General features: G+C 73.9%; 52 protein-coding genes and 5 tRNA genes (2 of these 57 cut by a window edge). 36 read left to right on the top strand and 21 right to left on the bottom strand.

What is annotated here, in order from left to right; all coding sequences use genetic code 11:
• A protein-coding gene (locus tag AVL61_RS12740) for a nicotinate phosphoribosyltransferase (protein ID WP_408669423.1) crosses the window boundary here: on the bottom strand, positions 1 to 498 show its 5' end (the start). 852 nt of this gene lie to the left of the window's left edge; only the first 498 of its 1350 coding nucleotides appear in the window; the start codon lies at positions 496 to 498; its stop codon lies off the left edge, out of view.
• Between the two features lie 55 nt (positions 499 to 553).
• Between AVL61_RS12740 and clpS the strand changes: the two genes are divergently transcribed.
• The 8 genes from clpS (at position 554) to AVL61_RS12700 (ending at position 6456) form a co-directional block, all read left to right on the top strand.
• A complete protein-coding gene (gene clpS / locus AVL61_RS12735) occupies positions 554 to 892 on the top strand; it encodes an ATP-dependent Clp protease adapter ClpS (protein ID WP_058874692.1) in 339 nt (112 codons plus the stop codon).
• The gene (locus AVL61_RS12730; RefSeq protein WP_058874691.1) at positions 892 to 1452 is read left to right on the top strand and encodes a DUF2017 domain-containing protein; all 561 of its coding nucleotides are present in this window, start codon (positions 892 to 894) and stop codon (positions 1450 to 1452) included. Before clpS ends, AVL61_RS12730 begins: the two co-directional genes overlap by 1 nt.
• Positions 1453 to 1567: 115 nt before the next feature.
• Positions 1568 to 2503 (top strand): glutamate racemase, encoded by a 936-nt coding sequence (murI, locus tag AVL61_RS12725; RefSeq protein WP_058874690.1) that lies wholly within the window; start codon positions 1568 to 1570, stop codon positions 2501 to 2503.
• Between the two features lie 60 nt (positions 2504 to 2563).
• Positions 2564 to 3391, top strand: a complete 828-nt coding sequence (locus AVL61_RS12720; protein WP_058874689.1) for an MBL fold metallo-hydrolase — start codon at positions 2564 to 2566, stop codon at positions 3389 to 3391.
• Positions 3392 to 3446: 55 nt separating this feature from the next.
• A complete protein-coding gene (gene rph, locus AVL61_RS12715) occupies positions 3447 to 4232 on the top strand; it encodes a ribonuclease PH (RefSeq protein WP_058874688.1) in 786 nt (261 codons plus the stop codon).
• Positions 4225 to 4869, top strand: a complete 645-nt coding sequence (gene rdgB / locus AVL61_RS12710; RefSeq protein ID WP_058874687.1) for an RdgB/HAM1 family non-canonical purine NTP pyrophosphatase — start codon at positions 4225 to 4227, stop codon at positions 4867 to 4869. The genes rph and rdgB overlap by 8 nt, the downstream gene beginning before the upstream one ends.
• Before the next feature lie 26 nt (positions 4870 to 4895).
• Positions 4896 to 5774: a phosphotransferase family protein gene (locus AVL61_RS12705; protein ID WP_058874686.1), complete on the top strand. Its 879-nt coding sequence runs from the start codon at positions 4896 to 4898 to the stop codon at positions 5772 to 5774.
• Positions 5775 to 5796: 22 nt separating this feature from the next.
• On the top strand, positions 5797 to 6456 hold the full coding sequence (locus AVL61_RS12700; protein ID WP_082697142.1) for a 3'-5' exonuclease: 660 nt from the start codon (positions 5797 to 5799) through the stop codon (positions 6454 to 6456).
• Here AVL61_RS12700 and AVL61_RS12695 read toward each other — a convergent pair.
• Complete coding sequence (locus tag AVL61_RS12695) at positions 6425 to 7540, bottom strand: ADP-ribosylglycohydrolase family protein (RefSeq protein ID WP_058874685.1); 1116 nt, start codon at positions 7538 to 7540, stop codon at positions 6425 to 6427. The genes AVL61_RS12700 and AVL61_RS12695 overlap by 32 nt on opposite strands.
• Positions 7541 to 7683: 143 nt before the next feature.
• Here AVL61_RS12695 and AVL61_RS12690 point away from each other — a divergent pair, with 143 nt between their 5' ends.
• Complete coding sequence (locus tag AVL61_RS12690; RefSeq protein ID WP_058874684.1) at positions 7684 to 8664, top strand: aquaporin; 981 nt, start codon at positions 7684 to 7686, stop codon at positions 8662 to 8664.
• Between the two features lie 152 nt (positions 8665 to 8816).
• Positions 8817 to 10124 carry a hypothetical protein gene (locus AVL61_RS12685; RefSeq protein WP_157571418.1) on the top strand — a complete coding sequence of 436 codons (1308 nt, stop codon included), beginning with the start codon at positions 8817 to 8819 and terminating at the stop codon, positions 10122 to 10124.
• Between the two features lie 63 nt (positions 10125 to 10187).
• Here the strand turns inward: AVL61_RS12685 and AVL61_RS12680 are convergent, their stop codons facing one another.
• From AVL61_RS12680 to AVL61_RS12665, 4 genes are read right to left on the bottom strand one after another with little or no spacing between them, the layout of a single operon-like run.
• On the bottom strand, positions 10188 to 10928 hold the full coding sequence (locus AVL61_RS12680) for an MBL fold metallo-hydrolase (protein WP_082697141.1): 741 nt from the start codon (positions 10926 to 10928) through the stop codon (positions 10188 to 10190).
• Entirely contained in the window at positions 10925 to 12022 is a 1098-nt protein-coding gene (locus AVL61_RS12675) for an S-(hydroxymethyl)mycothiol dehydrogenase (RefSeq protein WP_058874682.1), read from the bottom strand. Before AVL61_RS12675 ends, AVL61_RS12680 begins: the two co-directional genes overlap by 4 nt.
• A gap of 59 nt (positions 12023 to 12081) precedes the next feature.
• Positions 12082 to 12837 carry an alpha/beta fold hydrolase gene (locus tag AVL61_RS12670; protein ID WP_058874681.1) on the bottom strand — a complete coding sequence of 252 codons (756 nt, stop codon included), beginning with the start codon at positions 12835 to 12837 and terminating at the stop codon, positions 12082 to 12084.
• Positions 12838 to 12868: 31 nt separating this feature from the next.
• Positions 12869 to 14032 carry a YihY/virulence factor BrkB family protein gene (locus tag AVL61_RS12665; RefSeq protein ID WP_058874680.1) on the bottom strand — a complete coding sequence of 388 codons (1164 nt, stop codon included), beginning with the start codon at positions 14030 to 14032 and terminating at the stop codon, positions 12869 to 12871.
• Between the two features lie 168 nt (positions 14033 to 14200).
• Here AVL61_RS12665 and AVL61_RS12660 point away from each other — a divergent pair, with 168 nt between their 5' ends.
• Positions 14201 to 15055 carry a transglutaminase-like domain-containing protein gene (locus AVL61_RS12660; RefSeq protein ID WP_231738409.1) on the top strand — a complete coding sequence of 285 codons (855 nt, stop codon included), beginning with the start codon at positions 14201 to 14203 and terminating at the stop codon, positions 15053 to 15055.
• On the opposite strand, the gene AVL61_RS12655 is transcribed toward AVL61_RS12660, so the two are convergent.
• From AVL61_RS12655 to bcp, 6 genes are all read right to left on the bottom strand, one after another.
• Positions 15042 to 15476 (bottom strand): MarR family winged helix-turn-helix transcriptional regulator, encoded by a 435-nt coding sequence (locus AVL61_RS12655; protein ID WP_058874679.1) that lies wholly within the window; start codon positions 15474 to 15476, stop codon positions 15042 to 15044. The genes AVL61_RS12660 and AVL61_RS12655 overlap by 14 nt on opposite strands.
• Positions 15477 to 15726: 250 nt before the next feature.
• On the bottom strand, positions 15727 to 18918 hold the full coding sequence (locus tag AVL61_RS12650) for an efflux RND transporter permease subunit (protein ID WP_058874678.1): 3192 nt from the start codon (positions 18916 to 18918) through the stop codon (positions 15727 to 15729).
• Between the two features lie 228 nt (positions 18919 to 19146).
• Entirely contained in the window at positions 19147 to 20631 is a 1485-nt protein-coding gene (locus AVL61_RS12645; protein ID WP_082697139.1) for a malate:quinone oxidoreductase, read from the bottom strand.
• A 109-nt stretch (positions 20632 to 20740) separates the two neighbouring features.
• Positions 20741 to 22351 (bottom strand): ABC transporter substrate-binding protein, encoded by a 1611-nt coding sequence (locus AVL61_RS12640; protein ID WP_058874676.1) that lies wholly within the window; start codon positions 22349 to 22351, stop codon positions 20741 to 20743.
• 90 nt (positions 22352 to 22441) lie between these two features.
• Positions 22442 to 22525, bottom strand: a tRNA-Leu gene (locus tag AVL61_RS12635).
• Positions 22526 to 22561: 36 nt separating this feature from the next.
• Positions 22562 to 23035, bottom strand: a complete 474-nt coding sequence (bcp, locus tag AVL61_RS12630) for a thioredoxin-dependent thiol peroxidase (protein ID WP_058874675.1) — start codon at positions 23033 to 23035, stop codon at positions 22562 to 22564.
• A gap of 216 nt (positions 23036 to 23251) precedes the next feature.
• Here bcp and AVL61_RS12625 point away from each other — a divergent pair, with 216 nt between their 5' ends.
• Complete coding sequence (locus AVL61_RS12625) at positions 23252 to 23788, top strand: MarR family winged helix-turn-helix transcriptional regulator (RefSeq protein WP_058874674.1); 537 nt, start codon at positions 23252 to 23254, stop codon at positions 23786 to 23788.
• A gap of 297 nt (positions 23789 to 24085) precedes the next feature.
• Here AVL61_RS12625 and AVL61_RS12620 read toward each other — a convergent pair.
• Positions 24086 to 24161 (bottom strand) — tRNA-Lys (locus AVL61_RS12620).
• Positions 24162 to 24331: 170 nt separating this feature from the next.
• On the opposite strand from AVL61_RS12620, the gene AVL61_RS12615 reads away from it, so the two are divergent.
• The 4 genes from AVL61_RS12615 (at position 24332) to ilvC (ending at position 29156) form a co-directional block, all read left to right on the top strand.
• Positions 24332 to 25345: an NAD(P)-dependent oxidoreductase gene (locus AVL61_RS12615; protein WP_082697138.1), complete on the top strand. Its 1014-nt coding sequence runs from the start codon at positions 24332 to 24334 to the stop codon at positions 25343 to 25345.
• 276 nt (positions 25346 to 25621) lie between these two features.
• On the top strand, positions 25622 to 27514 hold the full coding sequence (locus tag AVL61_RS12610; protein ID WP_058874673.1) for an acetolactate synthase large subunit: 1893 nt from the start codon (positions 25622 to 25624) through the stop codon (positions 27512 to 27514).
• 2 nt (positions 27515 to 27516) lie between these two features.
• The gene (ilvN, locus tag AVL61_RS12605) at positions 27517 to 28026 is read left to right on the top strand and encodes an acetolactate synthase small subunit (protein ID WP_058874672.1); all 510 of its coding nucleotides are present in this window, start codon (positions 27517 to 27519) and stop codon (positions 28024 to 28026) included.
• Positions 28027 to 28130: 104 nt separating this feature from the next.
• A complete protein-coding gene (gene ilvC / locus AVL61_RS12600; RefSeq protein WP_058874671.1) occupies positions 28131 to 29156 on the top strand; it encodes a ketol-acid reductoisomerase in 1026 nt (341 codons plus the stop codon).
• Between the two features lie 163 nt (positions 29157 to 29319).
• On the opposite strand, the gene AVL61_RS12595 is transcribed toward ilvC, so the two are convergent.
• Positions 29320 to 29988, bottom strand: a complete 669-nt coding sequence (locus AVL61_RS12595) for an AIM24 family protein (protein WP_058874670.1) — start codon at positions 29986 to 29988, stop codon at positions 29320 to 29322.
• A gap of 96 nt (positions 29989 to 30084) precedes the next feature.
• On the opposite strand from AVL61_RS12595, the gene metG reads away from it, so the two are divergent.
• From metG to AVL61_RS12550, 9 genes are all read left to right on the top strand, one after another.
• Positions 30085 to 31647: a methionine--tRNA ligase gene (gene metG / locus AVL61_RS12590; RefSeq protein WP_058874827.1), complete on the top strand. Its 1563-nt coding sequence runs from the start codon at positions 30085 to 30087 to the stop codon at positions 31645 to 31647.
• Between the two features lie 78 nt (positions 31648 to 31725).
• Complete coding sequence (locus AVL61_RS12585; protein ID WP_058874669.1) at positions 31726 to 32802, top strand: 3-isopropylmalate dehydrogenase; 1077 nt, start codon at positions 31726 to 31728, stop codon at positions 32800 to 32802.
• Between the two features lie 98 nt (positions 32803 to 32900).
• A complete protein-coding gene (locus AVL61_RS12580; RefSeq protein ID WP_058874668.1) occupies positions 32901 to 34010 on the top strand; it encodes a branched-chain amino acid aminotransferase in 1110 nt (369 codons plus the stop codon).
• A gap of 71 nt (positions 34011 to 34081) precedes the next feature.
• Positions 34082 to 34855 carry a fumarylacetoacetate hydrolase family protein gene (locus AVL61_RS12575; RefSeq protein WP_058874667.1) on the top strand — a complete coding sequence of 258 codons (774 nt, stop codon included), beginning with the start codon at positions 34082 to 34084 and terminating at the stop codon, positions 34853 to 34855.
• A gap of 58 nt (positions 34856 to 34913) precedes the next feature.
• Positions 34914 to 36428, top strand: a complete 1515-nt coding sequence (gltX, locus tag AVL61_RS12570) for a glutamate--tRNA ligase (protein ID WP_058874666.1) — start codon at positions 34914 to 34916, stop codon at positions 36426 to 36428.
• Between the two features lie 121 nt (positions 36429 to 36549).
• Entirely contained in the window at positions 36550 to 37128 is a 579-nt protein-coding gene (locus AVL61_RS12565) for a cupin domain-containing protein (protein WP_058874665.1), read from the top strand.
• Positions 37129 to 37216: 88 nt separating this feature from the next.
• Positions 37217 to 37288, top strand: a tRNA-Gln gene (locus AVL61_RS12560).
• 22 nt (positions 37289 to 37310) lie between these two features.
• Positions 37311 to 37386, top strand: a tRNA-Glu gene (locus AVL61_RS12555).
• 155 nt (positions 37387 to 37541) lie between these two features.
• Positions 37542 to 37617: transfer RNA gene (locus AVL61_RS12550), tRNA-Glu, on the top strand.
• Between the two features lie 169 nt (positions 37618 to 37786).
• Here the strand turns inward: AVL61_RS12550 and AVL61_RS12545 are convergent.
• Positions 37787 to 39229, bottom strand: coding sequence for an alkaline phosphatase PhoX (locus tag AVL61_RS12545; protein ID WP_058874664.1), 1443 nt, complete (start codon positions 39227 to 39229; stop codon positions 37787 to 37789).
• 224 nt (positions 39230 to 39453) lie between these two features.
• On the opposite strand from AVL61_RS12545, the gene AVL61_RS12540 reads away from it, so the two are divergent.
• A complete protein-coding gene (locus tag AVL61_RS12540; RefSeq protein WP_058874663.1) occupies positions 39454 to 40422 on the top strand; it encodes an NAD(P)/FAD-dependent oxidoreductase in 969 nt (322 codons plus the stop codon).
• 152 nt (positions 40423 to 40574) lie between these two features.
• Here the strand turns inward: AVL61_RS12540 and AVL61_RS12535 are convergent, their stop codons facing one another.
• From AVL61_RS12535 to AVL61_RS12525, 3 genes are all read right to left on the bottom strand, one after another.
• On the bottom strand, positions 40575 to 41006 hold the full coding sequence (locus AVL61_RS12535; protein WP_058874662.1) for an OsmC family peroxiredoxin: 432 nt from the start codon (positions 41004 to 41006) through the stop codon (positions 40575 to 40577).
• Between the two features lie 147 nt (positions 41007 to 41153).
• A complete protein-coding gene (locus AVL61_RS12530; protein WP_058874661.1) occupies positions 41154 to 42410 on the bottom strand; it encodes a heparan-alpha-glucosaminide N-acetyltransferase domain-containing protein in 1257 nt (418 codons plus the stop codon).
• 122 nt (positions 42411 to 42532) lie between these two features.
• A complete protein-coding gene (locus AVL61_RS12525) occupies positions 42533 to 42922 on the bottom strand; it encodes a hypothetical protein (RefSeq protein ID WP_058874660.1) in 390 nt (129 codons plus the stop codon).
• A gap of 329 nt (positions 42923 to 43251) precedes the next feature.
• Between AVL61_RS12525 and AVL61_RS12520 the strand changes: the two genes are divergently transcribed.
• The 5 genes from AVL61_RS12520 (at position 43252) to AVL61_RS12500 (ending at position 46625) form a co-directional block, all read left to right on the top strand.
• Entirely contained in the window at positions 43252 to 44391 is a 1140-nt protein-coding gene (locus tag AVL61_RS12520; RefSeq protein WP_231738408.1) for a glutamate--cysteine ligase, read from the top strand.
• Positions 44388 to 45179 carry an alpha/beta fold hydrolase gene (locus AVL61_RS12515; RefSeq protein WP_058874658.1) on the top strand — a complete coding sequence of 264 codons (792 nt, stop codon included), beginning with the start codon at positions 44388 to 44390 and terminating at the stop codon, positions 45177 to 45179. Before AVL61_RS12520 ends, AVL61_RS12515 begins: the two co-directional genes overlap by 4 nt.
• The gene (locus tag AVL61_RS12510; RefSeq protein ID WP_058874657.1) at positions 45176 to 45880 is read left to right on the top strand and encodes an esterase/lipase family protein; all 705 of its coding nucleotides are present in this window, start codon (positions 45176 to 45178) and stop codon (positions 45878 to 45880) included. Before AVL61_RS12515 ends, AVL61_RS12510 begins: the two co-directional genes overlap by 4 nt.
• 135 nt (positions 45881 to 46015) lie before the next feature.
• Complete coding sequence (locus AVL61_RS12505) at positions 46016 to 46300, top strand: SHOCT domain-containing protein (protein WP_058874656.1); 285 nt, start codon at positions 46016 to 46018, stop codon at positions 46298 to 46300.
• 130 nt (positions 46301 to 46430) lie between these two features.
• A complete protein-coding gene (locus AVL61_RS12500; RefSeq protein WP_058874655.1) occupies positions 46431 to 46625 on the top strand; it encodes a DUF2795 domain-containing protein in 195 nt (64 codons plus the stop codon).
• Between the two features lie 136 nt (positions 46626 to 46761).
• Here AVL61_RS12500 and AVL61_RS12495 read toward each other — a convergent pair whose 3' ends face one another.
• A complete protein-coding gene (locus tag AVL61_RS12495; protein ID WP_058874654.1) occupies positions 46762 to 47301 on the bottom strand; it encodes a DUF421 domain-containing protein in 540 nt (179 codons plus the stop codon).
• 39 nt (positions 47302 to 47340) lie between these two features.
• Positions 47341 to 48591, bottom strand: a complete 1251-nt coding sequence (locus AVL61_RS12490) for a cation:proton antiporter domain-containing protein (protein WP_058874653.1) — start codon at positions 48589 to 48591, stop codon at positions 47341 to 47343.
• 159 nt (positions 48592 to 48750) lie between these two features.
• Between AVL61_RS12490 and AVL61_RS12485 the strand changes: the two genes are divergently transcribed.
• Genes AVL61_RS12485 through AVL61_RS12470 form a run of 4 tightly spaced genes read left to right on the top strand, consistent with a single transcriptional unit; the run spans position 48751 to position 54091 of the window.
• A complete protein-coding gene (locus AVL61_RS12485) occupies positions 48751 to 49620 on the top strand; it encodes a potassium channel family protein (protein ID WP_231738407.1) in 870 nt (289 codons plus the stop codon).
• A 45-nt stretch (positions 49621 to 49665) separates the two neighbouring features.
• Entirely contained in the window at positions 49666 to 50586 is a 921-nt protein-coding gene (locus AVL61_RS12480; RefSeq protein ID WP_058874651.1) for an NADP-dependent oxidoreductase, read from the top strand.
• Between the two features lie 56 nt (positions 50587 to 50642).
• A complete protein-coding gene (locus AVL61_RS12475) occupies positions 50643 to 52406 on the top strand; it encodes a dynamin family protein (RefSeq protein ID WP_058874650.1) in 1764 nt (587 codons plus the stop codon).
• Positions 52403 to 54091, top strand: a complete 1689-nt coding sequence (locus tag AVL61_RS12470; protein WP_058874649.1) for a GTPase — start codon at positions 52403 to 52405, stop codon at positions 54089 to 54091. Before AVL61_RS12475 ends, AVL61_RS12470 begins: the two co-directional genes overlap by 4 nt.
• An 89-nt stretch (positions 54092 to 54180) precedes the next feature.
• Here AVL61_RS12470 and AVL61_RS12465 read toward each other — a convergent pair whose 3' ends face one another.
• A complete protein-coding gene (locus AVL61_RS12465; RefSeq protein ID WP_269433316.1) occupies positions 54181 to 54993 on the bottom strand; it encodes an IclR family transcriptional regulator in 813 nt (270 codons plus the stop codon).
• A gap of 114 nt (positions 54994 to 55107) precedes the next feature.
• Between AVL61_RS12465 and leuC the strand changes: the two genes are divergently transcribed.
• Positions 55108 to 56350, top strand: partial view of a 3-isopropylmalate dehydratase large subunit gene (leuC, locus tag AVL61_RS12460; RefSeq protein ID WP_082697137.1) — the 5' portion only. 248 nt of this gene lie beyond the right edge of the window; 1243 of the gene's 1491 nt are visible here — the first part of the coding sequence; the start codon lies at positions 55108 to 55110; its stop codon lies off the right edge, out of view.

Below are 56350 nucleotides of genomic sequence, written 5' to 3'. Positions count from 1 at the left end.
CATCTCGATGCACGGACGTCCTGCCGCGGCCCCCACCATGCGGGAGGCGGCCGAGGCCACGGCGCTGTCGTAGTTGAGCACCGACAGGAAGTACGTCTCGAGCACGCACGCCTCGGCGAACGTGGCCTCGACCACGAGCAGCGGCGAGGAGGGGAAGTAGGCCTCGCCCTCCGCGTAGCCGGAGATCGACCCGGTGAACCGGAAGTCCGCCAGGTAGTCCAGGGTGGCGCGGTTGACCACGCCGGTGTCCGCGAGGAAGCGCAGCTGGTCGTCGCCGAAGCGGAAGCTGTCGAGCCCCTCGAGCAGGCGCCCGGTGCCCGCCACCACGCCGTAGCGGCGGCCGGCCGGCAGCCGCCGGGCGAAGACCTCGAACACGCTGCGCCGCTGCGCGGTGCCGGCGTGCAGGGCGGCCTGCAGCATGGTCAGCTCGTAGTGGTCGGTCATCAGGGACGTGGGCGGCGGGGCCCACCGGTGGCTGCGCTGGTTCACGGGGACCACTCTAGCGACGCCGCCGGTGCGCCCGGGCTCCGGCACTCGCTACGATGGGCGGACCATGCACTGCACTGCTCCCGCCGCCGCCCGCCCCGCGGCCACCGCCACCCCGGAGACCGGCACCCGGCCCGCCGGCGCCGCGTCCGTGGCCGCGGCGACCGAGACCCCGTGGAACGTGGTCGTGTGGGACGACCCCGTCAACCTCATGAGCTACGTCACGTACGTGTTCCGCTCCTACTTCGGCTACCCGGAGGAGAAGGCCCGCTCCCTGATGCTGGAGGTCCACCACCACGGGCGCTCCGTGGTGGCCAGCGGATCCCTCGAGGAGGCGGAGACCCACACCGCGGCGATGCACGGCTTCGGGCTCTGGGCCACCTTCGAGCAGGCGGGGGGCCACTGATGGCGCAGGGCTTCCGGTCCAGCCGCCGGGGCATCACCGCCCGCTTCGAGGACGCCGAGAAGGAGCTGCTGCAGAAGCTGTTCGCGGACGTGGCCCAGGCGCTCGCGCCCGAGGAGCCGGCCTCCGAGGACTCCCTCGAGCGGATGCTCGGCGTGTCCGGGGACGCCACCGTCCCCGACGACTCCGCGCTGCGGCGGCTGCTGCCCGACGGCAGCCTGGACCCCGAGCGCGCCGCCGAGTTCCGCCGGTACACGGAGCGTGGGCTGCGGGAGACGAAGCGGGGCGTGCTGAAGCAGGCCGCCCTGGCGCTGGAGGCGCAGCCCGTGCGGCTGGACCCGGAGCAGGCGCAGGCCTTCGGCCGGGCCCTCAACGACGTGCGACTGGTGCTGGCGGACCGCCTCGGGATCCGGAGCGAGGAGGACGCCGAGCGGGTGGGGCGCTACGACGACTGGACCGCCATCGAGGACGTCGAGACGTACATGTCGCTGCTGTACAACTTCGTCTCGTGGCTGCAGGAGACCCTCATGGAGGCGCTGCTCCACGAGCTGCCCCGCGACTGACCGGCCACGACGCCCCCGGAGGCCTCCGCCGGGTCGGAGGGTGACGCGCATCACGGCGGCGCGGCCGCGGCGCGGTTTGGGGCGGCGGCACGCCCGGGACTACGCTCTTGACGATATGCAGGATGACGACGTCTTCGGGCCCGGCGGACGCACCGCGCGGCGCCCCAACCCCGGTTCACCCATCGGCGTGTTCGACTCCGGGGTGGGCGGCCTCACCGTGGCCCGCGCCATCATCGACCAGCTGCCCCACGAGGAGATCGTCTACGTGGGGGACACCGCGCACGGGCCCTACGGGCCGCTGCCGATCGCCGAGGTCCGGGCGCACGCCCTGCGCATCATGGACGAGCTCGTGGACTCGGGCGTCAAGCTGCTGGTGATCGCCTGCAACACGGCGTCCGCCGCGGTGCTCCGCGACGCCAGGGAGCGCTACACCCGGGTCTACGGGATCCCCGTGGTGGAGGTCATCCAGCCGGCGGTGCGCCGGGCGGTGGCCTCGACCCGCAACAGCCGGATCGGGGTCATCGGCACGGAGGCGACCGTCGGCTCCCGCGCCTACGACGACACGTTCGCGGCGGCCCCCCACCTGCGCATCGACTCGGTGGCCTGCCCGGCGTTCGTCGACTACGTGGAGGCGGGGGTCACCACGGGGCCCGGTCTCCTGGCCACGGCGCAGGCCTACCTGGACCCGCTCCGGGCCGCCGACGTGGACACCCTGGTCCTGGGCTGCACCCACTACCCCCTGCTCACCGGCGTGATCTCCTACGTGATGGGCGACGCCGTCACCCTGGTCTCGAGCGCGGAGGAGACCGCCAAGGACGTCTACCGGGCGCTGGTCGGCCACGGGCTCGAGCGGGACCCGAGCCTGCCCGCCCACCACGAGTTCCTCGCCACCGGGGACGCCGCCTCGTTCGAGGTCCTCGCCCGGCGGTTCCTGGGGCCGGAGGTCGCCCGCGTCCGGCACACCAGCTCCGTGGCGGAGCAGTACCCCACGGGCTCGCTCGCGCGGATCACCCCGGAGATGATCGGGGGAACCGGCCCGTCCGCTCCCTGAGCAGCCCCGCGGCCGGTGCGGCCGCCGTCCCACCGGTCCTCCCTGGAAGGCACACGCTCCATGAAACTCACCATCGTCGGATGCACCGGCTCCTTCGCGGGGCCGAACTCCCCGGCCTCCTGCTACCTCGTCAGCGGCGAGGACGACGAGGGGCGGACCTGGCGCATCCTGCTGGACATGGGCAACGGCGCCCTCGGCGTGCTGCAGCGCCACATGGACCTGCACGACATCGACGCGGTGCTCGTCAGCCACCTGCACCCCGACCACTGCATCGACCTGGCCGGGCTGCACGTGGCGATCAAGTGGGACCCGCGGGGCTGGGGCCGCGCCCCGATCCCGCTGTGGGCGCCCACCGGCCTGCACGAGTACCTCAGCAGCACCCACGGGCTCCCGGCGGAGCCCGGGATGCACGGGGAGTTCGACTTCCACACCTGGGCCCCCGAGCAGCCCGTGCGGGTGGGGCCGTTCACGATCACGCCGTTCCTGGTGGAGCACCCCACCCCTGAGCCGTACGCCCTGCGCATCGACTACGACGGGGTCATGGGTCCGAGCACCCTGGCCTACTCGGGGGACACCGACGCGTGCGAGGGCCTCGTGCGCGCCGCCCGGGACGCCGACGTCTTCCTGTGCGAGGCCGCCTACCACGAGGGCCGGGATGACGCGCTGCGCGGCATCCACCTCACCGGCCGGCGCGCCGCGGAGGCCGCCCGGGACGCCGGGGTGCGCAAGCTGCTGCTGACGCACCTGCCGGTCTGGAACTCGCCGACCCGGGCCGTCGAGGAGGCGCAGGAGGTCTTCGAGGGGCCCATCGGGGTGGCGGAGCCCGCCTACACCTACCGGATCGTCCGCCGCGGCAGCGGCCGTCCCGCGGCCGCCGTCGGACCGTGAGCACCACCTCCGGCGGCCGGGCGGGGGGCCGGGACCGAGGGGTAAGGTGGAGCCCATGGATTCCCCCGTCGACCAGAGCGCACCGGCCCCCTCGACCCCGGGGGTGACCCGGTCGGACGGCCGCTCGCCCGGCGAGCTGCGGCCCATCACCATCACCCGCGGCTGGTCCCAGCAGGCGGAGGGCTCCGCCCTCATCGAGTTCGGCAGCACGCGGGTGCTGTGCACGGCGTCCGTGACCGAGGGCGTGCCGCGCTGGCTCAAGGGGGAGGGCCGCGGCTGGGTGACCGCCGAGTACGCGATGCTCCCGCGGGCCACCTCCACCCGGTCCGCGCGCGAGTCCGTGAAGGGCAAGATCGGCGGGCGCACCCACGAGATCTCCCGGCTCATCGGGCGCTCCCTGCGCTCGGTCATCGACCTCTCCGCCCTGGGGGAGAACACCGTGGTCCTCGACTGCGACGTCCTGCAGGCCGACGGCGGCACCCGCACCGCGGCCATCACCGGCGCCTACGTGGCCCTCGCCGAGGCCATCGGCTGGGCCCGGACCGAGGGGCTCGTCGCCCGCCGCGCCCAGCCGCTCACCGACACCGTGGCCGCCGTGTCCGTGGGCATCATCGACGGCGTCCCGATGCTCGACCTCCCGTACGTCGAGGACGTCCGGGCCGAGACGGACATGAACGTGGTGGTCACCGGGTCCGGCGACTTCGTCGAGGTGCAGGGGACCGCCGAGGGCGCCCCGTTCGACCGGGCCGAGCTCGACGCCCTGCTCGACCTCGCGCTGGCCGGGTGCGCCCAGCTCACCCAGATCCAGGTCGAGACCCTGCGCGAGGGCGACGATGGGTGAGCACGACGGCGCACGGGTGGTCCTGGCCACCCACAACGCGGGCAAGCTCGTGGAGCTGCGGGACCTGCTCGCGGAGGCGCTGCCCGGCACGGACGTGGAACGCCTCGTGGTGGACGCCGGCACGGCCGGCGCCCCGGACGTCGTGGAGGACGGCACGAGCTTCGCGGCCAACGCCCTGCTCAAGGCCCGCGCCGCCGCCGCCGCGACCGGCCTCGTCGCCGTCGCCGACGACTCCGGCCTGGCCGTGGACGTCCTGGGCGGGGCCCCCGGGATCTTCTCGGCACGGTGGTCCGGGCGGCACGGCGACGACGCCGCGAACCTGCGGCTGCTGCTCGCCCAGCTCTCGGACGTCCCCGACGCCCACCGCGGCGCGCAGTTCGTGTGCGCCGCGGCCCTCGTGACCCCGGACGGGGAGGAGCACGTCGAGACCGGCGTGCTGCGCGGGACGCTGCTGCGCGAACCGGCCGGGGACGGCGGCTTCGGCTACGACCCCGTGCTGCGCCCCGACGGGCTCGACCGGACCTGCGCCGAGCTCACGCGCGCGGAGAAGAACGCCATCAGCCACCGCGGGCGCGCCATGCGGGCCCTGCTCCCGCACCTGCTCGCCGCCCTCGGCCGCGCCGCCGTCCCCGACTGAGCCCGTCCGAACCGAGGAAGTTGCCCATGCCCTGGTCGCAGCTCCACCACCTGCCGTTCGCCGGCGCCGTCGAGGACGTCCTGCGGGAGGCCGGGATGAGCGCCGATCCGAGCGCCGACCCGAGCCAGTGGGAGGTGCACGCCGGCGGGTCCGCCCACGTGGTGGTGAACGTGGGGCACGTGATCTCCGTGCGGATCGCCAAGAACGCCACGGTCTGCGAGCACGTCCAGCGCCGCACGGAGGTGCTGCGGCGGCTGCCGCGCTTCTCCTTCGCGACCCCGCGGCCGCTCACCGATGTGGTGGTCTCCCACGGCTACACCGGAGTGGGCCTGACGTGGTGCCCCGGTGACCCGCACCCGCCCGGGCACGGGGACCCGGCCGTGCTGCACCGGGTGCTGACCGAGCTGGCCGAGGTCGACACCACGGGCTTCGCGCGGTACCTCGACCGTCCCGGTCAGCACTGGGGCGGGCACCGGCGGCGGCACGTGCTCCTCGACGAGGTCATCCCGCGGCTGCTGCCCCGCAACCAGGAGGCCGCGCGGCGGGCCGTCGCCGAGCTCGCCGCGCTGCCCACCGTGGTGCCGACCCTGGTGCACGGGGACCTCATGGGGCACAACATGCTGTGGGACGGGGAGGAGCTCACGGGCGTCATCGACTGGGACCACGCCTGCCTGTCCGACCCCGCGCACGACGCCGCGTCCCTGGGGCTGTGGTACGGCTGGGACACCCTGCGCGCCGCCGTCTCGGAGACCGTCTACGAGCGGGCCCGGCTGCACGCGCGCACCTTCCCGCTGCAGGCCGTCGCGTACGCCCTGCACCACGACCTCGACACCGCCCAGGTCAACCAGTCCATCGCGCGGGCCGACGACTGGATCGAGACCAACCTGCGCGGCATCTGCGCCTGAGCCGGCGCAGTAGGCTGGTCCGGTGCCGTTCCCCGCTTCCCCCGCCACGAACCCCGCCACGACCACCGCACCCTCGGCCGCGGACCCCTCGTCCCTCGCCTTCACCGCCATCGACTTCGAGACAGCCAACCGCTTCATCGGCTCCCCGTGCGCCGTGGGCCTGGTGCGGGTCCGCGGCGGCCGGGTGGTGGAGGAGCGCTCCGCGTACATGCGCCCGCCGCGCACGCGCGCGGCCTTCGACCCCGGCAACACGCGCATCCACGGGATCACCGAGCGGACCGTCGCGGGCCGCCCCGGCTTCGCCGAGCTGTGGCCGCGGATCGAGGAGTGGATCCTCGCGGAGGATCCCGACGAGCTCGTGGTCGCGCACAACGCGGCCTTCGACATGGGGGTGATCCGCGCCGCGTGCGCGGAGACGGACACGCGGCACGCCCCGCTGGCCTACGCGTGCAGCCTGGCGCTGGCACGGCGCGGCTACGACCTGCCGTCCTACGCGCTGCCCCGGGCGGCCGAGGCCGCCGGGGTGCCGCTGCGCCGGCACCACGACGCCCTCGAGGACGCCCGGGCGTGCGCGGGGATCGTGCTGGACCTGGTCCGCCGGGCCGGCGCGCGCAGCGTCCGGGAGCTGCTCGCCGGCGCGGGCCTGGACGTCAAGCGGCTGGCGGCGCCCCCACTTCCCTGAGCCAGCGCTCCGCCGCCCCCGAGAGCGCGCGCCCGGCGTCCAGCCGGGCGACCTCCTCGGGCGGCAGCGCGGCCGTCCCCAGCGCCGCCCCCGTGACCCCACCGGCGATCGCCGCGGCGGCCGCGGGGTCGCCGTCGTGGGCGGTGCCCAGCTCCACCGCGAAACGCAGCACGGCCCGCGGGTCCGGGGCGCCCGGGGTCCCGGCCTCCGCGCGCAGGGCCGCCGAGAGCCCGCCCGCCAGGACCTCCGGGGCCGACCGGCCGGCGCCGAGCGGACCCGGGCGCGTCCCCGGGACGGGGTCCTCCCGCCCGGCGGCGCGCACGGCGTCGTCGATCCGGGCGAGGGTCTCGGCCACCGGGCGCGTGAGGTTCTCCGCCGTCCCGCGGGCGGCGGCCACGGCCGCGGCGACCGGCCGCGGCAGGCCCTCCCGGCGGGCCCGCACGGCGGCGTGGACCACGAGGCCGTGGACGGCCGCCGCCGTCTGCGCCTCGGGGTGCCCGTGGGTGAGCGCGGCACCGTTGACGGCCAGCGGAACGAGCGTGCGCCAGCCGATGTGGGGGAGGAGGCCGAACGGGGCGGAGCGCAGCACCGCCCCGGCGCCCTCGGCGTCCGGCAGCACGGGACGCTCGACCTCGCCCATCCGGCCGGTCCGGAGCGCCTCCAGCACCGTCCCGTCGGGCTGCCGCACGGCGTGCAGGACGTCCTCCTCGTCGATCCGGCGGGGCAGCGGTCGCGGCGCCCCGGCCGGGTGGGGCTCGCCCTGGGCGTGCAGCCAGCGCAGGTAGGCCAGCCACAGGCACGCGGTCTCGTCGGCGGCGTGGCCCTGGTTGGCCCACTCGACGACCTCCTGCAGGGCGTCCAGGGTGTAGAGCGTCAGCTGGGTGCCGGCGGAGATCCGCAGCACGTCGGAGCCGTCCGGGTCCGCCGGAGCGGCCGCCCCGGGGTGCACGCCCCGGTCGGCGCGCGCAGGGGCGCCGACCGCGTCCCCGAGGGCGCCGCCCAGCAGGGCGGCCCGCACCGAGTCGGCGTACTCGGGCCAGGCGGGGTCGAGGCCGGCGTCGGGGAAGAGCAGGGGAGCGGGCATGCGGTCAGTGTAGTCGGGGCCCGGCACGTCCCGGGGCGGGTTCAGCCGCCCTTCAACCGGCTGTGCTTGCATGGCACGGGTGCCCCGCGCCCCACCGGCACGGCATCCCCCGCCGTGCCGCCCCCACCCACGAGGAGAGCTCCATGAGCCAGCACGTTCCCGGTACGACCCCGCCGGCCGTCCGCGACGACGCCGTCCACGACAGCACTGTCCGCGACGACACCGTCCGCGACGACACCGTTCACGACAGCGCCGTCCACGACGACGGGCCCGCCGGCCCCGGCACGGAGGGCCTCGCGGGGCCCGTGCCCGTCGCCGCACGGAAACAGACCGTGCCCGCCGGCGCCGCGGACGCCGCGTCCGCGCCCGCCCGGTGGGCGGCCGAGTTCGCCGGCACGGCGCTGCTGGTCTTCGCGGGCCTGGGCACGGGCATGTTCGCGACCGAGGTCATCGACTCCGCGCTCGGCTTCGGCCTCGGGCTGCTCGCCGCGATCGTCGCCTTCGGGCACGTCTCCGGGGGCCACTTCAACCCGGCGGTCACCCTCGCCGCGGTCGTGGCCGGGCGAACCCCCGCGAGATCCGCGCTCGGCTACGTGGTGGCGCAGGTGCTCGGCGCGCTGGCCGCCGCGGGCGTGCTGTGGGCGGTGCTCGTGACGCTGCTCGACTCCTCGACCACGGCGCAGGTCCTCGGCGCGGTCTCCAACGGCTTCGGGGAGAACTCCACCTCCCAGGCCGGGTGGACCACCGTGCTGCTCGTCGAGTTCGTGGCGACCGCCCTGTTCGCCCTCGTGGTCCTGGGCTCCACCGCGCCGCGGGCCAACGCGGTCCTCGCCCCCGTGGCCATCGGAGCGGCCTTCGCCTTCCTGCTCACGATCACCGCGCCGTTCGACGGCGGATCGCTGAACCCCGCCCGCTCGACGGGCGCCGCCGTGGTCGGCGGGGCCGCGCACCTGGGCCAGCTGTGGCTCTTCTGGGCCGCCCCGCTGCTCGGCGGCCTCGTGGCCGGTCTCGTCCACCGCTCGGCGGACCTGTCCCGGCCGCACCGGGGCGCCGACGGGCCCGCCGCGCCCACCGCGCCCGCCCCGGCACCGGCTGCGCCTCGTCCCACGGACCCGGAGCGCTGAGCCGGGGACCCGCCGGGCCCGGCCGGCCCGGGTCCGGCCGGGCCGCGGGACCCACCGGCCGCGGCGGGGACCGACGCTTTCCGTCATCGACCCGCCGGCGGGGCTAGTCTGGGTCCTGCCCGGCCGCCGTCGGCAGGAAGCGGAGGACCCTCGTGAGCAGTGTGCGCGCCGCCGAGCCCCTGGGAGGCTTCAGCACGGCCTCCCGCTCACCCCTGGCGGACTCCCGGGAGCTGGCCGCCGTCAGCGGGGCCCTGTACCCCGTGCTGACCCTGCTCGTGCGGCTGCCCCAGACCATGGTGCCGCTCGGCGTGCTGACCACGGTGGCGCTGATCTCCGGCTCCCCGGCCCTGGGCACGCTGTGCGCCGCCGCCGTGACGTTCGGCTCGGCCCTGTGCGGACTCGCCATGGGGGCGGCCGCGTCCTGGCGCCGGCGGCAGCTGGGCCTGGTGCTGCTCACCCTCGTCAATCCGCTCGCGGTCTGGTGGCTCGTGCGCCGGCTGCCGGACCTGGCCGCCGACAGCGGCGCCGCCCCGGCCCAGCTGGTCCTGCCGTGCCTGCTCGCCGGCCTCGTGCTGCCGCAGATGGGCGTCGCGTGCCGGCTGCGCTGGTGGTCCCTGCTGGCCCGGGACTCCCGGGAGGACCTCTTCGACACCGCGCTGCGCCACGAGAGCGTCATGGACTCCGTGGCCACCGTCCTCGCCGCCGCGCTGACCGGCCTCGTGGCCGTGACCCTAGGGCCGCTCGCCGTGCTGGTGCTCGCGGCCACGCTCACGCTCGTGGGCACCACGGTGTTCCTGCTGCACTGCTCCGCCCGGCTGCCGCGGGGGCTCATCAGCTTCCGGCCCTCCGCCCCGTCCGCGCCGACCCGGGCGGTCCGCCGGCGACGTCGCAGGGCGCGCCGGATCCGGCTGCTCCCCGTGCTGGGCATGGGCGCGCTGGGCTGCCTCGTGGGCTCGACCCTCGGCGCGGTCGTGGTCTTCGCGACCGCCGTGGACGCGGTGATCTCGGTCAGCTGGCTGTACGCGGTCTCCGGGCTCACGTCGGCCCTGGCGGCGGTGGCCGCGTCCGCCCGCAGCGAGGAGCTCCGGCTGTGGAACCGCTGGGTGGCGGCGGCCTCCGGTGCCGTGCTCGCCGCGATGCTCCTGACCATCCCGGACGACTCCGTGGGGATGGTGGTGGTGCTGGCGCTCGCCGGGCTGACCACGGGCCCGTGCCTGGTGGCGGTCTACGAGATCGCGCGGCTCGTGGCCCCGAGCGCCCGGGTCACGGCCCTGACCACGGTGATGACCGCCATGATGAGCGTGGGGCTGACCGGGGGCCTGGCCCTGTCAGGGTGGTTGGGGGAGTCCTGGGGCTACCGGAGCGCGGCGCTGGTGCCCGTGGTGGCGGCGGCCGCCCTGCTGGCCACCGCCCTGGCCTTCGTGCACCGCTGGCGGCGCATCGACCTCGGCGATCTCTGAGCGCGGCGCCCGCCGGGCCCTGGGCCCGGCGGGCCCTGGGCCCGGCGGGTGCCGGCGGACCGGTCAGTGGCCCCGGTCGACCCACTCCTGCAGGTGGGGCGCCTCCGCACCGATCGTGGTGGCGTCCCCGTGGCCGGTGAGCACCTCCGCCGACTCCGGCAGGACGAGCAGCCGGTCGCGGATGGAGGCGATGATCGTGGGGAAGTCCGACCAGGACCGGCCCGTGGCGCCGGGGCCGCCCTGGAAGAGCGTGTCCCCGGAGAACAGCACCCCGTTCTCGCCCAGCTCCGGGGCCCAGAAGCACACCGAGCCGGGCGAGTGGCCCGGGGTGTGCAGCGCGGTCAGCGTCGTCCCGGCCACGGAGAACTCCTGACCGTCGGCGATCCCGGCGTCGAAGGGCGTGGCCGGATAGACCTGCTCCCACAGCACCGTGTCCTCCGGGTGCAGGTGGATCCTGCCGCCCACCTGGCCCGCCACCTCCTTGACGGACCGGATGTGGTCGTCGTGGCCGTGGGTGAGCAGGACGGCGGTCACCGTCCGCCCGGCGACGGCCTCCACCACGGCCCGGGGGTCGTGGGCCGGGTCGATCACGACGCACTCGTCGTCGTCGCCCACGATCCACACGTTGTTCTCGACCTCCCAGGTCCCTCCGTCGAGGGAGAACGTCCCGGCGGTGACCAGGTGGTCGATGCGGGCCCGGCCGGCGCCGGCGGACCGCCGGGCCGGGACGGCGCCGTGGTCCGCGGGGTGGGCGCGCTCCCGGTCGGGCAGCGCCTCGCCGTCGTGGCCGTCGACGGGGCTCATCGTCCGATCTCCACGACGGAGCGCAGGACCTTGCCGGCGGTCATCTTCTCGAACGCGGGCTCGACGTCCTCGATCCCGATGCGCTCGGTGACGAACCCGTCCAGGTCCAGCCGGCCCAGCCGGTACTGGTCCACCAGCATCGGGAAGTCCCTCGACGGCAGGGTGTCGCCGTACCACGCGGACTTGATCGAACCGCCCCGGCCGAAGACCTGGTCCAGCGGGATCTCCCACGTGGTCCCCGGATCGGGCACCCCGACCAGGACCATCCGCCCGGCGAGGTCGCGGGCCTCGAAGGCCTGCTGGAAGGTCGGCGCGATGCCCACCGCGTCGACCACGACGTCGGCGCCGAACCCGCCGGTGAGCTCCCGGATCGCCTCCACCGGGTCGGAGTTCCGGGAGTTGACGGTGTGGGTGGCGCCGAACTTCTGCGCGGTGGCCAGCTTCTCGTCGTCGAGGTCCACGGCGACGATCGTGGTGGCCCCGGCCAGGGCGGCCCCGGCGATCGCGGCGGTGCCGACGCCCCCGCAGCCGATCACGGCCACGGACTCCCCGCGCTGGACGGCCCCGGTGTTGAGGACGGCGCCGATGCCGGCCATCACCCCGCAGCCGAGCAGCCCGACGGCGGCGTACTGGTGGTCCTCGAGCTCGCCCTCGATCTTGGTGCACTGCCCGGCGGCCACCAGGGTCTTCTCGGCGAACGCGCCGATGCCCAGGGCGGGGGAGAGCTCGGTGCCGTCGGCCAGGGTCATCTTCTGGGTGGCGTTGTGGGTGGCGAAGCAGTACCAGGGCTCGCCCTTGCGGCAGGCCCGGCACTCGCCGCACACCGCCCGCCAGTTCAGGATGACCTTGTCCCCGACGGCGATCTCGGTCACGCCCTCGCCGACCGCGGCGACCACGCCGGAGGCCTCGTGGCCCAGCAGATAGGGGTACTCGTCGCCCACCGCGCCCTGCTTGTAGTGCAGGTCCGTCTGGCAGACCCCGCACGTGACCACGTCCACGAGCGCCTCCCCGGGTCCCGGGTCCGGGACGAGGATCGTCTCGAGGGTGGCTGGTGCGTTCTTCGCCGTGACGACGACGGCTCTGACCTCGTGCATGAGTGTGACCTCTCCTTCGGACGACGTGACGGTTCCGGTCCGGAACACCGCTCCCCAGTCTAGGGAAGGTCGCCGCAGGCGCGCGGGAGGGAGCAGCGGCGGAGGAACGCGGCGGCGCCCTCCCGCGCCGCCCGCGACGTGAGGACGTCGACGTGGTCGCGCTCCGGCACCACGAGCAGCTCGGTGGAGGCCCGCCCCGGGGCACGGAGCCGGGCCATCGCCGCCGGGTCCGCCCAGGGGTCACGGCCGCCGGCGAACAGCAGCAGGGGCTGGGCGGGCACCCCGGCCGCCGGGGCGAAGGGCTCGGCCCCGGTCTGCCGCGCGAACGCGGACCAGCGCTCGGCGCGCCCGCGGTCGCCCGCGTCGCCGGTCGCGGCGAGGGCGGCCGCGAGCTCGCGCGCGGACGGGTCCACCGCGCCGTCGTGGGCGAGGGCGCGCCCGAGCTCCGGGAGCCGGTCCACCGGGCCGAGACCGCCCAGCACCAGGGCGCCGATCCCCGGGCTGCGGGCGGCCGCCGACCACGCCAGCTGGGCACCCAGGGAGTAGCCCACCAGGGGCACGGGGCGGGCGGCGTCCAGCCCGCGGACGAGCTCGCCGATCCGGTCGACGAGCCCGGTGCGCGTGGTGCCCGGCGGCGCGGGCAGGGCGTTCCGCCCGTGTCCGGGCAGGTCAACCCCGAGGGCACGGAAGCCCGCGCGCCCGAGGGCGCGCACCCAGCCGGTGCGCACCCATCCCGAGCACGCCGAGGCGGCGAGCCCGTGGATCAGCACCACGGGCTCGCCGCCGGGGTCCCCGCCGAGCTCCAGGAGCTCCATGGAGCCGGTCGCCCGGATCCGGAGACGGTCCTCAGCTCCTGCCGGAGGCCGTGCGGGAGTCCCGGTCCGCGTCCTGGCCGGAGCTCTCGTCGGAGCTCTTGTCGGAGCTCTTGTCGGAGTCGCCGGAGGAGTAGTCGAGGTGCTCGTGCTCCAGGCGCAGCTTGCGGCCCTGGTCGACGAGCTTCTCCTCCTTCTTCTCCTTCTTGTCGACCTGCCGGGTGTCGCGCGGCGGGAGCTGGATGGTCTCCTCGGCCTTGATCCCGCCCTGCAGCTGGCGGCCGCGCTCGACCTCGGCGTCGATCTCCGCGCCCAGCAGGAGCACGTTGTTGATGATCCACAGGCCGAGCAGCAGGATGATGACGGAGCCGATGATGCCGTAGGTCGCGTTGTAGGTGGCGAAGTTGATCACGTACCAGGTGAACGCCGCGGCCGCCAGGGCCGCCACCAGCAGCGCGACGATCGAGCCCATGCTGATCCAGCGGAACTTCGGCTGCTGCACGTTGGGGGTGAAGTAGTAGAGCACCGCGATGAGCACGATCGCGAAGGCCACGACGACCGGCCACTTGGCGATGTTCCACACCGTCACGGCCGTGCTGCCGAGGCCCACGAGGTCGCCCACCCACTGGGCGATGCCGCCGGACAGCAGCACCATGAGCATGATCAGGACCACGATGAGGACCAGCATCAGCGTCACGAGGATGTTCATCGGCCGGAGCTTCCAGACGGGCCGGCCCTCCTCGACCTCGTAGATGCGGTTCATGGCGCGGCCGAAGGCCCCCGTGTAGCCGGAGGCGGTCCACAGGGCGCCGAGCAGACCGGTGAACAGTGCGAGCCCGGCGCCCGTGCTGGTGGTGAGGTTGTTGATGGGGCCCTCGAGCAGGGTCACGAGCTCGGCCGGTGCGTACTGACCGAGGAAGTCCGTGATCGCCCGGGTGGTGGCCTCTCCCTGGCCGAACACGCCGAGCAGGGAGACGATGGCCAGCAGCGCCGGGAAGAGGGAGAGCACCGCGAAGTACGTCAGCGACGCGGCGAGGTCGGTGCAGTCGTCCTTGGAGAACTCGGAGGCCGCGCGCTTGAAGACGTAGCCCCACGAGGGCTTGCTGATCTCGGTGGGGCTGTCCGGCTTGCGGGAGTCCTCGGGCTCCGGGGCGGTGCGCTCCTTGGAGCGGCTGTCCTGGGTGGTGTCCTGGGCCATGCTGCGTCCTTCGCGGTCGGCCGCCGGGTGCGGTGCGCGGACCCCGGCCGGCGGCGGCGTGTGGGGGATGTCTCGTGCATCAGTGTACTGACGATCATGCCGGTGGGCGACAATGGACGAGGTGGGCCGCCGGTCCGCCGCACAGTCCAGCACACCAGGAGGCCCTCCGTGCCCACCACCCGGCGCACCGTCTCGGCGGAGGTCGCCTTCGCGGCAGAGACCGACCACCTGGCGGTGCTCTCCGTCGCGGCCGCCCGCGCCGGCGGCGGCCGTCCCGCCGAGCGGCTGAGCCTGCGCGTCGACGGGGTCGAGGCCGAGCTGGAGGAGGCGGAGGACCTGCACGGCACCCGGCTGCACCTGGCCCGGGTGCCGGGCGGCACGCAGTGCACGGTGTCCTACGCCCTGGAGCTGGACGGCGGCGCGGGCTCCCCGCCGCCGGCGGAGAGCGTGGACTTCGTCCGCTACACCCGCCCGAGCCGGTTCTGCCCGTTCGACGAGATGGCCGGCACCGCGGACGCCCTCTTCCCCGGGGCCCGGGGCGGCGGCTACGGGACGCTCCAGCGGGTGCGGGACTGGGTGCACGAGCACCTGGACTACGTGGCCGGGTCCTCGACGGCCACCGACACCGCCGTGCACACCTTCCTCACCCGGCGGGGCGTCTGCCGGGACTACGCGCACCTGCTCATCACCCTGCTCCGGGGTCTCGGGGTCCCGGCGCGGCTCGTGTCGGTCTACGCGCCGGGGCTGTCCCCCATGGACTTCCACGCGGTGGTCGAGGCGTGGCACGACGGGACCTGGTACGTCCTCGACGCCACGGGCCTCGCGCCGCGCACGGAGTTCGTGCGCATCGCCACGGGCGCGGACGCGTCCGAGACGGCGTTCCTGACCACCCTCGGGGGCGAGATCACCCTGGGGGAGATGCGGGTGTCCGCGGAGTCCTCCGCGCCCGGGACCGAGGACCCGGAGGCCAGGGTCGTGCTCCCGCTGCCGGGCGGCCGAGGGCCCGGCGTCACAGGTCGTTGACGGCGTCCCGCAGGCGGTCGGCGAGACGGGTGAGGATGCGCAGCTCCTCCGGGTCCAGGCCCGCGGACATCAGCTCGTGCACGTGCACCCGGAACTGCTCGGCGATCTGCACCTGCATCTGCCGGCCCCGGTCGGTCAGCCGGATGCGCAGCCCCCGCAGGTCCTGCGGGTCCTGCCAGCGGTGCACCAGCCCCTTGAGCTCGAGGCGCTCGAGCATCCGGCTGAGGCTGGACTGGGTGAGCAGCACGTACTCGTTGAGCTCGTTGAGGCGCATGCCGGCCTCGTCGGAGCGGGAGAGGTTGAACAGGACGTCGTACTCGCGGGCGGACAGCTCCGCGAACTCGGGTTGGCGCTGGAGGCGCCGCATGACCGTCACCTGGGCCCTGAAGAGGGCCTCCCAGGCGTCGGCGCTGTTCTGCACACGATCTGTTTCTCTGCGGGGCACACGTTAATGCTACGACCCGGTTACATCGGCGTCCGGCGCCCCGGTGTCCCCCCTTTCGGGGGACGCTGCGCCGGTCTGCCGGGGGCGCCGGCCGCGGGAGGAGACCCATTGCCGGTGTGACCTGCGGGAATGATAGCGCGCGGCGCTCCCCTGCGCAGCCGGGGCCGAGGCGGCCGCAGGTATTTTCTATTGCAAACGTCCACGAAAGAGCGCACGGTGACCGGTGTCACGCTCCGCGCTGCGGACGAGCCGCTCCCGCCCCGGACCCGGTCAGCGCCGCGATCCGCTCCTCCCGGCGACGGTGCCTCGCCTCCTTGCGCGCCTCGACGAGCCGGTACAGCACCGGCACGAGCACCAGGGTCAGCAGGGTGGAGGAGATCAGCCCGCCGATCACCACCACGGCCAGCGGCTGGGAGATGAAGCTGCCCTGGCCCGTGATCCCCAGCGCCATGGGCGTCATCGCCAGGATGGTCGCCAGGGCCGTCATCACGATGGGGCGCAGCCGGCGGGTCGCCCCCTTCTCGATGGCCTCCTCGAGGACCATCCGGTGCCCGCCGCCCCGGTACTGGTTGATCAGGTCGATCAGCACCACCGCGTTGGTCACCACGATGCCCACGAGCATCAGCACCCCGACCAGCGACGCGAGGCCCAGCGGCACCCCGGAGGCCAGCAGCGCGAGGACCGCGCCCGTGGCGGCGAAGGGGATCGAGATCAGCAGGATCAGCGGCTGGACGAGCGACTTGAAGGTGGCCACCAGCACCACGTAGACGATCGCGATCGCGGCCAGCACGGCGAGCCCCAGCTGCCGGAACGTGGTCTCCTGCTCCGTGGCGGCCCCGCCCAGCTCGGCGGAGGCGCCCTGCGGCAGGTCGAGGTCCGCGAGCGCCTCCCGGACCTCGGCGCTGGTGGCGCCGAGGTCGTCGCCGGCGGGGGTGACGGCCACGGTGGCGGTGCGCTGGTCGTTGCTGGACGTGATGGTCTCGACCGTGAGCGCCTCCTCGACCTCGGCCAGCTCGTCGAGCCGGACGGACCCGCCCGCCGCCGGCACCGGCAGGGCCCGCAGCGCCCCGACGTCCTCGACGGCGCGGCCCTCGCCGATGGTCACGGCCACCGAGTCGGCGTCCAGGTCGATGGACCCGGCCGGGAGGGGGTTCACGGTGCCGGCGAGGGCCCCCGTGACCTGCTCCTCGCTCAGTCCGCGCGCGGCGGCGGCCGCCCGGTCGACGGTGACGACGACGGTGGGCTGGGTCGCGGCCAGGTTGCTCGTGACCTGCCCGGCGGAGCCGAGCTCGCGCATGGCCCGGACCACGGCCTCGTCGGCCTCCGCGAGCGTCGGCTGGTCCGTGCCGGTGACGGAGATCTCGACGTCGTTGCTGGTGAAGCCCTGGGCGCCCTGCACCGAGAACTCCCCGGCGCCGTCCAGCCGGTCCAGGCGCTCGCCGACGGTGCGGCGCAGCCGTTCCTGGTCCACCCCGGCGTCCGTCGTCACGGAGAACGTGGCGCTGTTGGTGCCGCTGCCGGGCAGGAACGCGGAGAAGCCGCTGCCGGGGCCCATGGTGACCTGCACGTCCTCGATGCCCTCGGTCCAGTCGAGCACCTCCTCGGTGCGGCTCGCCTGCTCGGAGGTCACCGCGAGCGCGGTGCCGGGCGGCAGGTCCTGCTCGATCGTCATGGTGTTCTGCCCCGTGTCCCCGAGCAGGTTGGTCGGCAGCACGGGCAGCAGGGCGGCCGTCCCGCCCAGGACCAGGACGCTCACCGCGAGGGTGGCCCACGGGTGGCGCTGCGTGCCGCGCAGGACCGGCAGGTAGCCCTGCGCCAGCCGCGTGGGCGCCCCGGCCGCGGTGCCGCTCGCGGTCGGGGCGGCCCAGGGGGCGGCGCGGTCCGCCGGCCGGCCGCGCCGGGCCAGCCGGGGGTCCCGCAGGAACCAGTACGCGAGGACGGGCACGATGGTCAGGGACACCACGAGCGAGGACAGCAGCGCGATGGTCGTGGTCAGCGCGAACGGGCGGAACAGCTCGCCGGTCACGTCGCCGACGAACGCGATGGGCACGAACACCGCCACCGTGATGAGGGTGGAGGCGGTGATCGCCCCCGCGACCTCGCGCACGGCGGTGAGGATGGCCCGGCGCTTCGCGTTCGCGGGGTCGGTGCGCAGGTCCACCGTCCCGTAGTGGCGCTTGATGTTCTCGATCACCACGATGGAGTCGTCCACGACCCGTCCCACGGACAGGGTGATCGCCGCCAGGGTCAGCAGGTTCAGCGAGTAGCCCAGGGCGTTGATCCCGATGAACGTGGCGAGCAGGGACAGGGGGATGGAGATCGCCGTGACCAGCGTGGAGCGCAGCGACGCGAGGAACACCAGGATGACGAGCACGGCGAACGCGAGCCCGAGCAGGCCCTCGACCGTGAGGTCCTCGATCGACTGCTCGATGTAGGGGGCCTGGTCGAAGACCGCGGTGATCTCGGCGCCGTTGCCGAGGTCCTCCTCGAGCTCCGGGATCATCTCCTCGACGGCCTGCGAGATCCCCACGGTGTCCCCGTCCGGGGTCTTGGTCACGGACAGGGCGAGGGTCGGCTCCCCGTTGGTGCGGGTGATCGAGGTCTGCTCCTGCTCGGTGAGCTCCACGGTGGCCACGGCGCCGACGGTGGTGGGCTCGGCGCCCTCGGGCGCGTCCTCCGGGAGGGGCAGCGGGACTCTCTCCACGGCCTCGAGGGAGTCGAGGGGGGAGCCGGCCTGGACGGGCAGGGTCGTGGCGCCGTCGTCCACGGTGCCCACGGGCACCAGGCCGCCGCTCTCCTCCAGGGCCGTGCGGATGTCGGCGGGCGTGGCGCCGGCCCGGGCGAGGTCCGCCCGGTCCGGCAGGATCGAGACCACCTGATCGGGGGCGCCGCTCACCTCGGCGGAGCGCACGCCCTCGATCTGCTGCAGGTCCGGGACCGTCAGCCGTTCCAGGTCGGCCGCGAGCGGGCTGAGCTCCTCGTCGGAGGAGACGGCCAGGAACACGATGGGGAAGTCCGCCACGGAGCCGGCGAACGCGGTGGGCTCGACGTCGTCGGGCAGCTGCGTGCGCACGTTGGAGATCGCCCGCTCCACCTGGTTCCGGGCCCGGTCCAGGTCGGTGCCGTACTCGAAGCCGAGCTGGATGTTGGAGAGCCCGCCGCGCGAGGTGGACGTCGAGCTCTCCAGGCCCTCCACGATGTTGAGCGCCCGCTCGAGGGGCCGGCCCACCTGCTCGTCGACGACCTCCGCGGACGCCCCGGGCATCGCCGAGACCACGCTGATGGCGGGGATCTCCAGGGACGGGATGAGCTCCTGCTTCATGGAGCGCATGCTGAGCACCCCGAAGAGGGCCACGAACAGCGTGATGAGCACGATCAGGGCTCGGTTGGCCATCGATGCGCGGGCGAGGAGAAACACTCGTGCTCCTAGAGGAGGGAAGGTCGAGGGCGTCCCGGCCGGGACCGGGGCGCACGGCCCCCAGGGTACCGCCGCCTACTGACAGGTCACCGGGGCACTGACAGGTCACCGGGGCTCCGGGGCCGGGCCGCCCGGGGCGCGGACGGCGACGGGGCCCGGACCGGCGACCGGTCCGGGCCCCGTCCCGCGGGCGCCCGGCCGGCCGGGGCCGTGCCGGGCGTCGCGGTGTCAGTTGATGCCGAGCACCTGAGCGGTGCGGCCCATGACCTCGTCCGCGAGCTGCGGGTTGTCGTTGAGCTTCACGCCGTAGGAGGGGATGAGCTCCTTGAGCCGCGGCTCCCACCCGGACATCCGCGCGGGGAAGGACTTCGCCAGGAGGTTGAGCATGATGGGCACCGCGGTCGAGGCGCCCGGGGAGGCGCCCAGCAGCCCGGCGATGGAGCCGTCCGCGGCGGCGATGAGCTCGGTGCCGAACTGCAGCACCCCGCCCTTGTGCTTGTCCCGCTTCATGACCTGCACGCGCTGCCCCGCCTCGACCAGCTCCCACTGCGAGCCGTCGGCGGTCGGGTAGAACTGCTGCAGCGCCTCGACCCGCTGGCCCTTGGTCTTGGCCAGCTCGCTCACCAGGTACTTCACCAGGTCCAGGTTGGCCAGGCCCGCGCGGGTCATCGGGTAGATGTTGTGCGGGCGCACGGACAGCGGCAGGTCGAGGAAGGAGCCCTGCTTCAGGAAGTTGGGCTTGAACCCGCCGTAGGGGCCGAACAGCAGCGCGCGCCGCCCGTGCTCGTAGCGGGTGTCCAGGTGCGGGACGGACATGGGCGGGGCGCCCACGGAGGCCTGGCCGTAGACCTTGGCGTTGTGCTGGGCGGCGACGTTCTCGTCGGAGTTGCGCAGCCACAGGCCGGAGACCGGGAACCCGCCGTAGCCCTTGGCCTCCCGGATGCCGGACTTCTGCAGCAGCGGCAGCGCGCCGCCCCCGGCCCCCACGAAGACGAACTTGGCGCGCACGAGCCGGTCGCCCTCGGTGTTGAGGCGGTTCTTGACCTTCGCGACCCAGGTGCCGTCGCCCTGGCGGTCGAGGTCCACGACCTGCTGGCCGTAGCGCACCTCTCCGCCCCGGGCCCGGAGGTGGGCGACCTGCTGCCGGGTCAGCTCCCCGAAGTCGACGTCGGTGCCCTCGGGGGACCAGGACGCCGCGACGCGCCCGGCGCCGCGGCCGTGCATGGTCAGCGGCGCCCACTCGGCGATCTTCTCGCGGTCCTCGGTGTACTCCATGCGCTCGAAGAGCTTGTTCGGCTGGAGCGCCTCCCAGCGGCGGCGCAGGTAGTCGCTGTGGGCGTCGCCGAAGACGAGGGACATGTGCGGCACCGGGTTGATGAAGGTGCCGGGCTCCTGGAGCTTGCCCTCGGCCACGAGGGAGGCCCAGAACTGGCGGGAGAGCTGGAACTGCTCGTTGATGCCGAGCGACTTCTCGGGGCTCACCGAGCCGTCGGCGGCCTGGGGGGCGTAGTTGAGCTCGCAGAGCGCGGAGTGGCCGGTGCCGGCGTTGTTCCAGACGTTGGAGCTCTCCGCGCCGACCTGGTCGAGGCGCTCCAGCATCGTGATGTCCCACTGCGGCTCGAGCTCCTTGAGGAACACGCCGAGGGTGGCGCTCATGATGCCTCCGCCGATCAGGAGGACGTCGGTCGATTCCGTTGTCTGAGGTGATGTCACAGTCGATGCTCCCGTTGAACGCCCGGCGCCGTGCCGGTGAATGGTCGGGATCAGACTATCGCCACGCCCGGACGAACCCCGAATGCGGCCGGGGTGCCGGGTCGCGAGCTCAGCCGGCGGTGTCGAGCCGGACCCGGTTGAAGGCCTCGTAGCCGGTCGAGCTCAGGGGGAAGGACGTCACGGAGTCGCCGACGGCGACCGCCGAGATGGGGTGGGCCAGCGGGACGGCGGGCAGCAGGCGGGAGATCCGGTTGTTGAGGGAGGAGTACGCGCTCGCCCGGTCCTCGCCGTCGGGCAGGGACGGCGCGCGGTTGACCGCGCGGAACAGGGACGCGGCGTCCACCCCGAACTCGCCGCGGGGAGCGCCGAACAGCGCGGCCATGAAGTAGTCCGGGTCGCGGTAGCCGCCGTTGAGCCCCAGCAGGTGCAGGGCGTGGTCGCCGTCCGGGTCCTGGACCTGCGCCACGTAGCCGTCCGACCACTCCACCGGGACTGGCTCGACCACGAACCCCGCCCGGACGAGCTGGGCCGCGATGTCGGCGTAGATCTTCTCGGGCTCCTGCATGTACGTGCGGGAGGTGTTGCGCGGATAGTAGAACCGCAGCGGCTCACCGGCGTAGGACGAGGCCTCCAGCAGCTCCTGCGCCCGCTGCGGGTTGTAGGACGGGACCTGGAGGTCGGTCCCGTCCATCGCGAAGCGGGCGGGCAGGAACTGGTCGGCCACCCGGGTGCCGTCGGGGTAGTGCTCGCGCACGATCGCACCGCGGTCCACGGCGGCGGCGATGGCGGCCCGCACGTCCGGGTCGTCCAGGGGCGCCACGTCCTGGTTGATGCCGAGGTAGGACACCGAGTACGGGTCGCGCTGGAGCACCTGCACGCCCTCGCGGGCGAGCGGGGCGAAGGAGTCCAGGCCCACCTGGTCGTAGCCGTCCACCTGGCCCAGGCGCAGCGCCACGTAGCGCAGCTCGGGCTCGGGGATCGTGCGGAACTCGAGCCGGCCGATGTCCCCGAGCCGGCCCCAGTAGTCGGGGTTCGCGCTGAGCACCACGTTGGTCCCGTCCCCCGACTCGTACCGGAACGGGCCGGTGCCCACGGGGTGGGTCTCGTGCGTGCCGGCCGCCAGGGCCGCAGGGGACGCGATCCCGAACGCCGGCTGCGTCAGCGCCCGGAGCAGGGGGGTGTGCGGCGCCGTCAGCGAGAGCTCCACCGAGGAGGCCGAGGTCGCCGCGCACCCCGCGTAGCGGGACGGGGTCCCGGGGGCCGCGGTGCGGAAGACGGTGGCGAACGGGGTCCGCGCCCCGTCGGCGGCGAGGGCCTCCCAGCGCTCGAAGTTCGCGCACACCGCCTCCGCGTCGAGCTCGGTGCCGTCGTGGAAGCGGACGTCCTCGCGGAGGGCGAAGGTGTAGGAGAGCCCGTCCTCGGCGCGCTTCCACGACCTGGCGAGGGCCGGCACCGCCTCTCCCGTGGAGGGGTCGGCGGAGACGAGCCCCTCCAGCATCTGGGCCCCGATCCGGGAGGTCTCCAGGATGTTGACCGTGGCCGGGTCCAGGGTGGGCGCGGCGGCGGCGTTGGCGAAGACGAACTCCGCGCTCGGCACGGGGCGGGAGGCGGCCGGGGCGCCGGGTGCGCCGCCGTCCCCCGGAGCGCACCCCCCGACGGCGAGGAGCCCCGCGACGAGCGCGAGCGCTGCCGCGGTGCGGGGGGTTCGCCTGGGCGCCATGGGTCCTTCGCTGCCTCGCGGGTTCGGTCGTGGATGTCGTCGTGGATGTCGTCGTGGGCCGGTTCCGGGCGGGGCCCGGGGACCGTCGGGTGCGCGAGGCGGGACTCGAACCCGCACGCCGGTCAGGGCACAGGAACCTAAATCCTGCGTGTCTGCCAGTTCCACCACTCGCGCCGAGGGGCCCGTCCGGGCCCCTCGGCCATCCTAGCCTCAGCCCGCCAGGCCGAGGTCGCGGCGCAGCTTCGCCACGTGGCCCGTGGCGCGCACGTTGTACTGCGCGAGCTCCACGTCGCCGTCGGGGCCGACCACCACGGTGGAGCGGATCAGGCCCTCGTAGGTCTTCCCGTAGTTCTTCTTCTCGCCCCAGGCCCCGTAGGCCTCGGCGACCCGGTGGTCGGCGTCGGAGAGCAGGGGGAAGGGGAGGGACTCCTTCTCGGCGAACCGCGCCAGGGCCTCCGGCCCGTCGGGGGAGATGCCGAGCACGGTGAACCCGTCCACGGCGAAGCGCTCCAGGCTGTCCCGGAAGTCGCACGCCTGCGTGGTGCAGCCGGGGGTGGACGCCTTCGGGTAGAAGTAGACGACCACGCGCCGCCCGCGGTGGTCGGCGAGCGAGACGGTCCGGCCGTCGGCGTCGGGCAGGGCGAAGTCGGGGGCCTTCCGGCCCGGTTCGAGGCGTGCTGCCATGGGGGTGCTCCTCCGTCGTGTCGGTGCTGTGGTGCCGGCCGCGGCGCGGGTGCCGCGGGACGGCCGCGGACCACGAACACTACCGTCGCCCGCGCCGGGATCCCGCGCTCCGCCGGAGCCCGTTCCGGCCCCCGCGCGTTCACGCGCAGAGAAATGCTCATAAGTTTGCTTAGCATGGTGCTGTATTCGGGGTTCCGGGTCGGTAGACTGCTTTGCATGCCTTTCACCACTCAATGGCCGACCAACCGATTGCTCTCGACCGCGGCCCGGCTCGTGGAGCACGCGTGGAACGAGCGCCTGGCCACGCTCGGTGTGACCCACGCGGGCGTCATGGCCCTGGACGTGCTGAAGACGGCGGGGAGCATGACCCAGGCCCAGCTGGCGCACCGGGTCCGGGTGCAGGCCCAGACCATGGGCAAGACGCTGCACCGGCTCGAGCTGCACGGCCACGTCACCCGGTCCAAGAACGTCCGGGACCGCCGCAGCCACCTCGTCTCGATCACCCCGGAGGGCAAGCGCATCCTCGAGGCCGCCACCCAGCTCGAGGACGAGCTGGTGGACCACGGGCTGCTCACGGACGAGAACCTGCGCCGCACCCTGGCCGACATCATCACCACGCTCGGCGGCGCCCGCTGGAAGCTGCGGGTCCAGCCGGACGGGACGGTCACCGACGCCGGTTCCGCCGACGCGACCACTCCCGAGGAGTCGCGCGAGATCGCCGAGGCCGGCAGCCAGGAGGACGCCGTTCCCTGATCCGGCCGCACCACGGTCCCCGGGGCGGGGCCGGATCGCCGGCGGGGCCCATGGTCCCCGGCGAGAGCGCGCGCGGGGCCACGAGGTGGTGACCCCCGCGGGGAGCACCGGGGCACGTCGAGGACCCCGGTTTTTTCGTGCCCGTCGCCCGTGCCGCGGGCAGGGCGGGCGGCTCGCGGGACGCCGGGCGGTGAAGGGCGTGGCCCGGCGCAGCGGCCCACCTCCGGGGGAGGGGCGGGCCACCGGCCGGGGACGACGAAGGGCCCCACCGCGCTGCTGCGCGGTGGGGCCCTTCCATGGTGCGCCCCCTCGGACTCGAACCGAGAACCCATTGATTAAGAGTCAATTGCTCTGCCAATTGAGCTAGAGGCGCTGGTGGTGCGGCAAGAACAGTAGCACGTCCGCGGCCCGGGGGCCGAATCGCGCCGGTCGGCGTCCGCCATGTCCCGTCTCGCAACGAGAGAAGACTCTACCACCTCGGACCGGCTTGTCCATTCCGCGGGTCCTGCCCGTGCGACGGCCCCGGCGGCCGCCGCGTCTACCATGGCCGTCATGGCCTCCGCACCGACGTCCGCGCCGTCCACCCCGTCCGTCCCGCTCTCCGCGCTGCGCGTGGTCTCCCTCCCCGAGCAGGAGCTCGTGGACCACCTGAGCGCCCGTGTGCCGGGCTTCCGCTGCGTCCTCTGGGACATGGCCGGCGACCCGGTCGGGGCCCGCGCCGACGAGATCGACGTGGCGGTGGCCCCCGTCGCCGGTCCCTGGATCGAGGCCCTCCCGGCCGCGACGCGCCTGCGCCTCGTGCAGCTGCAGACCACAGGCTTCGACGGCGTGCCGGAGGCCGTCGGCCCCGGCCTCGCGATCTCGAGCGCGGGCTGGGTGCACGCGGCCGGCACCGCCGAGCTGGCCCTGGGCCTGATCCTCGCCGCCCAGCGTGAGCTCGACCGCGCCGTGCTGCAGCAGCACGACGGCGTCTGGCGCCGCTTCGCGACCCGCAGCCTGGCCGACAGCCGCGTCCTGGTGCTGGGCGTGGGCGAGATCGGCTCCGCCGTGGTCGACCGGCTGCTCCCCTTCGAGGTCGAGGTGACGCGCGTGGCCTCCCGGGCCCGCACCGACGAGCGCGGCCCCGTGCACGGGGCCGACGAGCTGCCCGGGCTGCTGCCGGACACGGACGTGCTCGTGCTGGCCCTGCCCGCGAGCCCGGCGACGGACGGGCTCGTCGACGCCCGCGTGCTGTCCCTGCTCCCCGACGACGCCCTGGTGGTCAACGTGGGCCGCGGCCGCGTGGTGGACACCCCCGCGCTCACCGAGGAGGTGGTGTCCGGGCGGCTCCGCTGCGCGCTGGACGTCGTCGAGCCCGAGCCCCTCCCCGGCGACCACCCGCTGTTCCGCGCCCCCGGGGCCGTCCTCACCCCGCACACCGGTGGTTCCTGCACCTCGTACCGCCCTCGCGTGCGGCGGCTGCTGCGGACCCAGCTCGAGCGGATCGCCGCGGGGGAGCGGCCCCTCTTCCTGCAGCAGGAGGGCCGGCTCGACGTCCCGGCGCCCGGGAACCGGTAGCCCGGACGTGCCGTGTCTCACATCGTGGGACACGGAGTCCGAAGATTGACACACTCGGGCGGGCGGCAGAGCATGGGAGCATGCAACTCAGCCACGGTGTCGTCCAGCTCACGGTACGCGTCCTCGTCGGACGCGGGGCCTGAGCCGACGACCGGTCGAGCGCACGGGCCCTGTCGCACCTCCCGGTGCCGCGAGGGCCCTTTTTCTTGCCCGGCGCCCACGGCGGAGCGACGTCCCCGCCGGAACAGAACCACCCAGACCAGAAGGACTGCTGACATGAGCAAGGGACAGCCGATCAGCCCAGCGCTGATGGCCACCAAGCGCGCGGAGACCGCCGCCGACCACCGGCCCCCCGGGGCCCCGGAGAAGTCCGTCCCCGCGGTCCCGTCCGTCATGGGCCCCAGCAACACGGTGGCTCCCACGGAGATGACCGGCTCCCAGGCCGTGATCCGGGCGCTCGAGGAGCTCGGCGTGACCGACGTCTTCGGCCTGCCCGGCGGCGCCATCCTGCCCACCTACGACCCGCTCATGGACACGGACAGGATCAACCACATCCTGGTCCGCCACGAGCAGGGCGCCGGGCACGCCGCCGAGGGCTACGCCCTCGCCTCGGGCCGCGTGGGCGTGTGCATCGCGACGTCCGGGCCCGGCGCCACGAATCTCGTCACCGCCCTCGCGGATGCGCACATGGACTCGATCCCCATGGTCGCGATCACCGGGCAGGTCTCGTCCAAGGTGATCGGCTCCGACGCCTTCCAGGAGGCGGACATCGTCGGGATGACGATGCCGGTGACCAAGCACTCCTACCTGGTGACCCACGCCGAGGACATCCCCCGCGTGCTCGCCGAGGCCTTCCACCTGGCCTCGACCGGCCGCCCCGGCCCGGTGCTGGTGGACATCGCCAAGGACGCGCAGCAGGACACCATGACGTTCTCCTGGCCGCCCCGGATGGACCTGCCCGGCTACCGGCCCGTGACCCGCGGGCACGCGAAGCAGATCCGGGAGGCCGCGAAGCTCATCGCGGCCGCCCAGCGGCCCGTGCTGTACGTGGGCGGCGGGACGATGCGCGCCGACGCGGCCGCCGAGCTCATGGAGCTGGCCGAGCTGACCGGCGCGCCCGTGGTGACCACGCTGACGGCACGGGGCGTGTTCCCGGACTCCCACGAGCAGAACCTCGGGATGCCCGGCATGCACGGCACCGTCCCGGCCGTGTACTCGATGCAGCAGGCCGACCTGCTCGTGACCCTCGGCGCGCGCTTCGACGACCGCGTCACCGGCCACCTGGAGACCTTCGCGCCCACGGCCAAGATCATCCACGCGGACATCGACCCCGCCGAGATCTCCAAGAACCGCACCGCCGACGTCCCGATCGTGGGCGACGTCAAGGAGATCCTGCCGGACCTCGTGGTCGCCGTGCGCCAGGAGTTCGAGCGCAGCGGCAGCCCCGACCTCTCCGCGTGGTGGACCGCGCTGAGCAGCCTGCAGGCGACCTATCCGCTGGGCTACCCCAAGCCGGCCGACGGCCTGGGCTCGCCGCAGCACGTGATCGAGCGGATCTCCGCCCTGACCGGGCCCGAGGCCGTCTACGTCTCCGGCGTGGGCCAGCACCAGATGTGGAGCTCGCACTTCGTGCAGTACGAGCGCCCCCGCCAGTGGCTGAACTCCGCCGGGCTGGGGACCATGGGCTTCGCCGTGCCGGCCGCGATGGGCGCCAAGGTCTCCCAGCCCGACCGCGTGGTCTGGGCGATCGACGGCGACGGCTGCTTCCAGATGACCAACCAGGAGCTCGCCACCTGCACGATCAACAAGATCCCGATCAAGGTGGCGGTCATCAACAACTCCTCGCTGGGCATGGTGCGCCAGTGGCAGACGCTGTTCTACGACGGCCGGTACTCCAACACCGACCTGAACACCGGCCACGACAGCATCATGGTGCCGGACTTCGTCAAGCTCGCCGACGCCTACGGGTGCGCCGCCCTGCGCTGCACCCGCGACGAGGACGTCGACGACGTCATCCGGCAGGCCCTCGAGATCAACGACCGCCCCGTGGTGATCGACTTCGTGGTCTCCGCGGACGCGATGGTGTGGCCGATGGTGCCCTCCGGCGTGTCCAACGACCAGATCCAGATCGCCCGCAACATGACCCCCGACTGGGACGAGGAGGACTGACCATGAGCCGACACACCCTCTCCGTGCTGGTCGAGGACAAGCCGGGCGTGCTGACCCGGGTGGCCGGACTGTTCGCGCGCCGCGCCTTCAACATCGACTCGCTCGCCGTGGGACCCACGGAGCTCGACGGCGTCTCCCGCATCACCGTGGTGGTGGACGCCGAGGGCGAGCTGCTCGAACAGGTCACCAAGCAGTTGAACAAGCTCATCAACGTCATCAAGATCGTCGAGCTGACCCCCGAGTCGTCGGTGCAGCGCGACCACATCATGGTCAAGGTCCGCGCCGACGCCGCAACCCGTCTGCAGGTCACCCAAGCCGCGGACCTGTTCCGGGCCACCGTTGTCGACGTCTCCACCGAGTCGCTCGTCATCGAGGCCACCGGCGCCCCGGAGAAGCTCCGGGCGCTGCTGGACATCCTGGAGCCGTTCGGCGTCCGGGAGATCGTCCGGGCCGGTACGCTGGCCCTCGGACGTGGTCCCAAGTCGATGAGCGACCGCGCCCTGCGCCACTGACGCCCCCGGGCGGCGGTGGACGCGGGCGCCCGACCCACAGACACCCCAACCACCTCGCGGCGGCGCAGCCGCCGCGCCCACCCATGCTTCAAGGAGACAATCCCATGGCAGAGATCTTCTACGACGACGACGCCGACCTCTCGATCATCCAGGACCGCTCCGTGGCCGTCATCGGCTACGGCTCCCAGGGCCACGCCCACGCGCTGAACCTGCGCGACTCCGGCGTGGACGTGCGCATCGGCCTCGCCGAGGGCTCGCGGTCCCGGGCCAAGGCCGAGGCCGAGGGCCTGCGGGTGCTCACCGTCGCGGACGCCGTCAAGGAAGCCGACGTCATCATGATCCTGACCCCCGACCAGGTCCAGCGCCACGTCTACGCCGAGTCCATCGCCCCGAACCTGGAGCAGGGCGACGCCCTGTTCTTCGCCCACGGCTTCAACATCCGCTTCGGCTACATCGAGGCCCCGGAGGGCGTCGACGTGGTCATGGTCGCCCCGAAGGGCCCGGGCCACACCGTGCGCCGCGAGTTCGAGGCCGGCCGTGCCGTGCCCGCCCTCGTGGCCGTGGAGAAGGACGCCTCCGGCAAGGCCCTCGAGCTGGGCCTGTCTTACGCCAAGGGCATCGGCGGCACCCGTGCGGGCGTCATCAAGACGACGTTCACCGAGGAGACCGAGTCGGACCTGTTCGGCGAGCAGGCGGTCCTGTGCGGCGGCATGTCGCACCTGGTCCAGTACGGCTTCGAGACGCTGACCGAGGCCGGCTACCAGCCCGAGATCGCCTACTTCGAGGTGCTGCACGAGCTCAAGCTCATCGTGGACCTCATGGTCGAGGGCGGCATCGCCAAGCAGCGCTGGTCCATCTCGGACACCGCCGAGTACGGCGACTACGTCTCCGGCCCCCGGGTGATCAGCCCCGCGGTCAAGGAGAACATGAAGGCCGTGCTGGCCGACATCCAGGACGGCACCTTCGCCAAGCGCTTCATCGAGGACCAGGACAACGGGGGCGCCGAGTTCAAGAAGCTGCGCGAGAAGGAGGAGTCCCACCCGATCGAGGTCACCGGCCGGGAGCTGCGCAAGCTCTTCGCGTGGACCTCCCCGGACGCCGACTACGTCGAGGGCACCGCCGCCCGCTGATCCGCGCCCGCCCCGCCGCCGCGAGCGGTGCCGGGACACCGGCCGAGGGGCCGCGACCGCACGGAATGCGCCGAGCACTCCGTGCGGACGCGGCCCCTCGCCGCGTCCGGGCCCTGCCCCGAGGGCGGAAGCGGCCGCCGCGCGCCCCGGGCGGTGACCGGGCTCAGCCCTGCCGCACGACCGGCACGCCCTCGGAGGGCTGGACGACGACGAAGCCCGGGCCGGAGAAGGCGAGCTGGAACGACTCGCCGGAGCCCCCGCGCAGCAGCGAGCCCATCGACAGGTCGTTCTGGATCCCGGGCACGAGGTTCGCCGACCACGCCACCGCGGCCTGCGGGTCCACGAACGTGGGCTGCCCGGAGCAGTCGAGGATCATGGGCGGGCCGTCCGAGCACAGGGCGAGCACGCCGTGGCCGGAGAGCTCCAGGTTGAACAGCCCGCCGGCCATCAGCCCCGCCCCGCCCACCCGCCGGATGTCCCAGGCCAGGGTGTCGTCGAAGGCCAGCAGGGACGCACTGCCGACACTGATGGCCTCGCCCTCGAGCAGGACGGTGAACACGTGGCGCGCCTGCCGGGCGAAGAACACCTCGCCCTCGCCCGAGACCCGCATCATGGGGGCGTCCTCGCTGGTCAGCACCTTCTTCATGAGCTTGCCGATGGAGCCGGCGCCCTCGTGCCGGAAGCTCATCCGGCCCTGGTAGGCGACCATGGCGCCCTTGGTGGCGACGACGTCGGGGCCCAGGCCCACGCGCAGCATCCGGTCGGACTGCCGTGTCCAGCGCTCCCGGCTCTGCTGCTCGAAGTGGTCCTGGGCGAAGAGCTCGCTGCGCACGGTGGCCTCCCGGGGTGCTCGGTGCTCGCTGTCCCCACCATCGTGGCACCGGCGGCCCGGGCCCGCACCCTCCCGGAGGTCGGTAGAGTGGAGGCCGTGACTTCCTCCCACCGCACCCCGTACTACATCACCACGGCCATCGCGTACCCCAACGGCACCCCGCACATCGGGCACGCCTACGAGGTCATCGCGACCGACGTCATGGCCCGGTTCAAGCGGCTGGACGGCTACGACGTCCGCTTCCTGACCGGCACCGACGAGCACGGCCAGAAGATGCAGCAGACCGCGGAGAAGGAGGGCCTCACGGCCCGGGAGCTCGCGGACCGCAACTCGGCGCGCTTCCGGGAGATGGACGACGCCCTGAACATCTCCTACGACCGCTTCATCCGCACCACGGACGCCGACCACTACGCGGCGTCGGCGGCCATCTGGCGGCGGATGGAGGAGGCGGGGGACATCTACCTCGGCAAGTACGCCGGCTGGTACTCCGTGCGCGACGAGGCGTTCTACGGCGAGGACGAGACCGAGGTCCGGGAGGACGGGGTGCGGTGCTCGACGGGCACCGGCACGGAGGTCACCTGGACCGAGGAGGAGTCCTACTTCTTCCGCCTCTCCGCCTACCAGGACCGGCTGCTGGCCCTCTACGAGCAGGAGGGCTTCGTCTTCCCCGAGACCCGCCGCAACGAGGTCGCCTCGTTCGTGCGCTCGGGGCTGGAGGACCTCTCGATCTCCCGCACCACCTTCGACTGGGGCGTGCCCGTGCCCGGCGACCCGGACCACGTCATGTACGTGTGGGTGGACGCCCTCACCAACTACCTCACCGGGGTGGGCTTCCCGGAGACCGACGCCGAGACGTTCCGGCGGTACTGGCCGGCCGACGCCCACGTGATCGGCAAGGACATCGCCCGCTTCCACGCCGTGTACTGGCCGGCGTTCCTGATGTCCGCCGGACTGCCGCTGCCCCGGCGCGTCTTCGCCCACGGCTTCCTCTTCAACCAGGGCGAGAAGATGTCCAAGTCCGTGGGCAACGTCATCGACCCGCACGCCCTCGTGGCCGAGTACGGCCTCGACCCGCTGCGCTTCTTCCTGCTGCGCGAGGTGCCGTTCGGCCAGGACGGCAGCTACTCGCACGACGGGATCAAGAGCCGGATCAACTCCGACCTCGCCAACGACCTCGGCAACCTCGCCCAGCGCTCGCTGTCGATGGTCGCCAAGAACTGCGAGGGCCGGGTCCCCGTGCCGGGGGAGCTCACCCCCGAGGACCACGCCATGCTCGCCGCCGCGGCCGGGCTCTACGCGCCGGTGCGCGCCGAGTTCGACGAGCAGCAGTTCCACCGGGCGCTCGAGCGGATCTGGCGGGTGGTCGCCGAGGCCAACCGGTACTTCACGGCCATGGAGCCCTGGAAGCTGCGCAAGACCGACGCCGAGCGGATGGCCACCGTGCTGTGGGTGACGCTCGAGGTGGTGCGCGTGGTCGGCGTCCTCGTGCAGCCCGTGATGCCGGACGCCGCCGCCCGGCTGCTCGACGTGCTCGGCCAGGAGGAGGGCGAGGCCCGCCTGTTCACCGCCCTGGGCACGCCCCTGGCCGCCGGCACGGAGCTGCCCCGGCCCGTCCCGGTGTTCCCGCGCTACGAGGAGCCCGCGGCGCTGCAGGCCTGAGCCGGCCCGTCCGTCCACCATGTGAGACGTCCGTCCACTCCGTGGTCGGACGGGTCGTCGTGCTCCTATCCTGGGGCCATGAGCCAGCCGACGCCCGCAGCAGCCCCCGCCCACCTGAAGATCGCCCTCGTGCCCGGTGACGGCATCGGCCCCGAGGTCGTGGCCGAGGCGGAGAAGGTCCTCGACGCCGTCACCGCCGCGGCCGGCGTCACCGTGGAGAAGCGGGAGTTCGGTCTCGGCGCCCAGCACTGGCTGGAGACGGGGGAGACCCTCACCGGCCGGACGCTGGCCGAGCTGCGGGCCTACGACGCCATCCTGTTCGGCGCCGTCGGCGCCGCCCCCGGCGACCGACGGGTCCCGTCCGGGATCATCGAGCGCGACGTGCTGCTGAGGATGCGCTTCAGCCTCGACCACTTCGTCAACCTCCGCCCGTCCAAGCTCTTCCCGGGCACCACCAGCCCGCTCTCCGACCCGGGGGACATCGACTTCGTGGTGGTGCGCGAGGGCACCGAGGGCCCCTACGCGGGCAACGGCGGGGTGCTGCGGGGCGGCACCGACGCCGAGATCGCCACGGAGGTCTCGCTCAACACCGCGTACGGCGTCCGCCGGCTGGTGCGCTACGCCTTCGAGCTCGCCGCCGCCCGCGAGCGCAAGCGGCTGACCCTCGTGCACAAGCACAACGTGCTCGTCCACGCGGGCCGGCTCTACGCCCGCCTCGTCGAGGAGATCGGCGCCGAGTTCCCCGACGTCGCCGTCGACTACCTGCACGTGGACGCGGCCACGATCTTCCTCACGACCGACCCGGCACGCTTCGACGTCATCGTCACCGACAACCTCTTCGGGGACATCCTCACCGACCTCGCCGGGGCGGTGACGGGCGGCATCGGCCTGGCCCCGGCCGGCAACATCAACGCGGACCGCACCGCGCCCTCGATGTTCGAGCCCGTCCACGGCTCCGCCCCGGACATCGCGGGACAGCAGAGGGCGAACCCCGTGGCGGCGATCCTCGCGACCGCCATGATGCTGGAGCACCTCGGCCACCCCGGACCGGCCGCCCGGATCGAGACCGCGGTCGAGCAGGACCTCGCCGCGCACGGCAACGAGACCCGCACCACCGCCCAGGTGGGGGACGGCGTGCTCGACGCCCTCGCCTGAGCGGGCCCGCCCGTCCTCCGGGGATAGGCTGGGGCACGGAAACAACAGCTGAGCCCCGCGTGCCGGTCGCCACGGGGTCGACCTCGCAGGGAGACGCAGTGACCACACAGCCCACCACCTTCGCCCACCGCCTCAGCCAGGACCCGGTCCCGGAGGAGGTGCGGGCCGCCATCCTCGCCGATCCGGGCTTCGGCACGAACTTCACCGACCACATGGTGAAGATCGACTGGTTCGGGGACGTCGAGAAGGGCACGGGGCGCTGGAGCGACCCCAGGATCGAGCCGTACGGACCGCTGGTGCTCGACCCCGCCGCGGCCGTGCTGCACTACGGCCAGGAGATCTTCGAGGGGCTCAAGGCCTACCGGCACGCGGACGGCTCCGTGTGGACGTTCCGGGCCGACGCCAACGCCGCCCGGCTGAACCGGTCCGCCCGCCGGCTGGCGCTGCCGGAGCTGCCGGAGCAGATGTTCCTGGACTCGCTGCGGGAGCTCGTCTCGGTGGACGAGCAGTGGGTCCCGGACGGGGACGGCGAGTCCCTGTACCTGCGCCCGTTCATGATCGCCACGGAGGCGTTCCTGGGGGTGCGCCCGTCCCGGCAGGTGCTGTACTCGGTGATCGCCTCCCCGGCGGGGAACTACTTCGGCGGTCCGGTCAAGCCCGTGGACATCTGGCTCTCCCGGGACTACGCCCGGGCCGGGCGCGGCGGCACGGGGGCGGCCAAGTGCGGCGGCAACTACGCGGCCTCCCTGGTGGCCCAGATGGAGGGCGACGCCCACGGGTGCCAGCAGGTCATGTTCCTGGACCGCGACCGCGGGGACGCGGTCGAGGAGCTGGGCGGCATGAACGTGTTCTTCGTCTACGAGGACGGCCGCCTGGTGACGCCCGAGCTCACCGGCACGATCCTCGAGGGCGTCACGCGCCGCTCGATCATCCAGCTCGCGGAGGACCGCGGGATGCGCGTCGAGGAGCGCCGCTTCACCCTGGACGAGTGGCGCGAGGGCTGGCAGGCCGGGACCATCACCGAGGCGTTCGCGTGCGGGACCGCGGCCGTGATCACGCCCATCGGCAGGCTCCTCTCGGCCGAGGAGACCATCGGCGACGAGGGGGCCCGGCCCGGCGAGGTCACCATGGACATCCGCCGGCAGCTGCTGGAGATCCAGACGGGCCGCGCGGAGGACCCGCACGGCTGGCTGACCCGCCTGGTCTGAGCCCCCGCGGCCCCCGGCGCCGGCGCCGGGGGCCGCGCGCCCGCCCGCAGGCCGTGGGATAGCCTGGTCCCATGCGAATTGCCAGGTTCACGGTCGACAACGAGATCCACTTCGGCGCGGTGCAGGGCGCCGCCGGCGAGGAGACGGTCACCGTCCTCGCGGGCGACCCCTTCTACACCGGGATCAATCCCACCCAGCAGCGCCACGACATCGCCGACGTCCGCCTCCTGGCCCCCGTGATCCCGCGCTCCAAGATCGTGTGCGTCGGGCGCAACTACGCCGACCACGCGGCGGAGCTGGGCAACGAGCTGCCCACCTCCCCGATGCTGTTCTTCAAGCCCAACACCTCCGTCGCCGGTCCCGGCGACCCCGTGACCCTCCCCCCGTGGACCGAGCAGGTCTCCTACGAGGGCGAGCTCGCCGTCGTCGTCGGGCGGATGTGCAAGGACGTCCCGGTGGAGCGCGTGCCCGAGGTGGTCTTCGGCTACACCGCCGCCAACGACCTCACCGGCCGCGACGTGCAGAGGACCGACGGCCAGTGGGCGCGCGCCAAGGGCTTCGACGGGGCCTGCCCGCTCGGACCCTGGATCGAGACGGACCTCGACACCTCCGCCCTCGCCGTGCGCAGCCGCGTCAACGGCGAGACCAAGCAGGACGGCAACACCCGGGACATGGTCTTCGACGTCCCGTTCCTCGTCTCCTACGTCTCCCAGGCGTTCACGCTCCTGCCCGGCGACGTCATCCTCACCGGCACGCCCGCCGGCGTCGGCATCGTCGACGAGGGCGACCGGATCGAGGTGGAGGTCGAGGGCATCGGCGTCCTGCCGACCGTCCTGCGCCGCTGAGCCCAGCCCGCACCACCGCACGACCCCGCCCGCACCCCGACCGATCCACGAAAGAGCCATGACCGACACGCCCACCGCCCCGGCCACCTCCTCCGCCCCGTCCTCGCCCGTGCGCGTGCGCTTCTGCCCGTCCCCGACGGGCACCCCGCACGTGGGGCTGATCCGCACCGCGCTGTTCAACTGGGCCCACGCCCGGCACACCGGCGGCACCATGGTCTTCCGCGTCGAGGACACCGACACCGAGCGGGACTCGGAGGAGAGCTACCAGCAGCTGCTCGAGGCGCTGGCCTGGCTGGGGATCGACTGGGACGAGGGCGTCGAGACCGGCGGCCCGCACGCGCCGTACCGGCAGTCGCAGCGCCTGGACGTCTACCGGCAGGTGGCGGACCGGCTCCGCGAGCACGGAGCCGTCTACGAGGCGTACTCCACCCCGGAGGAGGTCGAGGCCCGGCACCGCGCGGCCGGGCGCGACCCCAAGCTCGGCTACGACAACTTCGACCGCGACCTCACCGAGGAGCAGATCGCGGGGTTCCGCGCCGAGGGCCGGGAGCCCGTGCTGCGGCTGCGGATGCCGGACGAGGACATCGTGCTCCAGGACATGATCCGCGGCGAGATCGTCTTCCGGGCCGGGTCCATCCCGGACTACGTGGTGGTGCGCGCCAACGGCCAGCCGCTGTACACGCTCACCAACCCCGTGGACGACGCCCTCATGGAGATCACCCACGTGCTGCGCGGCGAGGACCTGCTCTCCTCGACGCCGCGCCAGATCGCGCTGTTCCGGGTGCTGGTGGAGATCGGCTTCGCGAAGTACGTGCCCGAGTACGGCCACCTGCCCTACGTCATGGGCGAGGGCAACAAGAAGCTGTCGAAGCGCGACCCCGAGTCCAGCCTCTTCCACCTCAAGGACAGCGGGTTCATCCCCGAGGGCCTGCTCAACTACCTGGCCCTGCTCGGCTGGTCCCTGTCCGCGGACGAGGACGTCTTCACCGTGGAGCAGCTCGTGGAGCACTTCGACGTCCACGACGTCCTGGCCAACCCCGCACGGTTCGACCTCAAGAAGGCCACCGCCATCAACGGCACCCACGTCCGCCGGCTCGACCCGGAGGACTTCCGCGACCGGCTGATCCCGTACCTGCAGGCCGGCGGCGTGCTGGGGGAGACCCTGGACGAGCGCCGGCGGGAGATCCTCGACCGGGCGGCGCCACTGGTCCAGGAGCGGATGAACCTGCTCGGCGAGGCCCCCGAGCTGCTGTCCTTCCTCTTCGCCGGCGACGACGAGATCGAGGTGGCCGAGGACGCCCGCAAGCAGCTCAAGGACTCCGCAGGCGACGTGCTCCGGGCCGCGCTCGCCGCCCTGGAGCCCCTCGAGGACTGGAGCGCCGCCGCGCTCGAGGCCGCGCTGCGCGAGGCCATCGTGGACGGACTGGGCATCAAGCCCCGGCTGGCCTTCGGGCCCGTCCGCATCGCGGTGTCCGGGCGGCGGATCTCCCCGCCGCTGTTCGAGTCCCTCGAGATCCTCGGCAAGGACTCCTCCCTGACTCGCCTCCGCGCGCTCGCCGCCCAGCTCGGCTGAGCACCCGTCCGCCCGGCGACGACGGTCCGGGCCACCCTCCGCGGAATGTGGCCCGGACCGTCGCCGTCATCTGCGCGCACCCCGCCCCTCCGGCGTAGCCTGGAGCACGGGGGCGATCACGATGGAACCGACCGACGACCAGATCGAGACGCTGCGCGCGGGACGCCCGCAGCACCGCAACCCGGTGCAGCGGGACACCGTCACATGGCTGCGGACCGGGGCCGCGACGGGCGGTGACCACGCCCTGCTGCACGTCGAGGTGGAGCCCGGCGGCGAGGTGCGCCCCCACTACCACCGCCGGTCCGGGATGCGCCTGCGCGTCCTCGAGGGCACGCTGCGGGTCCAGGTCGGCCACGTCGTGCGGGACCTCGGCGCCGGGGGAGAGGCCGAGGTGCCCGAGGAGCACCTGTTCCGCTGGAAGAACCCGGCCGGGACCCCGGCCCGGTTCGTGCTCGAGGTGCGCCCCGCCCACGAGGGCTTCGAGAAGGGCCTGGCGGCCCTGTACGGGCTCGCCCGGGACGGACGGGCCCGCCCGGACGGCCGGCCGAGGAGCCTGCTGCGCACGGCCCTGCTCATCCAGTGGACGGACATCAACCTGCCGGGGATCTACCGCTGGCTCGGGCCCGTCCTCCGGGCGCTGGCGGGGATCGCCCGCCGCCGGGGGATCGACCGCGAGCTCGAGGAGCGCTACTGCCGCTGAGCCCGATTTGCCGCCCCGCCGGAAGGCCGGTATAGTTTTCTTGCGTTGCGCCGGTCGCCGCGGGAAACCGCCGGGCCGGGGACGACAGTGGGATATGGTGTAATTGGCAACACTACGGTTTCTGGTACCGTCATTCTAGGTTCGAGTCCTGGTATCCCAGCGCTGCTCCATCGGAACAGTACGGCCCCATCGTATAGCGGCCTAGTACGCCGCCCTCTCACGGCGGTAACGCGGGTTCGAATCCCGCTGGGGTCACCACCGCGGAACACCCCCGGACCACACGGTCCGGGGGTGTTCCCGTCTGCGCGCTCCGGGGCCCGTGCTCCGGTGCGCGGACCGGCGTCCGCAACGGGTCGCCGGACCTGGTACAGTGTACGAGGCCGGTCGCGGGGAACCGCGGTCCGGTTCGGCAGGGCCCCATCGTATAGCGGCCTAGTACGCCGCCCTCTCACGGCGGTAACGCGGGTTCGAATCCCGCTGGGGTCACCACGGACGAAGCCCCCCGGACCACACGGTCCGGGGGGCTTCGTCGTCCCCGGGCCGACCTCCTGGCACGGCCCGTCCCCGGGCCGGCCGGCTCTCCTGGCGCAGCCCGTCCCCGGGGCTGCCGGCATCCTGGCCCCACCCGTTCCGGACCGTGCGCCGGCGCCGGCCGCGATCAGCCGGCCGGCTGGTGCGACGGGCTCGTCCACGGGCCCGTGATCGCCAGGGTGAGGCCGGCCTGCTGCAGGTTGACGAACAGGTGGACACCGTCCTGCGAGAACACGGGGCCGCAGAACTCCGAGTCGTCGAGGTCGTTGCGGGCCAGGGCGTAGGCACGTCCCCGCTCGGTCACCCCGACCAGGTGGCTGGTGCCGTTCCCGTCCTCGGCGAGCACGAGTCCGCCCTGCGGGGAGATCGTGATGTTGTCGGGCCGCTCGAAGCGCATCTCGAGGTCCGGGTCCTCCCTGACGCCGAAGAGCACGGTCAGGACGACCGTCCCGGCGGCCGGATCGTGGAACCACACCTGACCGTTGTGGACGTGCCGGTCCGGGGTCCGACCGGTCCCGCCGTCCCCCTCCGGTCCGTCCGGAGCCTCCGCGTAGCTGGAGACGAAGTAGACGCCGTCGTCGTTCCACCACTGCCCCTCGAGCTTGTGCGCACGGGTGACGGCGTCGTCGTCGAACTGCCGGCGCACCGACTCGTCCTGCCCGTCGCGGTCGGGGACGTCGATCCACTCGACGTCGTAGCGGGTTCCCACGTCGGTCGCCTCCGCCAGGTCCCGGACCACGGTCCCCTCCGCGAGGCACCGCATCGCCTGCAGTCGGCCGGCGACGTCGCCGCCCTCCGACTCCGCGAGCTCGCGCAGCGCGTGGCGCCCCGGGACGAACCCGGACGGCGGCGTCCAGCGGAGGTAGAGCCCGCTGGGGTCCCCGGCGTCCTCCGTCAGGTAGATCCGGGTGGTGGACGGGTCGACCGCCACGGCCTCGTGCGAGTAGCGGCCCAGGAACTTCAGGGGCACCGGGGACCTGCCGAGATTGGCCTCGCGGCTGTCCGGATCGACCTCGAACACGTAGCCGTGGTCCAGGGTGAGGCCGTCGTCGCCGGCTCGCGCGCTCGTCTCCTCGCAGCTCAGCCACGTGCCCCAGGGAGTGACGCCGCCGGCGCAGTTGTTCACGGTCCCGGCCAGCGACGTGTACTGGGACGTCCGGCGGCCATCGGCGTCGACGACCAGGGTGGACGTGCCGCCGGACGCGCCGGGGTCGTAGACGAGTCCCTCCACCGTGGGCACCGCGTGCGGCTCGGTGCCGTTGTTCTCGTGGTTGCAGATCAGCACGGTGCCGCCCCCGGGGCCGCCGAAGACACCCATGCCGTCGGGGTCGGACGGGTGCGTGCCGTCGGACGTCGGGCTCACGCCGGACCGGGCGAGCACCGTGTAGGAGAACCCGCTCGGCAGGGCGAGAACGCCGTCGGGGTCCGCGATCAGCGGGCCGTAGCCGACCGCCGCGCGGGTCGTGGGGTGGTCGGTGCGACCGCACGAGGCCAGACCCCCGAGGCCCGCGACCGCGAGACCCAGGGCCCCGGTGCCGAGGAAGCCGCGGCGGGAGAGCGGAGGGCGCATGGAACGGCTCCTCGGTCGGGGACGGACGGCCGGCCGGGCGCACCGGCCCGGTGCTGATCACGCTAGTGACGACCGTGGCGACGCGGCACCCTTTGACGCCGGGTGACGGGCGGTGGGAGACCCTCAGGCACTAAGCAGGCTTACACTCCGGCTTCCGCACTGCTAGGTTGGCAGGGCGGCCCAGGGCCGTCGCCGAGACCGACCCCGGGACGAGGGAGCGCAGCATGGACGAGAACTACGACGTGGTCGTCGTCGGCGGGGGACCGGCCGGCCTCGCCGGCGCCCTGTGCCTGGCCCGCGCCCGGCGTTCGGTCCTCGTGGTGGACGCCGGGGCCCCGCGCAACGACCCCGCCGAGCACGTGCACAACTACCTCGGCCGGGACGGCGACGCCCCGGGCGCGCTGCTGGCCGACGGGCGCGCCGAGATCACCGGCTACGGCGCCGACGTCGTCGACGGCACCGTCGTCTCCGCGCGGGCGGGCGGGGAGGACGGGCACGGCCCGCGGTTCGTCCTGACGCTCGAGGACGGCCGGTCCGTGCGGGCACGACGGGTGCTGATCACCACCGGGCTCACCGACGAGCTGCCGGACGTCCCCGGTCTGGCGCAGCGGTGGGGGCGCGACGTCATCCACTGTCCCTACTGCCACGGCTGGGAGTGGCGGGACGAGCCGCTGGCGGTCCTGGGCACGGGGCCCACGGCGGTGCAGCAGGCGCAGCTGTTCCGGCAGTGGAGCCACGACGTCACGTTCGTGCAGCACACCGCCCCGGACCCCGACGACGACGAGCGCGCGCAGCTGTCAGCCCTCGGCATCGAGTGCGTGGCGGGGGAGGTGTCGGGCGTCGAGGTGGCCGGCGACCGGATCACCGGCCTGCGGCTGGTCTCGGGGGACCTGGTGCCCTGCCGTGCCGTGGTGGTCGTGCCCCGGTTCACGGTCCGGTCCGACCTCATCGACTCCCTGGCCCTGGACACGGCGCAGGAGGAGGAGAAGGGCCACGCGGTCGGCAGCTACGTGCCCTCGGCGCCCACCGGGGGCACGGACGTGCCGGGGGTCTACGTGGCGGGCAACGTCTCGGACCTGCACGCCCAGGTCCTGGCCGCGGCGGCCGCCGGGCTCAAGACCGGCACGGCCCTCAACACCGACCTGCTGGCCGAGGACCTCGACCGTGCGCGCACCGGCCACGGCGGGACGTGACCGGCCCTGCCGCGCGGAGGCGGAACCGCGAGGAGCGGACGCGCCGGGCCCGCAGCGCCGCCGCCGCGCCGAAGGAGCTGCGGCGGAGCTCCTGAGGCACGCGGCGGCCCGNNCCGCCGGCCCGGGTCCTGTCCCGGGCCGGCGGGACAGGATCAGGCCAGCGAGGCGTCCAGCGTGATGTCGACGGCCAGGGCCTGCGAGACCGGGCAGCCGGCCTTGGCCTCCTCGGCGATCCGGGCGAAGTCCTCCTGCGAGAGGTTCTCCACCTGTGCCTCGACGATCAGCTTGACCCCCTTGATGCCCTCGCCCGCCACGAAGGTGACCTCGGCCGAGGAGTCCAGGCGGGTGGGCGGGGTGTCGTTCTGGGCGAGCATGTTGGAGAACGCCATGGCGAAGCAGGTGGCGTGCGCGGAGGCCAGGAGCTCCTCGGGGCTCGTCCGGGGCCCGGCGCCGCTCTCCGCGCGCGTGTCCCAGTCCACGTCGAAGGGGCCCAGGCCCGAGCCGCTCAGCTGGGTGGTGCCCGAGCCGTTGAAGAGATCGCCGGTCCAGACGGTGCTGGCCTTGCTGACGACGGGTTTCGGCATAGTTCCTCCTGAGGTCCACGGCGGGCGGACGCTCCGACCGCCGGCGCCTGGCGGCGCTGCTGTCACGCTAGCGGATCCCGCACGGTCCGTGCCCGGCCGGGGCCGTGTTCCGGGGGCCGGCACGGGCGCGGCCGGCCGCGGTGCGCGCTACCCGAGGGGTTTCCGGGGGAGGTCCGGGCCGCGGGAGGTCCCGCGGTCGGCGACGGCACGGGTGGTCGCGTGCGCGGCCGCGGACACGACCCGCTCCAGCGGGCCCCTCCCGAACGCGTGCCGCCAGGCGAGCGCCACGAGGGCGGAGACGACGAGGCAGGCCACGAACCAGAGCAGGGGGCTGCTGTAGTGGACCTCGGTGGAGAGCAGGACCAGCTGGCCTGTGTACAGGGTCAGGGTCATCGTCCCCATGGCCGTGAGCGGCAGCAGCCACTTGCCGAACTCGCGCCCGGCGAGCAGGAGGGCGCCGAGCACGGCCGTGCTGACCCCCAGGCTCCAGGCCACCGAGAGGGGCGTGTTGGCGTGCGGGGCGGAGAGCACCTGCCACCACAGGGAGGAGGTCGGCAGCGGTCCGTCGCCGCCGAACACGATGATGTGGTCCAGGTCCGCCCGGGTCAGGGAGACGATGCTGTAGAGCAGGACGTTGTAGCCGTCCATGCCGTAGAGGAGCACCCAGGAGACGAGCTTGGCGAGGGCCGCGAGGCCGAGCCCCACGGCCAGCAGGCGGGCCTGGACGCGCAGGCCCTTGAGGTTGAGCCGGCCGAAGGCCAGCCCGGCCAGCAGGTACGACAGATAGGTCACCGCCGGGTAGGTGCCCGTCAGCGTCAGCTGCCAGAACAGCGCGGCCGGTTCGGTGACCAGGTGCGCGAAGGTCGGGTTCGCGGAGCTGTGCTCGGGCACCAGGTCGCCCAGCCAGTGGATCAGGAAGGGGCCCGCGAGCAGGAAGCCGCCCGCGCACAGCAGCAGGGTCCGCGGCCGCAGGCCGAGGAAGGGCAGCGCGAGCAGGAAGAAGAGCCCGTAGTGGACGAGGATGTTGACGGCCGGCGGGTCCGCCGGCATCAGGTAGTCCACCGTCAGGCCGACCACCATGATCAGCAGCGCGCGCACCGCGATCCCGGCACGGGCGGCGGTGAGGTCCCGGCCCCTGCGGGGCCGGCGCCCGCCGGTGGAGAAGGCGAGGCTGACGCCGGCGAGGAGGGCGAACAGCGCCGCGGAGTCCCCGGCGAACAGCAGCCAGGACAGCGTCGGGCGGTCGTTGTCCGGATAGGACTGGGGCAGGAAGTGAACGGCCGTCAGCCCGACGAGAGCCAGACCCCGTGCGGCGTCCACGGCGACCAGGCGCCCGGCCGATCGGCGGGGGTCGAGCCCGCCGGTGGCCTCCGCGGCCCGGTCTCTCGTGGGGTGGTCGTTCATGGGTCCCGCCGTCCTGCTCCTCATCCCCGGTCCCACGGTGGGCCGCTCTCAAGGATGTCGTGTGCACTGCCGCCAATCTTCGCATCCGCGCCGGTGGTCGCGGCAACGTTGCGCCGGGAGGCTCAGGAGGCGGCGGCGGCCGGGCCGGTCGGCGGCACGGGGAGCCCGGCGCAGCGGCGGTGCAGCACCTTGGCCCGCATCCGGCGCCGGGCGTCCAGGGCGGCCGTGGCCGGTTCGGGGGGCTCCACCTCGGGCACGAGGATCTCGACCGCCTCGCCGAGCTCGGCGTCGTGCTCGACGGTCCCCCGGAGCAGGTCCACCGTGGCGGGCTCGAGCTCGTGCACGCAGGTGAGGTCCACGCCGACCCGCGCCGCGGGCAGGGCGGTGCGCGCCCGCCGGAGGACGGGGTGGAGCGCCTGCTGGTTCGCCCGGGTCAGGGCGCCGGCCACATTGACCCGGACGTACCGGCCGTCGAGGTCCACCTCGACGAGGACGGAGATCTTGCGCTGCACGGAGTGGGCTCCTTCACGGCGCGGCGGTCCGCCGAACCGTCCGGTGGACAGTAAGCACGCTGTGCTCTTGGGTGCCGACAAACCGTAAGCCATCTGTCGTTCCGGTGGCAAGCGCGGCGGTCGGCAGCGCCGGGCGCGCGGTCCCGTCCGGTCCGCCGGCGGAGGCGCCCGCGGCCGTCGGAGCGGTGCGACCCCTCGCGGCCGCGGCAGCACCGGGCCGCCCGCCCGGTCCCCGGTGCTACGCTCCGAAGTGAGCCGGACCTTCCCGGCGACGACGGCGGGCCTCCCACCGTGCCCGTCCGCACCGCTCCAGCCCGTCCCGGATGGTGGTGATCACCGTTTCCCCGCACCCGTCCCCCGCAGGGCCCACCGGACCCACCCGCACCTTCGGCGTCGAGGAGGAGCTGCTCCTCGTGGACGCCCGGACCCTCGAGCCCGCGGCGGTGAGCCCCGGGGTGGTCCGCGACCACGGCGGGTCCCCGGCCCCGTCCGGGCACCGGATCTGCACCGAGCTCCAGCAGGAGCAGATCGAGGTCGCGTGCCCGCCGGTGACCGGTCTCGCGGACCAGCTCGCGGCCGTCCGCCGGGGCAGGGCGCTGCTGGACGCCGCCGCGCGCCGCGCCGGCGCCCGGGTCGTGGCCCTGGCCTCGCCGGTGTTCCCGGCTCGGCCGCACCTCGTGCCCCAACCCCGCTACGCCTGGCTGCGCGAGCGCTTCGGCCTGGTCGCGGCCGAGCAGCTGACCTGCGGACTGCACGTCCACGTGGGGGTCGCCGGCCCGGACGAGGGCGTGGCCGTGCTGGACCGGATCCGTGGCTGGCTCCCGGTGCTCCTGGCGCTCAGCGCGAACTCGCCCTTCTGGTACGGCCAGGACACCGGCTTCGCCAGCTACCGGTACCAGACGTGGACCCGCTGGCCCACGGCCGGGCCGGACGAGCTGCTGGGCACCGCCCAGGAGTACGACCGCCGGTGCGAGGCCCTGCTGCGCTCCGGAGTGGCCCTGGACCGCGGCATGCTCTACTTCGACGCCCGGCTCTCCGCCCGCTATCCCACCGTGGAGATCCGGGTCGCGGACGTGTGCCTCGAGGCCGAGCACGCCGCGGTGCTGGCGGCCCTGGTCCGCGCCCTGGTCGAGACGGCGGCCCGGCAGTGGCAGGCCGGTGCCGCGGCCCCTCGCATCGGCGTGGGGCAGCTGCGCGCGTGGTCCTGGCAGGCCGGCGCCGCCGGGGTCGAGGGTGCGCTGATCAGCCCGGGCTCCGGCGCGCCCGCGCCCGCCGCGGAGGTCGTGGCGCAGCTGCTCGACCTCGTGCGCCCCGTGCTCGCGCAGTGGGGCGAGGCCGGGCAGGTGGAGGCGGTGGTGGCCGGCATCCTGCGCGACGGCTCCGGGGCGCGGCGGCAGCGCGCGGCCTTCGCCGCCCGGCAGGACCCGCGCGACGTCGTGCGGGCGGCGCTCGAGGCGACCCACCGGTGAGGGCCCGGCGGCACCCCGCCCTCGAGCGGCGGCGTCTCGACGTCGGCGCCTGCACCGTGGTCGTGCGGGGGACCTTCCACCGGGGACTGCCCCCGGTGGTCCTCGTGCACGGCATCGGGATGTCGGGGGCGTACTTCCTGCGCCTGGCGGACGTGCTCGCGGCCACGCACGACGTCTACGCCTTCGACCTGCCGGGCTACGGGGCGGCGCCGCGCCCGGACCGGCCCCTCACGGTGCCCGAGCTCGGCCGCGTGGTCGCGGGAGCGGTCGGGGAGCTCGGGCTGCAGGCCCCCGTCGTCGTCGGCCACTCCATGGGGTGCCAGATCGTCGTGGACACCGTCAAGGACCATCCCGGTCTGTGCGCCGGCTACGTGCTGGTGGGTCCGACCGTGGACGACTCCGCCCGGACCCTGCTCCGGCAGGCGTGGCGGCTGCTGCGGGACAGCCTGCGCGAACCGCCGCGGACCAACGCCGTGGTCCTCCGCGAGTACCTGCGGATGGGCCCGCTGCGCTACCTGCGCACCGCCCGGCACATGCTCCGCGACCGGATCGAGCAGGACATCCGGGCCTGCACGCCGCCCGGCCTGGTCGTGCGCGGGGCCCGCGACCCCATCGCCCGGCGGGACTGGGCCCGCCGGCTGGCCCGGGCCGCTCCCGACGCCCGTCTCGTGGAGATCCCCGGTGCCCCGCACAACGTCCAGCACACCGGCCCGCGCGAGCTCGCCGCCGCCTGCGCCCCCTTCCTCGCCGCCTGCCGGCCCGGAGCCCGTCCCGGGAGCCCGTCGTGAGCCCGCGCCGGCCGGGCGGCGCGGGCGCCGATCTCGCGGCCTGGGCCCTGGACTACGTCTACGCGCTCCGCCGGCAGGCCGCCGGTCTCCTCGGCCGCTGGGACCCCGCCCACTACCGGGGTCCGGGAGCGCCCGGCAGGCCGCCCGTCGTGCTCATCCCCGGCATCTACGAGTCGTGGACCTTCATGCTCCCGGTCGCCGGGGTCCTGCGGGAGCACGGGCACGACGTCCACGTGGTCGAGGACCTGCGGTTCAACACCGGGACCATCGAGGAGATGGCGGCGCTGGTCGACGAGCACATCCGGCGGGAGGGACTCGAACGGTGCGTGCTGGTGGCGCACAGCAAGGGCGGGCTGATCGGCAAGCACCTGCTCGCCCACCACAACGCCCGCACCGTCATCCAGGGCCTCGTGGCCGTCAACACCCCCTTCTCCGGCTCGAAGCTCGCCCGTCTGCTGCCCCTCCCGGCCATCCGGGTGTTCCTGCCGCACTCACCGGAGCTCACGGCGCTGACCACCCGCCGGGAAATCAACCATCGGATCGTCTCCGTCTACGGCCTGTTCGACCCCCACATCCCGGGGGGCAGCCGGCTCGAGGGCGCGCGCAACGTCCAGCTGGGAACGCGCGGGCACTTCCTGCCGCTGAGCGACCCGCGCGTGCACCGGGCGATCGTGGAGGGGGTCAGCGGGCTCGCGCGCTGACCCGCCGGGGGAGCGGGCGCCGGGCGGGCCGGAACGGGTCCGGCCCGGCGTCGGAGCCGACTGCTACGCTTCCGCCACCGGGCGGCCCCGAGCAGGACACCGGGGCAGGCACGACGGACGACGTCGGAGGGACGGGTGGGGACCGTGGTCGGACTGGGACTGACGCCCTTCCAGGGCTGGGAGGTGATGTCCTGGGCCCTGCTGCTCGCCGCCGCGGCCTGGACCGCGGCGCGGGGCGTCCGGTGGATCGTGCGCCGCTACGGGCAGAACACCCGCTGGGGCCGCAGGGCGCGCACCCGGCTCGGCCTGCGCCGGGCCCGCGACGGCCTGCTGGAGCGCCATGCGGCCGGCGAGCTCACCGAGGACGAGTACCGGGAGCGGCTGCGGCTGCTCGAGCAGGAGGGCCGTTCCGGTCCGTGACCGCCCGGCGGCGGTCCCGGCGCACGGGCCCCGCAGGGGGCTGACGAACGGCAAGCAGGCTGACAGACTGGAGGCGTTCGGGTCCCGCTGCGTACGGCGGGACGAGACCAGGCGACGACAAGGAGCTCCCATGTCCGAGAAGCCCAACCCCATCGAGCTGCAGAAGCACCTCAGCGGCCTGGACTACCCGGTCGGCAAGGACGAGATCGTGCGGAGGGCCCAGGACTCCGGCGCGGACGACTCCGTCCTCGAGGCCCTGCGCGGCCTCCCGGACCGGCAGTACGAGAAGCCCACGCACGTGACCGAGGCCGTCTTCGGCGAGTAGGCCGCGCGGCCCGCGGCGGTGGGGGAGAGCGGCGCACCGGCACGCGCCTCCCCGCCGCGCCGGTCCGCGCCACGTCCCCGGTGGTCCCGCCGGGCGTGGCGGCGCGGGCCGTCACTGCCCGGATCGAGCGCCCCGGTCAGTCCGCGCGGTCGCCGTGCTCCAGGTCCTCGATCCCCCGGATGTCCTCGAGCGCGGATCCGTCCCCGTACTTGCTCGACGTGATCACGCTGAACGTGCCGTTGGTCTCGAGCACGACCGCCTCCACCTGGGAGAGGTCCCCGGTGCCCTGCATGCGGACGGCCTGGCGCAGCTCGGACTCGGTCAGCCGGTTGCGGTGGAGCGCCTCGTGCCGGATCCTTCCCCCGGCCAGCAGCAGCGCCGGCTCGGCGGTGAAGACGCCGCGCATGCGCGGCCAGCGCGCGGAGATCCAGGCCACCAGCAGCTGCAGGGCGGCGAGCAGCGCGAGGGCGGTGATCCCCTCGCTCCAGGAGACGTCCGTGCTGAGGAAGATCGTGGCGAGGGTCGAGCCGAGGGCGACCGTGACCACGAAGTCGAAGACGTTGAGCTGCCCGAGGGTGCGCTTGCCGGACAGCCGCAGGATCACCACGAGCGTCGTGTAGGAGGCGGCGCCCACGAGGAGGATGCGCAGGACGGCGGCCCAGGAGTCAAACCACATCACGACCACCTCCTGGGCCGGGGACGGTGCGGGACGGGGTCATGCGGAGGCCTCCTCCTTCTTCTCCTTGAGCTCCGGTTCGCGGCGCTGCAGCCAGGCGCTCAGCGGCGCCGAGGTGAGCCCGTGGACGACCACGGAGGCGGTGATGGCCAGGGTGGTGTAGACGAAGATCTCGTGGTGGCCGGTGTGGCGCTCGGCCAGGGTGGCGTAGAACAGCGCCGAGACGCCCACGGGGGCGAACCAGCTCAGGAACGCGGTCTCGGAGCGGTCGTGGACGTCCTTCAGCAGCGGCCGCAGCGCCCACAGGGTCACCAGGCGGCGCACCAGCACGGCGGCGGCCACGACCACGGGGGCGATCCAGCCGAGGGCGGCCCACTCGCCGAAGGGCAGGGCGATGCCCAGCAGCAGGAACACGGGCAGCAGGAACAGCCGTGCCACGGCGTCGTGCACCTTGTCCTCCTGGGCCTCCTCCCGCTGCGGGATGACCTGGCCGAACACGGCCACCCCGATGAAGACCACCAGGATCGCGTCGGTGCCCAGCAGCTTGCCGGTCCCCAGCAGCAGCAGGGCCAGCGGGACGATGAACGCCAGGTAGGAGCTCTCCTCCATCAGCCCGTGCTTTCGCACGAGGACGAAGAGCCTCCCCAGCAGGTACCCGGCCACCGCGCCGATGACGGCGCCGGCGAGGACCTCCCACAGCAGCACCTTCGTGAGCAGCTCGTGCCAGGCCCGGTCCGGTGCCGTCAGCAGCAGCACGGGCAGCATGACGAAGAGGTAGCCCAGCCCGTCGTTGATCCCGCTCTCGGCCGAGAGGTTGTGCCGGACCCGCTCGGTGACCTTCTCCTCGGCCATCGACCCGGTGACGATCGGAGTGGTGACCACCGGGTCGGTCGGGGTGATGATCGCCCCGATCAGCAGCGCGATCAGGAACGGGACGCCCAGCCCCCACCACAGCACGCCGGTGGCGACCACGAGCATCAGGGCCATGCCCGCCCCGATGATCACCACGATCCACCGGGCGTTCTCCCGCCAGTAGCCGTGCGGCAGGCGCAGGGCGACCCCGGCCAGCCCCACGGCCAGGGTGATCCGCGCGGCCTGCTCGAGCAGCGTGCCCTCGGGGACCCCGAAGTCCTCCATCCGCAGCAGGCCCAGGGCGTGCGGGCCGATCAGGGCCCCGAAGGCCAGGCACAGCAGGGGACCGGGCAGGCTGGCCCGCTGCAGCACGGTCGAGAACGACGCGAACACGAGGAGGGCACCGGCGAACAGCGCCAGCAGCAGATTGATGTCCACGTGGCTCCTTCCGCTGTCGCCCCGGACCGGGGACGGTGTCCGACTCCTACGGTAACCCTGCTGATGGTGTCCGGAGCAAGAGCGGTTCCGGGCACGGGCCACCGGGTAGGGTCGCCGGACAGGGGAACGAGCCAACGGGAACGGAGCGAGGACGTGGACGTGCTGCTGACGGTGACGGGGATCGCGATCGTCATGGTCGGGCTGTGGGACATCTACCACAGCCTGCTGCACCCGAGCGGCACGGGAGCCATCGGCGGGAGGGTGCAGGCGGGCGTCTGGTGGATCTCCCGCCGCACCGGGCACCGCTTCGGCTCCGCCGTGGGCCCGGGGTCGATGATCACGGTGGTGCTCGTGTGGGTGCTCCTGCAGGGGATCGGCTGGGCCCTGGTCTACCTGCCGCACGTGCCCGGCGGCTTCACGTACTCGCCCGGCGTGGACGCGGCCGACTACCCCGACTTCCTGGAGGCGCTCTACATCTCCCTGGTGACGCTGGCGACGCTGGGCTTCGGGGACGTCGTGGCCACCGACCCGTGGATCCGGCTGGCCTCCCCGCTGGAGGCGCTGGCCGGCTTCGCCCTGCTCACCGCGGCCCTGACGTGGTTCACCCAGATCTACCCGCCCCTGTCCCGCCGGCGGTCCCTGGCGCTCGAGCTGAAGTCCCTCGCCGAGGTGGGCTACGCGGACGTCCTCGCGGAGGAGGACCCGGTGACGGCGACCCGGGTGCTCGACGGACTGGCCGCGGAGGTGGCCAAGGCCCGGATCGACTTCACCCAGCACGGGGAGACGTACTACTTCCAGGAGGAGGACCCGGACCTCTCCCTGGCCCGGCACCTGTCCTACGCGCTCGAGCTGCGCGACCGCGCCGCCGCGTGCTCCGCACCGCGGGTGCGCACGAGCGCACGCCGCCTGGGCCTGGCCCTGGAGCAGCTCGGGCAGAAGCTGCGGGAGGACTTCCTCGGCACGGGGGAGTCTCCCGAGGAGGTCTTCGCCGCCTACGCCGAGGACCACGGGCGGGACTCCCGCCGCTGAGCCGGCGCGGGGAACAATCCTCCGCCGCTCCTGGTTGCGCCGGACATGAAGGCATTGACGTACGCCCGATACGGCGGCTCCGAAGTCCTCGAGCTCACCGACCTCCCCGAGCCCAAGGTGCCTCCGGGCTGGGTGCTCGTGAAGGTGCGCAGCGCCGCGATCAACCCCGTGGACTGGAAGATCATGTCCGGTGGTCTCGATCCGCTCATGGAGGTCCAGTTCCCTGTGGTGCCCGGATGGGACGTGTCCGGGGTCGTGGAGCGGGTCGGCATCGACGTGCCGGAGTGGGCCCCCGGTGACGAGGTGGTCTCCTACGCCCGCACGGACTGGGTGCACGGCGGGACGATGGCCGAGTACGTCGCCCTGCCCTCCCGCCTGCTGGCGCCGAAGCCCGCCTCCGTGGACTGGGACCGGGCGGCGTCCCTTCCGCTGGCCGGGCTCACGGCCTACCAGGTCCTCGGCCGCCTCGACGTCGCCGAGGCGGAGACCGTGCTCGTCCACAACGCTTCCGGCGGCGTGGGGGGCTGCGCCGTGCAGCTCGCCGTGGCCCGGGGCGCCCGGGTGATCGGCACGGCGTCGGAGGCCAACCACGACTACCTGCGCGGTCTCGGCGCGGAGCCCGTGGCCTACGGGGACGGGCTGCCCGAGCGGGTCCGGGAGCTGGCGCCCGAGGGCGTGGACGTGGTGGTCGACCTCGTGGGCGGGGTCGTCGAGCAGACGCTCGCCGTGCTCAAGGACGGCGGGCGGCACGCCTCCGTGGCCGACGACGCCGTCGAGGCCCACGGCGGGACGTGGATGTGGGTGCGCCCCTCCGCCGAGGACCTCACCGAGCTGGGCCGGCTGGTGGACCGGGGCGTGCTCCGGATCGAGCTCGCCCGCAGCGTGCCCCTGGCCGAGGCCGTGGAGGCCTACCGGCTCAGCCAGGAGGGCCACGTCCGGGGCAAGATCGCCGTCCGCATGCCGTGAGCATCGGCGCCCGGCGCCCCGTAGGTGCACAGCAGGCTGACTGGCACAATGGCCCTGTGACCGACCAGACAGAGATCCTGAGCGCCCTCGAGGACGCCCGGGCGCTGCTCGCGGCGTCCGACCTCCCGCTGTCCACGACGGACGTGCTGCACCGGCGCGAGGACATCGACCGCGCCGTCGCCCAGCTCGACGACTACGTCCTGCCCCGGGTGCGCTCCCTCGACGCGCCGCTGCTCGCGGTGGTCGGCGGCTCCACGGGCGCCGGCAAGTCGACCCTGGTCAACGCGCTCGTGGGCCACCCCGTGACCCGCTCCGGGGCCATCCGTCCCACCACCCGGCAGCCCATCCTGATCCACCACCCGCGCGACGCCGAGGCGTTCTCGACCCAGCGGGTGCTCCCGCACCTGAGCCGGATCCACGCGCAGAAGGTCACCCCCGCGGGCTCGACCGCCGCGGACACCGCCTCCCCGTCCGCGCTGCCCGGCACCGCGGACGGACAGGCGCTCGTGCTGCTGGCCGAGCCGCGCATCCCCGAGGGGGTCGCCCTGCTCGACGCCCCCGACGTCGACTCGATCTCCGACGAGAACCGCCGGCTCGCGGGGCAGCTGCTCGCGGCCGCCGACCTGTGGCTGTTCGTGACCACCGCGAACCGCTACGCCGACGCGGTGCCGTGGCGGCTGCTCGTCGAGGCCGCCCAGCGGGACATCACGGTGGCCGTGGTCCTCGATCGGGTCCCGCACGGCCTCGAGGCCGAGATCGAGGAGGACCTCCGCAGGATGCTGGCGGAGCAGGGCCTCGGGAACGCCCCGGTCTTCACGGTCCCGGAGTCGCCCCTCAACGAGACCGGCATGCTCCCGCCGCACGTCGTCGCCCCCGTCGCGGACTTCCTCGCCGAGCTGGGGCGCAGCGCGGCCTCCCGCTCGGAGATCGCCCGCCGGACCCTCGGCGGCGCGGTGCGCTCCATCGCGGAGCGCACCGGTGCGGCCGGGACCGCGGTGCTCTCCCAGCAGCGCGTGGCGGCGCAGCTGCGCAACGACGTGGACCGCGCCTTCGACGAGGCGCTGGCCGCCGTCGTGGAGTCGACCCGCGACGGGACCCTGCTGCGGGGGGAGGTGCTCGCCCGGTGGCAGGACTTCGTGGGCACCGGGGAGTTCTTCCGCGGCCTCGAGGCCGGGATCGGGCGGATGCGGGACCGGATCACGGCCTTCTTCAGCGGGAGGCCGGCGCCCGAGGTCGAGGTCGAGGAGGCCATCGAGACCGGGCTGCAGACCGTGATCGTGGAGGAGGCCGCGCGCGCCTCGGAGACCGCGGAGCGCCGCTGGCAGGACGAGCCCGCCGGCCGGGTGCTCCTCGGCGGGTCCGATCTCGGCTCGCTGCCGCCGGACTTCCGCGAGCGGACCGCCGAGCAGGTGCGCGCGTGGCAGGGCGACCTCATGGCGCTGATCCAGCGGGAGGGCGCGGACAAGCGGACCAAGGCGCGGGCGATGTCCCTGGGCGTCAACGCCCTGACCGTGATCCTGATGATCGGCGTGTTCTCCATGACCGGCGGGCTCACCGGGCTGGAGGTCGGGATCGCCGGCGGCTCCGGCGTGGTCGGCACCAAGCTGCTCGAGGCGGTCTTCGGGGAGGACGCCGTGCGGCGGATGGCCGAGGACGCCCGCAAGAACCTCGAGTCCCGGATCTCCACGCTCATGCACCAGCAGGCGTCCGTGTTCCTGCGGCGCCTCGACGTCCTGGACGGGCACCCGGAGGCCGACGAGCTGGCCGCCGCGGCCGAGCGCATCCGCAGCGCGGGACGGTCGCTGGGGGAGGGCCGGTGAGCCCCGCCCGCCAGGCGGCCCCCACCCTCTCCGAGCGGCTCACGGCGCTCGCGCGCGCCACGGACCTGGCCTCCGGACGGCTCGACGAGGAGGCCGTGGCGGCGTCCCGCACCGTCCTGGACCGTGCCGCCGAGCGGCGCTCCCTGTCCGCCGACCACACCGTGGTGGGCTTCTTCGGGGCGACCGGGTCCGGGAAGTCCACCCTGTTCAACGCCGTCGTGGGACGGGACATCGCCCGGGCCGCGGCCCGCCGCCCCACCACCGCGGAGCCGCTGGCCGCCGTCTGGGGGGAGCAGGGCAGCGAGGCCCTGCTGGACTGGCTCGACGTCTCCCAGCGCCACCACGTCGACACGCCCCTGCCCGCGGCGCACGGGGACACCGGCCGGTGGACCCGGGTCAAGGAGCGGTTCACGGGCGGGTCCGCCGCGGAGGGGCCCGGCGGGCTGATCCTCCTCGACCTGCCGGACTTCGACTCCGTGAGCCTGCACCACCGCACCATCGTGCAGCGCCTGGTCGGGATGGTGGACGTCGTGGTGTGGGTCGTGGACCCGCAGAAGTACGCCGACGCGGTCATCCACCAGGACTTCATCGCGCCGCTGGCCCGCCACGGGGCCGTGACCATGGTGGTGATGAACCAGGTGGACCGGCTGCCGGCGGCGGAGGTCCCGGCCGTGATGGCCTCCCTCGAGGAGCTCGTGGCCCAGGACGGGCTGCCCACCACGGGCCTGTCCAAGCCGGTGGCCGTCTCCGCGGTGACGGGAGAGGGCGTCGGGGCCCTGCGCGCCCGGATCCGTGCGGTGGCCGACTCCAAGGCCGCCGCCGGCGCCCGGCTCGACGCCGACGTCGACGACGCCGCCGTGCGGCTCGCCGAGGCCTCCGGGGAGGGGGAGCCGGCCGGGATCACCGAGCCGGCGCAGGAGCGGCTCACGGACGGCCTGGCGCAGGCCGCCAACGTGCCCGGCATCGCCCGGGCCGCCGGGAGGTCCTACGCCCTGCACGCCGCCGGGCACACCGGGTGGATCGCCACCCGGTGGCTGCTGAGGTTCCGCAAGGACCCGATGCGGCGGCTGAACCTCGACCGGGGCGGGACCGTGAACCCGGAGGTCAACCGCACGTCCCTGCCCCCCATGGGCGCCGCCCAGCGGGCGGCGGCCGACTCCGCCGTGCGCACCTTCGCCCACGACGCCGCGGACGGGGCCGCGGAGCCGTGGACCCGGTCGGTCCGCCAGGCCGCCCGCACCCACGAGCAGAAGCTCCCGGACGCGATCGACCAGGCCGTCGCCCGCACCGACTTCCGGGCCGGGCGGAACTCCTGGTGGTGGATCGTCTTCGACGTTATCCAGTGGCTCGCGATGCTCGCGGTGGTGGCGGGCCTGGTCTGGCTGCTGGGGCTGTTCCTGCTGGAGTGGTTCCAGATCCCGGTCCCGCCGCCCCCCTCCGTCGAGGGCTTTCCGCTGCCCGCCCCCACACTGCTCGTCCTCGCCGGGGTGGTGCTCGGGATCTTCACGGCCCTGACCGGCCGGATCCTCGCGGGCTTCGGCGCCCGGATGCGGGAGCGCTCGGTGCGGCGCCGGCTGCGCGCGTCGGTGGCCGAGGCCGGCCGCCGCACCGTCGTGGATCCCGTGCGGGCGGAGCTCGACGCCTTCGCCGCCTTCCGGCAGGCCCTCGCCGTCCTGCGCCGCTGAGCTCCTGCGCTGTGCAGGTCCTGTGCCGGGGGATCCAGCGCCGCTGAGCACGGCAGGGGACCGCCCCGCCGCGCGGGCGGCGGGGCCGGCTACGGGGCGGTGGCCCGGACGGCCTCCGTGAGCCGGCGCGCGGCCTGCACCACGACCTCGGCGTGCAGCCGCCCCGGCTGGCGGGTGAGCCGTTCGATCGGCCCCGAGATCGAGACCGCGGCGATCACCCGGCCCGAGGGCCCGCGCACCGGCGCCGAGACGGAGGCGATGCCCGGCTCCCGCTCGCCCAGCGACTGGGCCCAGCCCCGGCGGCGCACCCCGGCCAGCACGGTCGCGGAGAACCGCGCGTGCCGCAGGCCCTCGAGCAGCCGGTCGTGGTCCTCCCACGCAACGAGCACCTGCGCGGCGGAACCGGCCTTCATGGACAGCTGCGTGCCCACGGGGATCGTGTCCCGCAGCCCGATGGGCCGTTCGGCCGAGGCCACGCACACGCGCCAGTCGCCCTGCCGGCGGAAGATCTGGGCGGACTCCCCGGTGGCGTCCCGCAGGTTCACCAGGACGGGGCCGGCGGCGGCGATCAGGCGGTCCTCGCCGGCCGCGGAGGCCAGCTCCACGAGCCGGGAGCCGAGCACGAACCGGCCCTGGACGTCCCGGCCCACGAACCGGTGGTGGGCCAGCGCCACGGCCAGCCGGTGCACGGTGGGGCGGGCGAGCCCCGTGGCGCTCACCAGCTGCGCGAGGGTCGCCGGCCCCGCCTCGAGCGCGTCGAGGATCATCGCGGCCTTGTCGACCACCCCCACCCCGCTGGGCGCGGTGGTCGCGGCCAGCGCCAGCGCCTCGCCGGTGCCGTGCCCGCCGAGCGGCGTGCCGAGCGGGGCGCCGGACGGGTCCATGTGTCCAGATGTGTCCATGCACTGATACTGCCGTCTCAGAATGTGAGAAGCAAGCCGCAGGGCTGGCCCACCGCCGCGCGGGCGCCGACCATGGAGGAAACACGTTGCACAGGCAGCACGGAAGGATCCGCCATGCCGGACTACCAGTCCTCGACCCCCACCACGGCCTCCGCCACGCCCTCCGGGGCCCCGGGCGGTCGCACCCTCGCCGAGAAGGTCTGGGCGGACCACCTCGTGCGCAAGGGCGAGGACGGCCGGCCGGACCTGCTCTACATCGACCTCCACCTGCTGCACGAGGTCACCTCGCCGCAGGCCTTCGAGGGGCTGCGGCTGGCGGGACGCCCGCTGCGCCGCCCCGATCTGACGATCGCCACGGAGGACCACAACACGCCCACGCAGGACATCTTCTCCCGCATCGCCGACGACACCTCCCGCAAGCAGATCGAGACGCTGCGCGCCAACTGCGCCGAGTTCGGGGTGCGCCTGCACCCGCTCGGGGACGCCGAGCAGGGCATCGTGCACGTGGTGGGCCCCCAGCTGGGCCTCACGCAGCCCGGCATGACCGTGGTCTGCGGCGACTCCCACACCTCCACCCACGGCGCGTTCGGCGCGCTCGCCTTCGGCATCGGCACCTCCGAGGTCGAGCACGTCATGGCCACCCAGACGCTGCCCCTGGCCCCGTTCCGGACCATGGCCGTCAACGTCGAGGGCACGCTGCGCCCGGGCGTCTCCGCCAAGGACATCATCCTGGCCGTGATCGCGAAGATCGGCACCGGCGGCGGACAGGGCTACGTCCTGGAGTACCGGGGCTCGGCCATCCGGGCGCTGTCCATGGAGGCCCGGATGACCATCTGCAACATGTCGATCGAGGCGGGGGCCCGGGCCGGCATGATCGCCCCGGACGAGACGACCTTCGAATACGTCAAGGGCCGCCCCCACGCCCCGGAGGGCGCCGAGTGGGACGCGGCGGTCGAGTACTGGCGGACCCTGCGCACCGACGAGGACGCCGTCTACGACGCCGAGGTGTTCCTGGACGCGGACGAGCTGGAGCCGTTCGTCACCTGGGGCACCAACCCCGGCCAGGGCGTCCCCCTGTCCCAGTCGGTGCCCGATCCCGAGGACATCGGGGACGAGAACGACAAGGCCAACGCCCGCCGGGCCCTGGAGTACATGGGCCTGGCCGCCGGCACCCCGATGAAGGAGATTCCGGTGGACACCGTCTTCCTGGGCTCCTGCACCAACTCCCGGATCGAGGACCTGCGGGCCGCGGCGGAGATCGTCAAGGGCCGCACCAAGGCCGAGAACGTCCGGATGATGGTGGTGCCCGGCTCCGCCAAGGTGCGGCTGCAGGCGGAGGCCGAGGGCCTGGACCGGG

It is taken from the genome of Kocuria rosea subsp. polaris (assembly GCF_001483755.1).
Lineage (GTDB): Bacteria > Actinomycetota > Actinomycetes > Actinomycetales > Micrococcaceae > Kocuria > Kocuria cellulosilytica.
This window is presented reverse-complemented; position numbering and strand designations above follow the sequence as displayed.

Bases quoted from the DNA above. Each gene is read 5' to 3' on its own strand.
- AVL61_RS12615 (WP_082697138.1), top strand. From the start codon at position 24,332: ATGGCCGTCATGGCCTCCGCACCGACGTCCGCGCCGTCCACCCCGTCC.
- AVL61_RS12640 (WP_058874676.1), bottom strand. From the start codon at position 22,351: ATGGCGCCCAGGCGAACCCCCCGCACCGCGGCAGCGCTCGCGCTCGTC.
- AVL61_RS12705 (WP_058874686.1), top strand. From the start codon at position 4,896: ATGCCCTGGTCGCAGCTCCACCACCTGCCGTTCGCCGGCGCCGTCGAG.
- AVL61_RS12545 (WP_058874664.1), bottom strand. From the start codon at position 39,229: ATGCGCCCTCCGCTCTCCCGCCGCGGCTTCCTCGGCACCGGGGCCCTG.
- AVL61_RS12530 (WP_058874661.1), bottom strand. From the start codon at position 42,410: ATGAACGACCACCCCACGAGAGACCGGGCCGCGGAGGCCACCGGCGGG.
- AVL61_RS12500 (WP_058874655.1), top strand. From the start codon at position 46,431: ATGTCCGAGAAGCCCAACCCCATCGAGCTGCAGAAGCACCTCAGCGGC.
- AVL61_RS12730 (WP_058874691.1), top strand. From the start codon at position 892: ATGGCGCAGGGCTTCCGGTCCAGCCGCCGGGGCATCACCGCCCGCTTC.
- AVL61_RS12675 (WP_058874682.1), bottom strand. From the start codon at position 12,022: ATGCACGAGGTCAGAGCCGTCGTCGTCACGGCGAAGAACGCACCAGCC.
- rdgB (WP_058874687.1), top strand. From the start codon at position 4,225: ATGGGTGAGCACGACGGCGCACGGGTGGTCCTGGCCACCCACAACGCG.
- bcp (WP_058874675.1), bottom strand. From the start codon at position 23,035: ATGGCAGCACGCCTCGAACCGGGCCGGAAGGCCCCCGACTTCGCCCTG.
- AVL61_RS12585 (WP_058874669.1), top strand. From the start codon at position 31,726: ATGAGCCAGCCGACGCCCGCAGCAGCCCCCGCCCACCTGAAGATCGCC.
- AVL61_RS12690 (WP_058874684.1), top strand. From the start codon at position 7,684: ATGAGCCAGCACGTTCCCGGTACGACCCCGCCGGCCGTCCGCGACGAC.
- AVL61_RS12670 (WP_058874681.1), bottom strand. From the start codon at position 12,837: ATGGAGCTCCTGGAGCTCGGCGGGGACCCCGGCGGCGAGCCCGTGGTG.
- AVL61_RS12495 (WP_058874654.1), bottom strand. From the start codon at position 47,301: ATGTGGTTTGACTCCTGGGCCGCCGTCCTGCGCATCCTCCTCGTGGGC.
- AVL61_RS12720 (WP_058874689.1), top strand. From the start codon at position 2,564: ATGAAACTCACCATCGTCGGATGCACCGGCTCCTTCGCGGGGCCGAAC.
- murI (WP_058874690.1), top strand. From the start codon at position 1,568: ATGCAGGATGACGACGTCTTCGGGCCCGGCGGACGCACCGCGCGGCGC.
- AVL61_RS12695 (WP_058874685.1), bottom strand. From the start codon at position 7,540: ATGCCCGCTCCCCTGCTCTTCCCCGACGCCGGCCTCGACCCCGCCTGG.
- AVL61_RS12535 (WP_058874662.1), bottom strand. From the start codon at position 41,006: ATGCCGAAACCCGTCGTCAGCAAGGCCAGCACCGTCTGGACCGGCGAT.
- AVL61_RS12465 (WP_269433316.1), bottom strand. From the start codon at position 54,993: ATGGACACATCTGGACACATGGACCCGTCCGGCGCCCCGCTCGGCACG.
- ilvC (WP_058874671.1), top strand. From the start codon at position 28,131: ATGGCAGAGATCTTCTACGACGACGACGCCGACCTCTCGATCATCCAG.
- gltX (WP_058874666.1), top strand. From the start codon at position 34,914: ATGACCGACACGCCCACCGCCCCGGCCACCTCCTCCGCCCCGTCCTCG.
- AVL61_RS12540 (WP_058874663.1), top strand. From the start codon at position 39,454: ATGGACGAGAACTACGACGTGGTCGTCGTCGGCGGGGGACCGGCCGGC.
- rph (WP_058874688.1), top strand. From the start codon at position 3,447: ATGGATTCCCCCGTCGACCAGAGCGCACCGGCCCCCTCGACCCCGGGG.
- ilvN (WP_058874672.1), top strand. From the start codon at position 27,517: ATGAGCCGACACACCCTCTCCGTGCTGGTCGAGGACAAGCCGGGCGTG.
- AVL61_RS12565 (WP_058874665.1), top strand. From the start codon at position 36,550: ATGGAACCGACCGACGACCAGATCGAGACGCTGCGCGCGGGACGCCCG.
- clpS (WP_058874692.1), top strand. From the start codon at position 554: ATGCACTGCACTGCTCCCGCCGCCGCCCGCCCCGCGGCCACCGCCACC.
- AVL61_RS12665 (WP_058874680.1), bottom strand. From the start codon at position 14,032: ATGGCCCAGGACACCACCCAGGACAGCCGCTCCAAGGAGCGCACCGCC.
- AVL61_RS12610 (WP_058874673.1), top strand. From the start codon at position 25,622: ATGAGCAAGGGACAGCCGATCAGCCCAGCGCTGATGGCCACCAAGCGC.
- AVL61_RS12575 (WP_058874667.1), top strand. From the start codon at position 34,082: ATGCGAATTGCCAGGTTCACGGTCGACAACGAGATCCACTTCGGCGCG.
- AVL61_RS12680 (WP_082697141.1), bottom strand. From the start codon at position 10,928: ATGAGCCCCGTCGACGGCCACGACGGCGAGGCGCTGCCCGACCGGGAG.
- AVL61_RS12625 (WP_058874674.1), top strand. From the start codon at position 23,252: ATGCCTTTCACCACTCAATGGCCGACCAACCGATTGCTCTCGACCGCG.
- AVL61_RS12480 (WP_058874651.1), top strand. From the start codon at position 49,666: ATGAAGGCATTGACGTACGCCCGATACGGCGGCTCCGAAGTCCTCGAG.